Raw genomic sequence first — 57170 nt, 5'->3', positions numbered from 1 at the left:
TTGTCGACTGCCACACTGGTTGGACCATGCAGATATGCTGTCACTGCTGGAATTCCGTTTCCACTAAGAATAGGGGAGAGTCCTCTGCCCGCAACGGTTTCTATGATGCCATTCGGGCTTACGCGGCGAATTCTGTGGTTGCCCGTATCTGCAATGTATATATTGCCTGCGGCGTCCACCGCTACACCATTAGGGGAACTTAGCCTAGCATTCGTGGCAAGCCCGCCATCGCCAGAGAACCTAATGATACCGGTTCCCACCAAGCCAATACTCCCATCACCAGCAACCGTTTCAATGATTCCATTAGGACTTACACGGCGTATCCGGTGGTTATTGGTATCTGCAATATAAATATTCCCCGATGCGTCAACGGCCACACCTGAAGCCCCTGCTAACCGTGCTGAAGTAGCTGGACCACCATCGCCAGCGAAGACTCCTGGCCCGCCTGTGCTTCCGCTTCCAGCAATAGTATCGATGATATGTCCCGTATTAGCCCGACGATTACCGTTGCCTAGGAGAAGCATACTATTGGTTGGATTATAGGCATGATGATTGTTCAGCGACCAATCGCCCACGCTGTTAGGGATTGATTGATGTGGCGAGGTCATTTCTACAGAAAAGCTCTGTGCTAGTACCATGGAATGACAATCTACGCGTGTACCAATAACACTGATGTTGTTCGACATTTGGGCCCATGCCCGCACAATGCTTGAGTTTGCGCCATAGTACACACAGGGATAGAGGTAGTTGATGTTGATTGTGGCTTTACGAGTGCCAAATACCTCGCGGCCATAGACATCGAATCCATCCCATTCAAAGCGGTGTTGCTGATTTGGCATTTTGCTGAAATAGCGAATAAAACGCCGTCCTGCAATATCTACAGTAAGTCGAATGCTCTTTAGGCTTGCAGGCACTGAATCACCCGTCAGGGCTATGTCGGCAATATTATTTAAATAACCCTGAGTGCGGTCACTCCGGTACGTCAGTTCAAAAGGCGTTCCGGCAATGGGCAGGCTTTCACCCAAAGTTTGGCGCTGCGGGCTGATCACGCAGCCGCCACATTCATCTTCTTCGTTTGAATTGTCCGGGTGGTTACTGTTGAGCGTTTCTGGCACAGGTACATTGGGCCGCTCGGCATCCAACGGTGGGCCATAGGGCCAGTTGCAATCCCATGGGGTGAAGTGGCTGATGGGGGTGCGCCAAAGTGTGCTGCCTGCGGTGTACAGGGTGGCGAGTGTTTGTAATTCTTCGGTGTTAATCCCCAGTTCTAGCAGTTCATCTTCCGTCGCGGATTGGCCCTGGCCGTTAATGTCCAATACCGCCAAGCCGTTTTCTATGCTCAGTATTTCAATCACGCGGCCGTTGTCGCCCGCTTTCCATACGGCATCGTCAAAGTCGTAATAGCCTGCGGGTACGATTTCGCCGGTGGGGAAGTTCAGGAAGTTATCCACATACAGGGGCACGGGCTGATTGAAGTCCACCCGGCTGGCGCCAGCGGCGATGGCTTCGTCTACGCTGAGTTCTACGGCGTAGGTGTAGGCGCTGGTGGGCGGTAAGGGGCCGGGCATGGCTTCAAAGCCGTTTTCGCCTACGGTGTATTCGGTAGCTCTTACGTTCAGTGTAGTTAAGGCTTGGGTGCTGCCGTTGGGTAAACGCATGGTCGCGGTGGTGCCTTGTGGAAACAGCACGGTGGCTTGGCGGGTGCCTTCAGCGTCGGTTTGTGGGCTCCCTTGCGCCACTTGCATGGGTGCGCCATTACCCAGTTGCACGGTCGTGACTTGGGCGTCTAGCGGAATCATCACGACGTCTTCCGCAAAGGCGAAGGCGTTCCATTGTGGGTGTACTTGGCGCTGCACGGGTAAGAAGCCGGTTTTTTCGTAGTTCACGATCAGCATGCCGCCGCCGTTGACGGCCATGTCAAACCAGCCATCTTGGCGGCTTAGGGTTTGGCCGTATTCTGTGCGGCCTTTTATGGTAATGGTCACGCCAGATAACGGGTTGTTACTGCGGTCTAATACTTGGCCACGCACGACGGCGGCGCGGCGCTCTTCAATGGTGTTGGGCGATACGCCGGTTTGTATGGGGTTGTTGCCGGTGTATAGGAAGGCTGTTTGTTCTTGCACACTGGCGGATGCGTGGATCAGTGGCGGTGCTACATCTTCCGGGTTGGGGGGCAGGGTGACGCTGTTGTCTTCTGGTTCGGTAACGGCAATGTCAAAAGACTGCCGTGCGGTATGCCCGGCGATGTCGATTACAGTTACGGTAATCGGGTGGCTACCTATTTGGTTTTGGCTGGGCAACCATTCAACGATGCCGGTTTGGGTGTCTAGGCTCATGCCAATGGGGGACTGATCTAAGCGATAGGTCAGCGGCATGTTGTTAGGGTCTGTGGCATCAATAGCGTAGGTATAGAACTGGTCAACCAAGGCGGTTTCGGGTGGTTGTGAGTTAATTACCGGCGGTAATTTGGGTGGATGCCTTGGGGTTGGGGTGGCATGCAACATCGGTGACCAACAGACTATGCTGCCCTGTTCATCCAGTGCGCCGATGCGGTATTCGTAGGTAACAAATAATTCCACGGCTTGATCAATATAGCCGCCAATTAAATGTGGGGTTGTTGCCAAAACCTCAAACGCGGAGTGGTCTATGCGGCGGCGCTCAACGCGATAGGCGGGTGCCCCGTTGTCTGGCCATATCAATAAGGCGAGATTCGACGTTACGCGGATGAAACTGTCCGCTAGGCAGGTGCCGTTTTCGGGCGGCATAGAGCTGTCGGCTTGCGCTGTGCCGAAACAGGACAGCAGAGTAATAAACAATAGGCGTACGAACGTGTTCCTTTTCATTCTTTGAGTCTCTTGTGTGCGTCCGGGCTCGACTCTATATCGCACTTCTCCGGTGGGCTGTGGGTTCTAGGAAGAATGGGCCATGCCTACGGGTAACTGGCTGCACATACATTTCCTTGTACGGGCGACACGTTAAGGGCAAAGGCGAGACAAGAGAAGCGTCAGCATTCTGTTTTGTGACGGTGTTCACTTTTTGTACATGGGCTGTAAAGTTCTTCGACACGAAAAAAGTAGACACAGCACTGCATCCAAACCTACTGCGAGTGTCGTTCTATCTGTTGTAACACCTAACTTCAAACAACAGAGGAACGCTCCATGAAGATCTTCATAAAAAGCAAAACCCTATTATTGGCCATCGCTGCCATCACGTTAGTCGCTTGTGCGTCAATGAGCAGCAGTGCACCGACGGCAACACGCAGCACCACGTTGGGTGATGTGCTGACCGACGAAGCGGGGATGACGCTGTACATTTTCACCCGCGATACGGCGGGCGTGTCCAACTGTTCAGGCGGTTGCGCGGCTAATTGGCCGCCGTTTATGGCCGCAGATGATGCCACTGCTGGTGGTAAGTTCAGTTTGGTAACGCGTGGTGATGGCGGCCAGCAATGGGCGTATGAAGGTATGCCTTTGTACTATTGGGTGGGCGACAGCAAGCCCGGTGATGTAACAGGCCAAGGCGTGAACAACGTGTGGTTTGTGGTGCCAGCGAGTGGTGCGGCGGCTTCGTCAGATAGCATGAGTTCAGGTTATTAACTGGTTGTAGTTGATGCATCGGTGTTGAGTTCACTTGTGTAGGCTCAGCACCGATGTTATTTGTAGATACTTACGGGTTTAACGAGACAACCGGCGTGGTGAAGGATTCAACCGAGCAAACAGATATCGCCGCACTGGCGTATTGGTTGCCGCGCATCGCGCTGGGTGACCAAGAGGCGTTGAAGCGGGTGTATGAACTCACCAGTGCGCGCTTGATGAGCATCGCCATGCGTATTTTGGGCGATGAAGCCGACAGTGCGGATGTATTGCAAACCCTTTATTTAAAATTATGGCAACGTGCTTTGCCTTATGTCGATACCGGCAATGCTTGGGCATGGCTGTGTGTGGTGACCCGCAACGCCGCATTGGATCAACGTAAGCACCAACTGCGCCGTCGGGAAGATATGACCGATGATATGAGCACTCTCTTGGATGCCGAAGTGGACTTGCAAGATGAGAATTTTGTACATGAAGACGCTATGCAGCGTTGCCTAGGCGCACTCAGCCAGGAACGCCGACAGGTGATAGAGTGGTCTTACCTCTATGGTTACAGCCATGGTGAACTCGCCGAACGCACGGGTAAGCCCTTGGGTACGGTTAAGGCGTGGATACGTCGCGGGCTGGGGGAGTTGAAGCTATGTCTACAGTCCTGAGATACCGTGATCCGGTGGTCTGCGAACACTTAGCCAGTCAATACGTTGCGGGTCATCTTACCCCCCGGGTGCGGCGGCGCATGGAAGCCTTGTTGATGCAACATCCACCCTTGGCAGACGCAGTGGCGTTGTGGTCACAATTATTATCTCCACTGCACGATACGCAGCCCAACATAACACCACCACGCAGTTTATGGCCACGCATTGCCGCTGCTACGCAACCTGCGGTGACGCCGCCAACACGGAATCATTGGGCAACACAGGGCTGGCGGTGGTGGTCTGTATTCAGCACATCAATCGCCGTGATATTAGGGTTTATGTTGTTTTGGCAGGAGCCTCCTGTCACCTCGGCTTGGGCGCCCAGTTATATGGCGCCGTTAAGTGCTGCCGGTGAGCAGGTTCAAGTGGTGGTTTACGGGTATTCCGGTACGGCGGATAAGGCATCGCAACTGCGGGTGCAATGGGCGGTGAATGAACAGCAGGCGCGCCCTTCCGGCCCGTTACATTTATGGGCCGAGCACCGCGACGATGGCTCGCTGGTGTATTTGGGTGAACTGGTCGCGGGCAAAATGGAGTGGGATTTATCACCTGAACGCTGGCAGGCGCTGATCAGCAGTGGCCGGTTATTGGTGGCACCGCAGGCGGATCGCTTCGAGTTGGCGAATTTAGTGATGGAAGGGCCTTGTATTCAATTAAAGCCCTATGTGAACACTTAAAAACGATTTAACGCGCTTTACGGCAGCGCAGCGGCGAAACTCACACCGATTTGCTGCGCGCTGTAGTCGCCATCGGCACTGTTGAGGGCAACGTGCCGAGCGAACAGGTCCAGCGCATATTGAGCGGTTAAGGTATAACGAATACCGCCCGATACGCTATAGGCTAGGCCCTGCGTACGGTATACCCACCAGTTGCCATCTAAGTCATCGGATAGTCCATCGTCCACTTGTTTATAGCCGTAACCGATACCGCCGGGGTTGTAGCCACGGGCACTGGCGAAGTCGCCGTTTAGCACTGTGCCGCTGAGGAACAGACTGCTAAAGGCTGGAGTACGAGGGGCGCGAAAATCATAAAAGGCAGTGCCATCAGCGCCCCAACGTTGGTGTTCAAAAATGGATGACGCAGCGACCGCTTGCTGAAAACTCAGGCCCGCCTCATAGGCAATGCGGTCGGTCAAACGTTGGTGCCGACTGGCCCGTAAAGCGGCGTCCAGTGTGTTTCGTTGGTCATTGGCGACCAGTACGGGGGTAAGCTGCACGCTGGCTTGATACCAAGGGGCGCGGTAGCCCAACGTGGGTTGCCAATGCCCGGTTATGCCGATTTCAACCGAGAGCTGGCTGAGGCTGGTGGTGTTTTGGAAACCTTGCCCTTCAACCGCCACCGCAGCAGACCAACCGGTATTGGGGGATAGGTCACGGAATAGCCCCCAATGCGCACCCACGGCCAGCATGCTAACGGGCATTTGGCTACCCGGTTTTTTGCTGAGCATGGGGTTGGTGTCTAGGCCAGCGGTGAGGTTGAGGTCTAGAGCCTGCGTTCCAGAACATAGAGCCAACGTAAATAGACCACAAGTGAGCACGCGCATGATATTGCTTCCTTGGAGCCTCAAGTTCTAGCGGCTCCTACGGTTGTGTTTTTTGTGTAGGAACTTGATGGTTAATAATTAGTCAGAACAGTATAGTGTGTTTTCCAAAGGGTACACCAGACCAAGGGAGCCAAAGATGGACAATAGACGCGAATTTCTTCACCGTGCCTTACAGTTAAGTGTGCTTTCAGCGGTGCTTTCGCCCGCGACCTTGGCGTTAGTCGGACAGCGTGCACAAGCGCAAATGTTGGGCCAAATACCGGCCAATATGCCACCGGGCCGTTCGGTCTATGAGTTACGCGGTGACGTGTTTGTCGACCAACAACGCGCCACCGACACCACGTTGATTACTGCCGACAGCCATGTGCGCACCGGCAGTAACAGCTACATCATTTTTGTGGTCGGGCGTGATGCTTACATCCTGCGCGAAAACTCTGAGCTGCAATTGCGCAGCGAAGGGGTGGTGGCTACCGGCTTGCGCTTGGTGACCGGCAAGTTGCTCAGTGTGTTTGGACAGCGCAATGATGAAGCGCTGTCGCTCAGTACGTCAACGGCTACCATTGGCATTCGGGGCACCGGTGTGTATGCGGAAAGTTATGACGACCGCAGTTATTTATGCACCTGCTACGGACGTACCCTGGTGTCGGCAAACGCCGCGCCGTCTCAGGCGGAAATGATTGAAGCTGACTATCACGACGCGCGCTATGTGCTGGCGAACCCGGAACAAGGACGGTATATCATTCCTGGGCCGTACATCAATCATACCGATGAAGAGTTGGTCTTGTTGGAGGCTTTGGTGGGGCGAGTTCCGCCGTTTAATCAGATGAGGCAAGACTATCAGGGGCCGCGGCGCCGCTACTAATGGTACCTAAAACCCTCTTTTCGCCTCCGAGGTTTTTGGCATCCGCTAGGATGGCGAAGTATTTTGGCAGTTTGCTGATCATTGGCGCCTTCCTCGCCCACACCCTAGGTGTTCTTCCTTCAGCCACCTTAGATGCCATAGAGCGATTGGCAGACGATGTTCGCCAGCGTGCCAGCCTAACCTATGACATCGACCCCCGGGTGGTAATTGTCGATATTGATGAAGCATCGCTCGCCGAATACGGACAATGGCCTTGGCCTCGCACGGTACTGGCGGAGATGGTAAATCGTCTGTTTGAGCACTATGAGATCGCCGCGCTGGGCTTCGATATGGTGTTTGCCGAGCCAGAACAGCAACAGGTACTTATGGCATTGCAGGCCCTGGCTGAGCAAGGGGAGTTACCAGCCGATTTGATCGCGAACATTGCCGCCGATTTGGACGGCGATCGGACTCTGGCACAAGCGTGGCAAGATCGTCCTGTGGTCGCCGGGTTTGTGTTCAATCAGCAAGAACCGATTATGCTTGGTGCTCCGGTAGCCCCCGCGTTGCGTTTAGAATCTGTGCCGCCGCCTCGCCTTGCCATACCCCAGCCGCCGGGCGCAACGCACAATATTCCGGCCTTAACCGCTGCCGCGACCAGCAGTGGCTTTTTCGATAATCCTTCCGTAGACCGGGACGGGATTTTCCGCCGCGCTACCCTGGTGCAGCAACAAGGTGACGGCTTGTATTTGGGCTTGTCGGTGCGCTTATTGCAACAGGCGTTGGGTGACTTGCCCATGGCAATACGCACCGCGCAACGTGGTGATGAGCTGCTACTGACCCAATTGCAACTGGGCAGTTTGCTGATTCCATTGAGTGAACAAGGCTCGGTTCGGGTGCCTTATTTGGGGCCGCAAGGGCGTTTTCCCTATGTGTCGGTGCGCGACGTTATCAACGGGCAGGTGCCACCGGACATATTGCGCGGACGCATGGTGCTGGTAGGTACCACAGCGCCGGGTTTAAAAGATATTCGCGCCACGCCGGTCGATAATTTGATGCCCGGTGTAGAGGTGCATGCCAATGTTATTGCCGGCATTCTTGACCAGCGCATTCCCGTTAAGCCGGATTGGGCGCTGGCGGTGGACGTTTTGCAGCTCGTGATTGTTGGTGTGTTGGTGATGTGGGCGCTACAGCGTTTAGAACCACTTTACAGCATCCTATTGGCGGTGATTTTGGGGGCGTTGAGCCTCGCGTCGAATGTGCTGTTATGGCAAGCGGGCTGGATTTTACCCATCACCACCACCTTGTTGTTGATTGTTGCGTTGTACAGTTTCAACACCAGTTGGAGCTTGTTGGTGGAAAACCGCTCACGCAAAAAACTCACCCGGACCTTTGGGCAATATGTGCCACCAGAATTGGTGGACGAGTTAGCCAGTCGACCGAATCTCGCCTCGACTACAGGTGAAGCACGCCATATGAGTGTGTTGTTTTCCGATGTGATTGGCTTCACCAGCATTTCTGAAACCTTGGCCCCTGAACAATTGAGCCAGTTGATGAACCGGTTGCTCACCCCCTTAACGCAAGAAATTCACCGCCATCGTGGCACCATCGACAAATACATGGGCGATGCTGTCATGGCGTTTTGGGGTGCGCCACTGCCGGAAGAGCAGCATGCCAATCAGGCCGTGGCAACGGCGTTAGCGATGTGCCAGCGGGTAGATGAACTGTCGCATGAATTGGCCGCCGAAGGTTTACCGGCGTTGCGTTTGGGTATTGGCATCAGTACCGGCAATATGGCGGTGGGTAACATGGGCTCGGCGTTTCGTATGGCCTATACCGTAATGGGCGATACGGTCAACCTCGGGGCGCGGCTGGAGGCGCTGACCCGCCGTTACGGCCTGCCCATTCTGGTCAGTGAGACCACGCAAGCCGCGGCAGATCAATTTGAATTTCAGGAAATTGATCGCACCCATGTAAAAGGCAAAACGGAGCCCGTGCGGGTGTATCGTCCGTTGGGGAAAAAAGGCGAAGTGCCGACCGAAACCTTAACGTTTGTGGCGCGCTATCACGCAGCGCTTGACGCGGGGTTCAACGGAGAGATTGAGCACGCGACCACTTTGCTTACTGGTCTTGTGGAAGAGCATCCGGCGGATAAAACTCTTTACCACGCTTTGCTGGAGCGCTTTGCGCAGCAACAGAAAAATCCGCAAGAATAAGCAAGCATTGAGCGTTGTAAGCCGTAGACTACGGCTACAAAAGCAGGAACGGCATGGCACATTGACCGCTTGGGTAATGCCTTTGTAGACTGCCTCTATCGTCTCACCTTATTTCCTATCGAGTACCGTTCATGCGTGGCTTAGTATTGGCCTTCAGTGCCTATTTCCTTTGGGGTTCATTCCCGCTCTTTTTCAGCTTGCTGTCGCATGTCTCGCCGATGGAAGTGTTGGTGCAGCGGATCATTTGGGCCTTTGTGGCGACGCTGTTGGTCATTTTAATTATGCGCCGATGGTCTTCGTATATGACCCTGTTGCATAACCGCCGAGCCATGGGGTGGCTGTTGCTGTCGGGCGTACTGATCGGGTTGAACTGGTTGGTGTTCATATGGGCGGTGAATGTAGGCCGCGTGCTGGAAAGCAGCTTAGGCTATTTTATGACGCCTCTGGTCAGCCTGTTGCTCGGGCGTGTGCTGCTGAAGGAATCCATGAACCGTTTTCAAGCCGTGGCTGGAGCTTTGGCGGCTATTGCCGTGTTGTTTGAGTTGATCGCCTTAGGTCGGTTGCCTTGGGTATCCCTAGCTTTAGCAGGCAGTTTTGGCTTTTATGGCTTGGTGCGCAAACAGCAACCGGTCGATAGTTTGCAAGGCTTGAACATAGAAGCCCTGGTGTTGTTGCCGGTAGCGCTGGTGTGGTGGTTATGGCAGGTGGACGTTGGCGGGGTCATTTCGTTTGGCGGCGACCTGCGCACCAGCTTGCTGTTGGCCGCTTCGGGCGTGGTGACGGCAGTGCCTTTACTGTTGTTTGCAGCTGCCGCGCGTCGGCTCGACCTCACGGTGGTGGGGTTTATCATGTACATCAACCCCACATTGCAGTTCCTGACGGCGGTTTTCATTCTGAATGAAGAATACCCGCCACAACGGTTGATCACTTTTGCCATTATTTGGGTGGCCATGGTGATTTTTATGCTCGGCCTGTGGCGCAGCGCCCGGCAGAAGCGACGGCTGGCGGCTCCGGCCTTGTGATCGTTTAATGTGTTGTCTGGTTCAGCCGTCTTTGCTCAATTTCAGATAGATGCCCAGGCCGATCAACAAGGCCACGGAAGCCAGTAACATCCACACGGCGTACAGCAATTGGGAGGACTCACCCAGCAGCGACTTAAACATCAGCAACAGTGATTCAATGGACACCGCAATCAAAATGGCCGACATAAAGCGCGTTATGGTGCGTCGTGTGGAGCCATGATGGTGGATGTCTTTGTGTACAAACACTTCTTCTTCAAGGATGGTTTTGCCCAAATCAAAAATCGCCAAGCCCAAGGTAATCAATACCACCACCCCGAACGACTGGGTTACCACATTGAAATCGCCGCCCATGAGCTGAACGAGTTGAATCAATGCTGAACCCAAAAGGACCACCGCAACGACTAATAATAAACCGCCGATGATGGAATACACCGCCTGAAACACGGGATGAAAGCGGTGCCGCAGGCGGTCGCCGTTCAAGTAAGCCACCATTTTTTGCAGATTGATGTTGAGCACCAAATAACCCAGCACCGAGCCATCGCTGTTCAAAAACCGATGCACCGCCGAAATGGCAGGCAACTGAGTCGCGCTGGAAAGATAAGGGTCGGTCACCGTAATGGCATCCGCAAGGTCACGAGCAGCAACAAAATAAGGTCGATGGCTGCGGTCGCTGCCTTGACCGAGCCGCCGCCGGTTCCGTTCGCTGACATTGGGGCTGTACGCCGTGTCCAGAATTTGTACGCCTTGGGCATCCAAGCTGTACATCAATTCCACAAAAGGGTAAGCCTTAGCGAGATGCGCGAGTTCATCACGCTGTGCGGAAAAGTCATCCAACAGGTTTATTGTGGCGAAACTGCTGATGATGGACCCCACGAGGCTCTGAATGGCAACGCGGTGTGTTTCATATTGGGAGAGCAAATGCAGATAATTGATGGATGACATGGTTAGGCGTTAAGCAGTTAATGAGTAAGCGCACGCTAACACCTTAAGGGCCACAATGCCTAGTGCCAAAGGTTAACTTCGTCGAAATGGACTAAAAATGGGCGAGATTGGAAAAGCCGGTTTGATCTGCATAAAAAAACGCACCCATAAGGGTGCGTAAGACCAGCTACCACTATCCAGCGATCAACGAGGTTTAACGCTTTTTTACCAACACTCTAAATCCGGTTTTCCGTTTTAATGTCAAAGAAGACGGCTTTGCCCATGTTCATTAAAAAAGTCATGGTGTCGCCCGGCGGTACAGCCTCGGTGGGGTGCACACGGCAGTTCACTTCCTGGCCGTTCATGTTCACCAGTACCAGCGTATCTGCACCGGTCGGTTCTACGACGTCGACTTTACCGTCGAATTTCACCATGTTCGGTTGGTCTTCGGCGTAGGGCACGACATGGGTGATCTGCTCTGGGCGAATACCCAGAATTACCCGCTCACCGACGCGCTGACGAATGGTTTGCTCTTGTTCTGGAATGGGCAGGTGATGCAAGGTGCCAGAGACTTCAAGCGCGACACAGGGGGTGCCTTGGTGCTCGACGACGTCCACTTCGATGAAGTTCATGGCGGGCGAGCCCATAAACCCGGCTACAAACAAATTGGCGGGGTTGTCATACACTTCTTGCGGGGTGCCAAACTGCTGTACGTGACCGTCTTTCATCACGGCGATGCGGTTCGCCAGCGTCATGGCTTCAATTTGGTCGTGCGTGACGTACACAATGGTGGTGCCCAAACGCTGGTGCAATTTTTTAATTTCGGTACGCATTTCTACGCGTAGCTTGGCGTCCAGATTCGACAAGGGTTCGTCGAATAAGTAGATCTTAGGGTGACGTGCTAAGGCCCGGCCCATGGCCACACGCTGGCGCTGACCACCGGATAATTGGCCGGGTTTGCGCTTCAACAAATGCTCGATTTGCAGCAGTTTGGCAACGCGTTGTACTTCGGCATCAATCTCGTCCTTCGGTAGCTTGCGAATTTCCAAACCGAAAGCGATGTTTTTGTACACGTTCATGTTTGGGTACAGGGCGTAAGACTGGAACACCATGGCGATGTCGCGGTCCTTCGGCATAACGTGGGTGATGTCGTGATCGTCGATGCGAATTTGCCCGCTGGTCACTTCTTCCAACCCGGCGATGCAGTTCATCAGGGTGGATTTACCGCAGCCGGACGGGCCGACGAGGATGATGAATTCACCGTCTTGAATGTCCATGCTAATGCCCTTCAGAATATCGGTGCTACCGAAGGACTTTTTAACGTTATCAATAATTAAACTAGCCATCTGTGTATCCTCTTTGCCGAGCGGCTTCACCATTCGGATAAAAATTCTTTTTTAGGAGCTTCTAAAAGCGCAGTAGGTTTTAGATGCTCCTTTCTAACCCTTGACGGAACCCGCGGTTAATCCCCGTACAAAATACTTACCAGCGATCACATAAACCGCGAGTGTGGGCAAGGCAGCGATAATGGCACCCGCCATATCCACGTTATAGCGCCGTTCGCCGGTGGAGCTGTTGACCAGATTGTTCAGACCTACCGTTACGGGTTGGGAAGACGGGTCAGAAAACGCTACGCCAAACAAGAAGTCGTTCCAAATCTGGGTAAACTGCCAAATCACGCTGACCACCAAAATCGGGGTGGATAGGGGCAGGATGATGCGCCAGAAAATGCGCCAGAACCCCGCGCCGTCGAGTTGCGCCGCTTTGATCAGTTCGCCCGGTAGGGTCACGTAATAGTTACGGAAGAACAGTGTCGTAAAGGCGACGCCGTACACCACGTGGGTGAACACCAAACCGACAATCGAACCGCTGATGCCCAGCTTGCCCAGTACCATGGCTTGGGGCAGCAAGATCGCCTGAAACGGCAAGAAGCAACCGAACAGCAGCAAGCCGAAAAACAGATTGGCGCCTTTGAATTTCCAGAAACTCAGCACATAACCGTTTAATGCGCCAAAAATGGTCGAAATGGTTACTGCGGGCACCACCATCAAAATGGAGTTGATGAAGTAAGGCTTCAGACCGCGTTCAGACCGTGCTCCAATTTGTGCCTCGTTCCACGCCAGTCGCCAGGCTTCGGCGGTCCAGGTTTCGGGCCAAGCGATCAGTTGGCTCAAGCGAATCTCATCCATCGAGCGAAAGGACGTGGTGATCATCAATGCCAAGGGAATCAGGTAATACAGTGCCATGATTAGCAGTACGGCGTATAAAATGGTTCGGCCCGTAATGTCGGCATAGCGTTTGTCGGTGAATTTTGGTGTTTTATTGGTCATCTTTTTTCACCCGCAATTCGGAATACAAGAAGGGCACAAGGATGGCCATGATGCCGAGCAACATGATCATGGCGGAGGATGCACCGACGCCCATTTGGCCGCGATTGAACGAAAACTGGAACATAAAGATGGCCGGTAAGTCGGAGCTAACGCCAGGGCCACCGCCAGTCAAGGCCAAGGCTAAGTCAAACGATTTAATCGCAATGTGCGCCAGCATAATAAAGGCGCTGAAAAATACCGGCCGTAAACTCGGAATGATGATGCGGGTATACACGGTAATACGCGATGCCCCGTCTATTTGCGCCGCTTTGATGATGCTGTCGTCTACGCCGCGCAAACCGGCAAGAAACAGGGCCATCACAAAGCCGGACGACTGCCACACCGCAGCGATAACCACGGTGTAGATGGAGAAATCGGGGTTGACGATCCAGTCGAAGCGGAAGCTTTCCCATCCGAGATCAATCATAAAGCGCTCTAACCCAACCTGTGGGTTGAGCATCCATTTCCAAATAGTACCCGTGACCACAAAAGACAGCGCCATGGGATACAGATAGATGGTGCGCAGGGCACCTTCTGCACGAATACGTTGATCCAGCAAAATAGCCATGACCAAACCCAGCACCAAACAAATGGCAATGAATAAAAAGCCGTAAATGCCGAGGTTTTTCAGCGCGACTAACCAGCGTTCATTGCCGAACAACCGCACGTAGTTGTCCCAGCCGATGAAGTCATAACGTGGCAAAATACGTGAATTGGTGAACGACAGCATCGCTGTCCACGCCACAAAGCCGTACACAAAGATCACGGTGATCACGAAGGTCGGCGAGAGGACCAGTTTGGGTATCCAACTGGCAAGTCGGTCTCCCAGACTGACGGACCGAGTGCGGCGTTCGATGCCGGTCGGTGACTTGGAAGAAAGAGATTGAGTCATGGAATTGATCCTGTCGTCTTGAATCGCTGAGAGCCTGAACATAGGGTGCCTCTGAGTAGAGGCACCCACTGATCTCGCTATCGATCAGGCTGATACAGCGCGTATTGACTTACTGAGCAGCACGTACGGCAGAAGCCAACTGACGTGCACCGTCTTGCGCGCTCTGGTTGCTGTTGAAGAACGTGGTGACCACGTCAAAGATCGCACCGCTGACCGCAGAGGTGGTAGACATCCCGTGTGCCATAGAAGGCACCAAGCCAGAACCAGACTGCGAAGTCTCTTGGAAAGTGTTCATGGCGTTCACCGCACACTCGTCAAAAGGCGACATATCTTGGTCCAAACGTACAGGAATGGAGCCTTTGTTCAGGTTGAAGGTCTCTTGGAATTCAGGAGACAGTACCAAACGGGCCATAGTTTGTTGCGCTTCTACATTGGCGGCGTTGCGTTGTGAGAACATCGCTAATGAGTCGATGTTGAACGTGAACGCATCGGCCGTACCAGGGAAAGGCAGGCACAGATAGTCAGAACCGGGGGTCATGTTGGCGGCGGTGAATTCACCTTTCGCCCAGTCGCCCATGAATTGAATAGCGGCTTCACCACGAATAACCATGGCGGTCGCGTTGTTCCAGTCACGGCCTGGTGAACCTGCATCAATGTAGTTACCGACTTTACGGAATTCTTCAAACACACGCACCATCGTTGGGCTGTTCAAGGCGCTCTGGTCATGTTGAACGAACGCACGCTCGAAGAACTCAGGACCACCCACGCTCAAGGCAATGGATTCAAAGGTAGTGGCGTCTTGCCATGCCTGACCACCGTGGGCAATCGGGATAATGCCAGCGGCTTTCAGTTTGTCGGCCGTCTCCCACAACTCAGCCATGGTGGTCGGTACAGCCGCACCTGCACGCTCTAAGGCTTCGGGGTTCACCCACATCCAGTTAACGCGGTGTACGTTTACCGGTACGGCTACATAAGAACCTTCGTGCTTCATGACATCAGAAACAACAGGCGGCAACGCGGCATCCCAACCTTCTGCACCGGCAACAGAATCCAGAGAAGCGAGGAAACCTAAGTCACCCCATTCTTGAATTTCCAGACCTTTGATCTGGGCTGACGCTGGCGGGTTGCCAGATACGGCACGGGCACGCAATACCGTCATGGCGTTTTCACCGCCGCCACCGGCGACCGCGAAGTCTTTCCACGAATGGCCTTCACTTTCGACCATCTGCTTCAATACGCTGATGGCTGCGGCTTCACCGCCCGATGTCCACCAGTGCAGTACTTCAACTTCCCCAGCAACGGCGGTCGTGGTCATAGAGGCTGCCAATGCAGCACCTAATAAAGATTTTTTGAAATTCATCAGAGTCTTTCCTCTTCATTTTTGTTGTTATCACAAGGCACGCATGGATACGTGACGAGCAAACTCTAGTGCGCTGCAGGCGGGAATACACGTAAGTTAGCGCAACCGAGTGTAACGGTTTATGGGGTATTGGGACGTCCTAAGGGTCGCAAAGAAGTCGTAGCGATGGGCATAAATACTGGCTTCTACGGCTGTTTGATCACCTGGCCACAAATGTAACGAGCTTGTTACATTGCGTGTTATTCGCGTGGCAACACCAAACACACTTCCAGCCCGGCGCCCATACGATTGCGCAGGGAGATGTCGCCACCATGGCTGTGCACAATGTTGCGCGCGATGGTCATACCCAAGCCGGTGCCACCGGTGTGTCTGCTGCGCGAGCCTTCAAGCCGTACAAAGGGGTCAAAAATGTGTTCTAACTCTTTTTCCGGTACGCCGGGGCCATCGTCCAAAATAACAAAGGTGACGGCATGTTCACTGGCCCTTACCTCAACCCACGCTTCGGTGCCATAGAATACTGCATTGTGAATCAGGTTCGATAAGCAACGCTTGAGCGCCATGGGCTTGGCGAACAAGCGGGCATCGTCGGGCACGGTCAGATTCACTTGGCGCTGCAATACGGCGACTTCTTCTTGAATGGCCTCCAACATGGGACGGATCGGCACTTCGCTGGTCGGTTCGTTCAGGTCGGTACTTTGTGCCAGATCCAGCGCACCCTGCACCAGTTGTTCCAGCTCGTTCAGGTCTTTGTTGATTTTTTCTCGTACGCTGTCGTCGTCCAGCAATTCGGCACGCAAGCGCAGGCGGGTAATGGGCGTTTTCAGGTCGTGCGAAATGGCCGAGAATAAGAGGTCACGGTCGTTGATAAAGGTCAGGATACGACGTTGCATGATGTTGAACGCCCGCGCAGTTTCCCGCACTTCATAGGTGCCAACCTCCGGCACCGAGACTTGGTGGATATCGCGCCCCAACGCCATGGCGGCCCGTGACAAGCGCCGCAACGGCCGGGTCAGCCAGCGCACAATAAACCAACTGCAGATCATCAACACCAATAGCAGGATGGCGATAAAGGCCAGTTGATCCGGGTTGTACGCCTCAAACCCTTCTACCACATAGGGGTCCGGTAGCATCAAGCTGGCCAGATACAACCAGTCACCATCTTGCATGCGCATCTGAGCCACCAATACCGGGGCCGGTGGGTTCATCACCAAATTGTTTTGCACCCAGCGCGAAGGCAGTTCGGAAAACAGCACCCCACTGGTGAAGACGCGTAATTTATCAGGGTAGGCAAAGTCCACATCAATAATACCGACGCGCTGCCCTACGCGTTCACGAAAGGTGCGGTGGTAGTTGTCGATCAATTCACGCTTGAGGGGGTTGTCGCGCACCGTTTCGTAGTTAACGAATTCTTTGTTCACGCTGAGAAAAAAGCGGCTGCCACCCAAGTTACGCTGCTGATCCACGATAATATGCTGGAACTCTTTCGGCAGGCTCTCGAAATACAGCACGGTTTGGGCCATGGACACGGCCAGGTCTTGCACGCTGGCGAGGGCATCGTCGCGCTTGCCCGTTTCGATGTATTGAATCCACAGCGTTGTGGCCAAGACGAATGAACCGTAGACCGCCAGCACAATGACGGCCAGCAAGCGGCTGAACAACGACGAGAAAATGCGCACCCAAAAAGCCTGCAGGTTATGTACAAGTTTCATAGGTGTTCTACATCGCACGTCAGCAAATACCCTTGTCCCCGAACGGTTTTGATCAATTGCGGCGATTTTCCATTGTCGTCTAATTTGAAGCGCAAGCGGCTGATTTGTACGTCGATGCTGCGATCATAGGGGCTAAGTTCACGGCCTTTCAGGCGTTGAAATAAATCCTCGCGACTCAGAATTTCGCCGGGATTGGTCAAAAACAATTGCAGTAAATCGAAATCGGCCCCGTTCAGTGGAAACACATCGCCGCGTTCATGCACCAGTTGGCGATGCTGGGTATCCAGCGTCCATGGCCCGAAGCGTACTTTAGGGTGGTGTGCGGGCTCGCGGTTGCTGCGGTCTTCTAAGCGGCGTAACACGGCCTTGATGCGGGCCAATAATTCGCGCGGATTGAACGGCTTACTCATGTAGTCGTCCGCACCCAATTCCAAACCGATGATGCGGTCAGTCTCATCATTGCCTGCGGTCAGCATAATGATGGGAATACTGGACGAAGCACGAACTTTTTTGCACAGTGTGAACCCGTCCTCACCCGGCATCATGATGTCGAGTACAATAAGGTCGATGTGTTGTTTGTCGAGCCGGGCCATCATCTGCTGGCCGTTGTGGGCCGTACTCACGCGGAATTGATTGCGGGTGAGATAGGTTTCCAGCAATTCGGTGATTTCGTGGTCGTCGTCGACCACCAGCACATGGGTAAAGTCGTCTTGGTTATCCATACGGCATTTTTATTGTTGGATTCAGTAATAGACTATATTACTCGTGGTACAAGACAAACAATTATAAGGTAACAGCCCTGTTACAAAACGGGCTAGGCCGGTCCTGGGGAAAGCATGGCGACCAACACGGAAACGGAGAGCGCAGTAGATAGACCGATTCAGCCCGACTTTAATCGTTTGACGGCGCAAACGGTTCAGGCCGCGCGGGAGCGTTTCCAAGAAGTGCAGGTGGGACGCATGGAGCGCGTGCGGCAGATTTTGCAGCCCCAGCAACAAACCTGTTTGTCCATGCTACCCATGCTGTTTCATGTGCACAGCAACAAGCTGCCCGGTTTCGTTAACGACAGCACACCGCATGGCATTTTGGGTTATGTACCCAGTGAAAATACCGTTCGCTTAACGCACCAGTACAGTCGCCAATTTCAATTCAGTCAGGGTATGGCGGGGCATCGGCGCGATATTGTCAGCGTGTTTTTGATGGGCAGTCCCGGCAGCATAGCGCATAACGTACGCAGCGATTTGGACATTTGGGTTTGCCATCGGCCGGATCTCACCCCCGAGCAGTTAGCCGACTTGCGCGCCAAAGCCGATCTTATTGAACGTTGGGCGCTGGGGTTTAATCTGGAAGTGCATTTTTTCCTGATGAACGCTAAGCGTTTCAGCGGTGGTGAGCGCGAAACGTTAACCGGCGAATACTGCGGCAGCACCCAACACTATTTGTTGCTCGACGAATTTTACCGCTCGGGCGTGCATTTAGCCGGGGCGATACCGGTTTGGTGGTTTGTGCCGCCCTCACTTGAACAGCAATACGACAGCACCGTTGAGCGTTTGTTCGATGAATCTTTATTGCGTCCCGACGAAGTGGTGGATTTCGGCAAAATCGACCGCATGCCGATGGAAGAATTCCTTGGTGCCGCCATGTGGCAGCTCTACAAAGGCATCGATTCGCCGTGGAAGTCCTTGCTGAAATTGTTGTTATTGGAAGCCTATGCCGCAGAGCCGAGGCAAAACCCCAACATGCTGTGCCACACCTTCAAAAACAAGGTGTACGACAATGCACTGGAGCTTAATGAGCTTGACCCATACATTTTAATGTTTCGGCGTATTGAGGCCTTTTTATTGCGCAAACAAGATCAGCGCAGCCGACTTGAATTAGCGCGTCAATGTTTGTATCGCAAATCAGGGGTAGCGTTGAGCCGCCCGGCCAGTCGTAGCCGTGCAACCTGGCGGCGCGATATTCTGGAAAAGCTCATACTGGAATGGGCGTGGTCGAAATCCGACATTCAGGTGCTGGACGAGCGAGAGTCGTGGGGTATCAAACCTGCGCTCAAAGCACGCAACGAGATCATGCGGGAATTCACCCAAAGCTACCGTACCTTAACCCGTTTTGCTCAGACGCAGGGCGGCCACTCCATCATGAGTCAGGCCGACATGCGGGTGCTGGCGCGTAAACTGCACACCAGCTTCGAACGCAAGCCGGGCAAAATCGACATACTGAATGAGCAAATTGCACCCAATCAAACACAAGAAAAGGTCACGCTGCACCAACTGCCGTCGAAAGAACGCGGACAATTTTTATGGGCCGCTTATGTTGACCTGGTGCTTGCCAGCGAACAGAAATACCCACCGCCCTTAAAGCATGCGCGGGGCTTTCTAGAGGTGCTGCTGTGGTGCCACCTGAATGGACTGTTGAGTGGTCATTTGCATGTGCCGGTGTATTCGCTACGCAGCAATTTGAGCGACTTTGAAGTCAAAGAATTGATGTCGAGCCTTAAGCATTGGCAGCCGTATCCCTTACCATCGCCGTCCACCAATGCCTTTCAAGCACCGGCCCGCATTGAAAAAATCATGGTCTTTGTGAATGTGGGGGTTGACCCCATGGCCAAATTGTCGAAACGCGGCTTGCAGAAAATATCCAGTCGCGTCGACTCATTGGATTACAGCGCCTTGGGAGAAAACTTGGTGCGTACTCTGGATGTGGTCAGTGTGTCGTCTTGGCAAGAGGTCATCTGCACCCGCTACGACAGCCAGGACGCACTCGTGCAGTTCTTGCAAGCACTGTTCAGCCAACTGCGGCGGCAAAAAGGTCCGCTGCCCGACGTCGATGTGGTGAGTTACTGCGCGAGTCGTGCGGCGGCGACCATGAAGCGGGTGAAGGAGTTGGTGCACGACATGATGCGGGTGTTTTTCGGCCCTGAAGCCAAGGAAAGCACGCGCTATTTGATTCGCATCGAACAAACCTTTTACCTGTGTCAGTTTCACCAAGATCGTTTTTATGCCCAGCCCGCGCCCACCGTGCGGCATCTATACCCGTTATTGGCACAAGAGCAGCCGGAGTTCAGCCCCTTGGTGTTGGATGCCAACGCCATGTTGCGCCACAGTGGGTTGAAACTGATTCTGGAAGCCGCGAAGGATGGTCAAATTGTGGTTTGCTATCAGGCGGAAAAGACCCATTTGTCGTATTGGATTCTGGACGAAAACGCCACTCTGTTCCAAGCGCGCGTGGTGAATCATGGGGTGAACAATCTGCTTAATCATCTGTATCGCTTCTTGCGCACGGTGGAACTGCGCCAGCTCGCACAAGATGACCCCACCGTAGAAGTAGAGTTGGACTTGTTGGCCCGGCGGCGCATCAATTTCTATGAAGTCCGTCTGTCGCACAACGACAAACCGGCGTACCTACGGCCATGGCCGGGTGGAGAAGACGACGAATTGGATGCCCGAATTTTGCAGGTGCTGGTGCATCTGGATGCCAAAGGCAAAGCGCAATACACCCTGTATTTGCAGGATGAGGAATTCAGTTCGCTGGTCTTGGGCCCGGAACTTTTTGCTGCTGTGGCTGAACATATTTTGAGCTTCCGCCGCGGTGGCGAGCGTTACCCGGCGTACATTACCGATGTGCAATTGTCCGACGACATTAAAGCGCGCTTTCCTGATGGTCGTGCACAAACCTACCACTACCTGCTGTACAAACAGCGCATTGAAGCGCTATTGAATCGGTATATCGTCCCTAAAGACGACCAAAACCCGACCGACGACACGGAGCCCGGCCACTAGCGTAGCTACGTACACCGATGCTGCGTTAGGCGCATAAACCCTTTATACTGAGCGCACGTTGAAACAGGGTTTTTGGCATGCGCGTATTCATTGGCTTAATCTTCGGCTGCTTGCTGCTGACAGGGTGCGGATACAAAACCGATCTTACCTTGCCCGAACCGCGTGAAACCTTGCAATCAACCCCCTAACTATTGTGCCAACGGCCTGCGTTGGCCAGCCAAAATGGAGAAATGGCCCCTGTCATGAGTGCTTTTGTTTATCGTCATGGCGTTTTGCACGCCGAAGCCTGCGCCGTACCGGATTTGGTGCGTCAATTCGGCACCCCGTTGTATGTGTATTCCAAACAAGCACTGGTTGAACAGTATCAACGTTATCAAGATGCTTTAGGCGACTATGACGGACACATTTGCTATGCCGTAAAAGCCAACTCTAACCTAAGAGTGCTGGCCGTTTTAGCAGAAGCCGGGGCAGGTTTTGATATTGTGTCCGGCGGTGAATTAGAACGCGTACTGCGAGCCGGTGGCAAAGCCGACCGCATTGTATTCAGCGGCGTCGGCAAACAGAAAGACGAAATTGCGCGCGCCCTGGCCGTTGGCATTCATTGCTTTAACGTCGAAAGCTACCCTGAACTGGAACTGATCAACGCTGTGGCCAGTGAGTTGCGTCTGGTTGCCCCCGTTTCCTTGCGCGTCAATCCGAATGTTGATGCCGGTACCCACCCGTACATTTCGACCGGATTAAAAGCCAATAAATTCGGTGTTCCGATAGAGCAAGCCGACGCCTTTTATGCGCGTGCGGCGGATTTAGCCCACATCAACGTGGTGGGTGTTGATTGCCATATCGGCTCCCAATTGACCGACATTGCGCCCTTGGCGGAGTCGCTGGACAGCGTCTTAGCGCTGGTCGACCGGTTGGCCGAGCAAGGCATTCAACTGCGTCATGTTGATATGGGTGGCGGACTGGGTATCAGCTATCAGGACCATGAAACCGCGCCGGATATTGAAGGCTACATCGACTTTCTGAAACAGCGTTTAGCCAGTCGGGGCTTGGCCTTAGTGCTGGAACCGGGGCGCTCTATTGTGGGTGATGCCGGAATCTTCGTTACCGAAGTTGCCCTATTGAAGGAAGGCGAAGAAAAGAATTTTGCGGTGGTGGATGGCGCCATGAATGACTTGTTGCGGCCCGCACTCTACGGTGCTTGGCAGCGGGTGCAGCCTGTGGTGCCGAGGACTGAGCCCGATGCAGGTGAACTGAAACACTGGGACATTGTCGGGCCCATCTGTGAAACCGGCGACTTTCTCGCCAAAGACCGCGCCTTGAATTTACAGCCGAAAGATTTGCTGGCGGTTATGCAGTCAGGTGCCTATGGCTTCGTCATGGCATCCAATTACAACACCCGTCCGCGCGCCGCCGAAGTCATGGTCGATGGCGATAAAGTACACTTGGTGCGTCGCCGCGAAACACTGGATGACTTGTTGGCGCTTGAAGAAGGGTTGCACTGATGCGCATTCATTTCACCAAGATGCACGGGCTCGGTAATGACTTTATGGTCATCGATGCCGTGCGGCAGGATGTCCACATTACCTCGGATATGGTGCAAGCATGGGGAGACCGACATTTCGGCATTGGCTTTGATCAGCTCTTGATCGTCGAGCCGCCAACGCGGCCCGAAGTATCGTTTCGCTACCGGATATTTAATGCCGATGGCGATGAAGTAGAACAATGTGGCAATGGCGCGCGTTGTTTTGCCGCCTTCGTCGCCCGTGAAGGCCTGACCAGCAGTTCGGTGATCAGCGTCGAAACTGCTGGCGGTATTATTGAACTGCACCTCCAGGACGACGGCATGGTGCGGGTAAACATGGGCGTTCCGCGCTTGCAGCCGACGGACGTTCCTTTCAAGGCCGAAAACTTTCAGCCGCTATACCGGGTAACACTGGATGATGACCCGGAGCACAGCGTCGAATTGTCTGCCGTTTCTATGGGCAACCCGCACGCCGTGTTACTGGTGGATGACGTAGACAGCGGTCTAGTGCCTGTTCTGGGGCCACTGCTGGAGAGTCATGAGGCATTTCCCGCGCGTGTTAATGTCGGATTTTTGCAAATCATTAACCGGCAGGTGGGTCGCTTACGGGTTTACGAGCGTGGCGTGGGCGAAACTCTGGCCTGCGGCTCCGGCGCTTGTGCGGCCATGGTCGCGGCGCGACTGCAAAATAAATTGGATACCCATGCTACCTTACAATTGAACGGTGGCGAATTAACGTTAAGCTGGGCCGGTGAAGGGCACCCGGTGTACATGACCGGGCCAGCCACCTTCGTATTCGATGGCACCGTAGACTGGGAGGAAGGGCAGGATGGTTAACACACAGCTTTCGGCTGAAGAAGTAGAAGCCTTCTTAGGTGACAACCCATATTTCTTTGAAGGTCGAGAAGGCCTGCTGAAAGCCATGCGGATTAACCACCACAGCGGCCAAGCCATCTCGCTGTTGGAAAAACAAAACGACCTGCTGCGCAAAGAGCTCAACAGCCACCGTGAACGTCTGCAACATCTTATCGCCATCGCGCGCGACAATGATCACCTCTTTTTACGTCTGCGTGCCTTGGTGCTCACCATGCTGGACGCCAGCAGTTGGAATGGTCTGCTCACCGCCATGCGCAGCAGCCTTACGGCTAATTTCGACGTTGATTACGTACGCGTCGTCGCGCTGGAAAGCTGGTTATTAACCGGCGCATCAGAAATGATGCCCGGAAACGCCGACAACCTAAGCCAGCATTTGCCCGCCGTATTGGAACAAAAAAAGTCGTACTGCGGCCAAGTTGCCCCAGAAGTCGCTGAAATGCTGTACGGCCCTGACATCGCCAGCGATGTTGGCTCGGTCGCCCTTTCACCCTTGGTGCATGACGGCCGTGTGGTCGGCATTCTTGCCCTTGCCACGCACGACCCCGACTACTTCCGCTCCAGTATGGACACCCTGTTTCTCACCTACGTTGCCGAAGTGACCAGCCGCCTTGCGTTGCATTGGTTAACGCCGCCGGAGTGAGGGACTATGCTGTAGTTCGCCGCCGCAACATCACCTGATGCACCCATCCGAGCCCGATCAAGCACAGCCCCATGCCCATAAACGACAGCACGCGCCAGAGTCCGGTCAGGTCGTTAAGGTCGAGCAAGAACAGCTTGGCAATCACTACCACTAATAACAACATGCCGCCGCGATAGGCGTCTTGATGTTGTTTCCAGCCGCCGAATAACATGGCCGCTACAGCAAGCACCAACCAACTCAATGAATAGCTGTAAAGCTCGCCATCTTTTATCGCACCTTGCCACCATAAACGGCCATGCCATAGGTGCCGGACTTCTAAGGTGACAAACCACCACAAGGCTCCGGCGGCAATCAGGCTCATAACACGGCGCAGTTCAGCTACGCCCCAGCGGGAGGCAAGGGCGAACAGCAATACCGGTAAGCCGAAACTGAGCAATAAGAGGTTGGCAATGGGGGTGCTGCTTATCGCATCGATGCGTTGCCATAAAGGGTTTTTCACCACCGCTAACCAAAGATACTGGGCTACCGAGGCGCTAAGCAACAAGGTGGCCGCTAAGCGCAATAAGGCCGCACTGGCATCAGCACGGCGGGCGCGTATGGCATACACAATACCCAAGGCTGCGAGCAGGCTGGTGTAGAGGCTGGCTTCGGTAAAGGTGTAACGCGCTACGAACACGTCGCCATCGTATAGGGCATAACGCACGCTCACGGCAATGAACAACACCAGTACGTGCAGCATGGCACCTTCAAGCCAGCGCTGGGTATCTTTCAAGCCGGTCGCTAACCAGCGCGCCAGGGCAACAAGCGCCAAAGTGCCGCCGTAGGTCCAGAACACCCAAGTATCACCCGCTAAACGGCTGCTGGTAGCGTATTCGGGCAACCAAGGGTTGAGGGTCAGGCGAACGATGATCACGGTCATCACGGCACGCAGCAACCAACGCAATAACGGTAATTCAAAGCGTTGCATCAGCCAGACAATGGTAGCCACTTGCACGGCCAACGCTAGGGTAAGGCTCGCTTGTGATAGCGCCATGACCGCCGCAAGGGAATAGGCCGCGTGCGCCGCAATAAACCACCACACAACTTGGGCATCGGCCACTGTTTGCCAGCGCCGACGGGCGCGGTCGGCGTAAAATGCACCCAACCCCACACATACAGCTGCCCAGTACCACGCGTCGAAACCATGAGGGTTTAATAACCAGAGCACCGAGAGACACAATAAGGGGGTAAGTGTAGCGAGCGATAGAGTTAGGGCTGGATAGAGATTTACCTGTCGAGGGTGGTGTGCCCAATAGGCATAACCGCTTAGGAATATCAAAACCAGATACAGCATGGTTACGTTGTTGGGTTCACCGAATCTGATGGGTAGTGAAGGCCAGAATGGCCCCCAATAAAGGTGCCCTAAAATCAGACCAGTTAATGAGGTGGTGACCCAAAACCATGGTATCAGCTTAAAAGCGTTGTCCTGTGAATGAATATGCCAGACCACTAACGTCATCAATATCCATACTGAAGGTGCGTAGTAGCTGTGATGGCCGATATGCATAGTCAAGGCAAAAGCAACTATCACCGTTACCAGTGAAAGCACTCTGTCTCGGCTGATTGAACTGTCAAAGGTAAAAAACGAAGCAATGCTGCTGCAACTAGGGTTGTCTTGGAATTGTCTAGCACGAAGCCACCAGCCAAGTGGCAAGACCTGTGCTAAATGCCCCAGTGCTACGAGATAAAGCAGTATGGCGATATGATCGTTATGCATGGATAAGGCTAACCACCACCACAATAATGCTCCGCCAAGGGTGAGCCATAACAACCAGGTTCGATACACGCGACTCAACAACCAAAACCCTGCGCCAGCCACAACCAAGCAGTAGCCGAGCAAAATCTGTATATCACCTCTATCTTCCGCCAGTAAGGCGGGTACGGCGTATGCTCCTACAATACCCATTACCGCAAGCGCAGGGCCATGCCTAAGTGCTAACGCCATGGTGCCAAGGGACACCACCGCCAATAACACAAATACTAAACCGGTGGGCCAAAGTTCATAAAGATGTACCGACGCCAGCAATGCGGCATACAACGTAACGCTGCCCCCTCCCGCTAATCCGGCAGAGGCTTCTTCGCGTTGTGACGAACGGCGGTGCAGGTACTCTGCACCCGCATGCAACAACAGGCCGGTCAATAAGCCCAGACTGATGCGAGTTTTTGGGCCTAAATAATCTTGTTCAATCGAATAGGCGGCGAGAAATATTCCGGCCAACCCCACGCAAATGGCACCGAGCCATACCATCCAATGGGTTTTAAGATGTTCCCACCATGCGGGTGGCGGGGTGTCTACAGGTGGTTCAAATACTGAACTGGGTGCCGACGTTGTCTGCACTTGCGGGGTGAACGTTGGTATGGCTGAGGCAGTTGGGGCGGTTAGAACAGAAGATGCGGGAGAAACAGAGGCTTCGGTTCGGCTAGGTGTTACCGGCTCTGCGGGTGCTGTTTTGGTTACATTGTGCACCAGCTGGTCGCGCAAGGCGTTAATTTCACGTTTTAAGCGCCGAACCGTGAAGTGGTTTACCCAGCCCATAATGCTGCCGGAAAATAGCACCAGCAATATGGCGACGAAAAACAGAATTTCGCTGTCCATTTAATCATCCTTTTTGGGCTCTTGGCCCGTTAGAGATCTTCCGCGCCGACTACCTTGCAAAGCGCTGTGGCAGCCATCATAACGCTTTACACTTCAGTCGCCCAGTCTAGCGCAGGTTAGTGTTGGCAATGTGGACAATAAACGGTGCTGCGTCCCGCGAGGCGGATTTCTTTCAGCGGTGTAGCACAGGTCGCGCAGGGTTGGCCTTTGCGGCCATACACATTCAATTCAATACGAAAATAGCCCGGCTGGCCAGTGGCGCTCACATAGTCGCGCAGCGTGGTGCCGCCTTGCTCTATGGCGCGGGCCAGCACGGTTTTGATGTTCTCCGCCAATCGTTGCGCACGCGCGAGGCTGATGCGGTCGCAAGCACGCGTGGGGTGTATGCCGGTTAAAAAGAGCGCTTCATTGGCGTAAATGTTGCCCACCCCCACCACCAAGGAGGCGTCCATAATGGCAGTTTTGATCGGGCCGCGCCGTTTGCGCAGTTGGGTGTATAAATAGTCACCGTCGAAGTCGATACTGAGAGGCTCAGGCCCCAGTTTGGTGATCAGCGGGTGGGCTAGCCAGTCTGTGGTGTAGAGCATTGCGCCAAACCGGCGGGGGTCGCGGTAGCGTACCAAGGTTCCGTCTTCCATCACCCAGTCGCAGTGGTCGTGTTTTTCCAAGGCTGCGCCTGCTGGCACAATGCGAAACTGCCCGCTCATGCCTAGGTGAGCGAGGACTTGTCCGCTGTCCAAATGCAGTACGAGGTATTTGCTGCGTCGGCTGACTTGGTGCACGGTTTGCCCGGCTACTATGGCAGGCCACTGCGGTTCTATCGGCCAGCGCAGGCGATGGTCACGCACTATCCATTGCGTTAAGCGTTTGCCTTCGATGTGTGGGGCGATGCCGCGGCGGGTGGTTTCGACTTCGGGCAGTTCAGGCATTGTCGCCTCTGAGGTTTTTATTGCAGTACATAGTTAATGAAACGACGAGAAGTATAAAACGAGTAAACACAAAAAACCCGGCGAACATGAGTAGGCCGGGTTTTTATGCTTAATGCTGGCACCACAGGAGCAGTGACCAGTTTAGAGGCAAAGATCAATTACTTGATTTTGGCTTCTTTGAACATAACGTGCTTGCGAACCACTGGATCATACTTTTTCATTTCCAGTTTATCGGGGGTAGTACGCTTGTTCTTGTCAGTGGTATAGAAATACCCAGTACCCGCAGAGGATACCATACGAATCTTATCACGTGGCATCATTGGCCTCCTTAGACTTTCTCACCGCGCTTGCGCAGATCGACCAGCACCGATTCGATGCCGTTTTTATCAATAATACGCATACCTTTAGTAGATACACGCAGCTTTACAAAGCGGCTCTCACCTTCAACCCAGAAACGGTGGGTATGCAGGTTTGGCAGAAAACGGCGTTTCGTTTTCCGATTTGAGTGAGATACGTTGTTACCTGTTACAGGACGTTTACCTGTAACCTGACAAACTCTGGACATCTTGTATTGCCTCCGACTATGGGCTCGCCTGATTCTTGCTCGGACCGCCCCGGCATGGAACGGCACGTCGTAATCCACTTATTTCCGGTCGCGCGTGTTAGCTGCCTTCGCAGAAGCACCCTGAAATAATGCGCAGGGCGCGGGACCCGTTAAAAAAGAGCACGCTTTATACCAGACAGGTGTTTGGAATTCAAGAAGTTCTGTGCTTTCAGCATATAAAGCTTCTTGGCGAGACAAGTCGCAAGGTTGAGTTAGGGGCAGGCTCTAGGAGCCGGGACCGCTTGAACCCATCCGTGGGTCGCTACGGGGTCGGCATCCTGCCTCCCACGTTCCCTTTTCCTAGAGCCTGCCCCATGACTCAACCGATAGAGCAGTGCCATTCATCCATTCCAGCTTTGAAACGCGCTACCGAAACCACGGAGGCGAAAATCTGGCCAGGCAAAAAAGTGGCTTCCTACTATTAAAGCCAGCCCCGTTCGGCAAACGACACCGTCTCCCCACACCCCACGACAATATGATCGAGTAGCCGTATATCCACCAAATCCAAAGCTTTTTGTAAGCGCTCGGTGATCATGCGGTCACTGTGACTGGGTTCGGCCACGCCGCTGGGGTGGTTGTGCGAGATAATCAACGCCGCAGCATTATGGGTTAACGCGGCTTTCACCACTTCGCGCGGGTGCACGGGTGCGGAGTCTATGGTGCCCTCAAACAGAGGTTCGAACGCCAGCAGGCGGTGTTGGTTGTCTAGGAACAGTGCGGCAAAACATTCGCGGCTGCGGTGTTGCAGTTGCGCCTGCAAATAGGATTTCACATGTTCAGGCTGCGTAAATACGGGCGCATCATTGAGTCCCTGTTGCAAATACCTGCGGGCCATTTCCAACACCGCATTAAGTTGCGCAAATTTGGCATCACCGAGGCCGGGGCTAGCACAAAAAGCCGGGCGGGTTAATTGTAGGATTCTGCCAAGTGATCCGTGTTGGGCAATCAGCTTACGAGCTAAATCAACCGCACTGATGCCGGGCAAGCCGGTACGCAAGAACAGAGCGAGGAGTTCGGCGTCAGACAGTGCCTGGGCGCCCATGGAAAGTAATTTTTCCCGCGGCCGTTCACCTTCAGGCCAGCTTTTTATCGACATTTCGCGTATCCTTATCGAAATTTATCCTTTCGTCGCCATTGTTCCTGCATGACGAATGAAGTGCAAGAGGAAGCAGCATGAATCTCAACGGTAAGCGTATCGTTTTGGGGGTGCCCGGTGGCATTGCAGCCTATAAAAGTGCCGAGCTGGCGCGTGGTTTGATTAAAGCCGGTGCAGAGGTGCAGGTGATTTTGACGGCCGGCGCGGAAGCCTTTATTACGCCGTTAACGTTTCAGGCATTAACCGGGCGCGCTACTCGCACGGCGTTACTGGATGAGCAAGCTGAACAAGGCATGGGGCATATTGAATTGGCCCGCTGGGCGGAGTTAATCCTAATCGCTCCGGCCACGGCCAATGTGCTGGCCCGGCTCAATGCCGGGATGGCGGACGACCTTTTGACCACGGTAGTACTGGCCAGTTCGGCGCCACTGGCCATAGCGCCTGCGATGAATCAACAGATGTGGGCTAACGCGGCCACGCAGCGCAACGTGCAACAACTTGATGCGCTCTACCACCCGCAATGGCTGGGACCAGAATCCGGTGAACAAGCCTGTGGTGATGTGGGTGCGGGTCGTATGATGGAGCCACTGGCCATCGTCGAGAGTTTACTGAAGTTCAAATCGGACGCTGCTCTTTTGTCCGGGAAGCGGGTAGTCATTACGGCCGGACCAACGCGAGAAGCCATAGACCCGGTGCGGTATCTCACCAATCACAGCTCTGGCAAAATGGGTTATGCCTTAGCTGACCAAGCAGCGCGCATGGGTGCGGATGTGACATTGATCAGCGGTCCGGTGACTTTGCCCACGCCGACGAACGTAACGAGGATAAACGTAACCTCAGCGCGTGAAATGGCTCAGGCCGCGGAGAAATCGGCCCTCCGCGCCGACCTCTTTATTGGCGCTGCGGCAGTAGCCGATTATCATGTGGCGAACGCCGAAACGCAGAAGCATAAAAAGCAGTCCGGCCAAACCGGTTGGACGCTGCAGTTGGCTGAAAATCCCGACATCATTGCTCGAATCGCCCGTCACGAGCAGCGCCCCGGCATCGTCGTCGGTTTCGCGGCGGAAACAGCGGATGTGGTGCATTACGCGCAGGATAAACTGCAGCGCAAAAACCTCGATTGGATTGTGGCCAATGATGTGAGTCGCAGCGATATCGGGTTCAATAGCGATGACAATCAAGTGGTGGTGTTTGGGCGAGATGGCCAGCAGTTTGACCTGCCACAACAAAGCAAATCTCAACTCGCCGGTGCACTACTGGCGCTCTTTATGAAGGACTGAGCACGCATGAGTTTACACGCAGTACAATTGAAAATCATGGACCCCCGGCTGGGCGACAGCATACCTCTGCCAACTTACGCTACGGACGGGTCGGCAGGATTGGATTTACGGGCTTGTCTGGAGAAACCTCTAACTTTGCAGCCGGGGCAAACGGAGTTACTGCCGACTGGTATGGCGATGTATATTGCAAATCCGCAGTACGCCGCGATGATTTTGCCGCGCTCCGGGCTAGGCCATAAGCATGGTATTGTGTTGGGCAACTTGGTTGGGTTGATTGATTCCGACTATCAAGGCCAGCTTATGGTGTCGTGCTGGAACCGCAGTGGCGAACCCTTCACCATTGAAGTCGGTGAGCGTATCGCCCAGTTGGTGATTGTTCCGGTGTTACAGCCCCGCTTTGATATCGTGACGGAGTTCCGTCTTTCACAACGTGGTGTCGGTGGCTTTGGTCATACCGGCAAACATTGATTCTAACCGCAACGTATTACGGAAAAGCACATCATGCCCCTCACACGAAAAGACGCTTTGGTGTTCACTGGGGTTCTCAGTGAAGCCTTACCTTACATTCAAAAGTTTGCTGGCAAGGTACTGGTGGTCAAGTACGGCGGCAACGCCATGACTGACGACACCCTGCAAGACAGCTTTGCCCGCGACATGGTGTTGCTGAAAACGGTGGGCATCCATCCGGTCGTCGTGCACGGCGGTGGCCCACAAATTGGCGACTTATTGAAGCGCTTGAACATCGAGTCTGAATTTGTGAACGGTATGCGTGTCACCACTGAAGAAACCATGGATGTTGTAGAAATGGTGCTTGGTGGGCTGGTCAACAAGCAGATCGTGAACCTGATCAATCAGAACGGTGGGCGCGCGGCGGGCGTAACGGGTAAAGACGGCGCCACGATTCGGGCCAAACGGATGAAAGTGCGCAAGATGTCGCCCGATCTGCAAAGCTCGGAAATCATTGATATTGGCCATGTGGGTGAGGTCGAACACATTGACCCTAGCCTGATTAACTTGATGTTGGAAAATGACATCATTCCGGTCGTGGCACCCATTGGTGTGGGTAAAGACGGCACCAGTTACAACATTAATGCCGACTTGGTGGCCGGTAAACTGGCGGAATCCATGCAGGCAGAAAAATTGATTCTATTGACCAATATTTCTGGTGTGCAGGACAAGGCCGGTAATGTCCTGACCGGCTTAAGTACCGAAGAAGTGGATGCCCTCATTGCCGATGGCACCATATATGGCGGCATGCTGCCAAAAATTGCCTGTGCCTTGGATGCCGTTAAAGCCGGGGTACACAGTGCGCACATCATCGATGGCCGCGTCGCGCACGCTACCTTGTTGGAAGTGTTCTCGAATGAAGGTGTGGGCACATTAATCAGTAACGATCGAGGTGATGCCCCCGCATGACGACCAAGGGTATTTCGCGCAAGGAGCAGATCCTGCAAGCACTGGCTGAAATGCTGGAACAGGGTGCAGGGCATAAAATCACCACGGCTAAATTGGCGGAGCAGGTGGGGGTGTCAGAGGCCGCGCTCTATCGACACTTTCCCAGTAAAGCCAAAATGTTCGAGGGTTTGATCGAGTTCATCGAAGAAACCATTTTTACGCGGATTAATCGAATCCTAGCTGAAGAACCAAGGGCTGAAGCCCGTTGTTACGCCGTGCTCAGCCTATTGCTCGCCTTTGCCGAGCGAAACCCTGGTATGAGCCGCATCATGGTGGGGGATGCCCTGGCCGGTGAAGTTGATCGCTTGCGTCAGCGCGTTGCGCAATTTTTTGATCGGATAGAATTGCAGTTAAAACAGATTGTGCGGGAGGCCAGTCTCGCCGAAGACTGGACATCACCCATCGACCCGGCGTTAACCGCCAATTTAATGCTGGCGGCGGCCGAAGGCCGTATCGCGCAGTTTGTACGCAGTCAGTTTCAGAAACGTCCTACCGTGGGCTGGGACGAACAATGGCCATTATTGTCGGCGGCAATTTTTGGTTTCACCTCGCAATCTCAGGAGTCGGTATAGTGTTTACAGTGTTTGTGGATGGGCAAGAAGGTACGACAGGGCTGCAAATTAAAGAGCGCTTGGACAAGCACCCTGAAGTCACCCTATTGGAGATCGATCCTGCCGAGCGCAAAAGTGTGGATGCCCGCCAGGCGCTGTTAAATGCCGCCGATGTGGCCTTTTTGTGTCTACCCGATTCGGCTGCAAAAGAATCCGCCGCACTGGTCACCAACGACACCACCCGGTTGATTGACGCCAGTACCGCGCACCGCACAGACCCAGCATGGGTATATGGTTTACCAGAAATCAACGCAGAGCAACGGCAGCGCATTGCGCAAAGTCGACGTGTCGCCAACCCCGGCTGCCATGCCACCGGCTTTAACCTGTTGGTTGCCCCCTTGGTGGCACGCGGGTTATTGCACCCTTCAACACCGTTAAGTTGTCAGTCTTTGACCGGTTACAGCGGCGGCGGCAAAGCCATGATCGCACAATATGAAGACGCGGATACCGAGCAGCGCGCGCGTTTGCAAGGGCCAGCGCACTACGGGCTAAACCTGAACCATAAACACTTACCAGAAATGCAGGCCGTGTGTGGTTTAGCTTTGCCACCGGTGTTCACGCCGGTGGTTGGGCCGTTTTATCAGGGCATGGTTGTGACGGTACCCCTGCATGCCGCGCAATTAACGATGCCAAACCGGCACGCCGAAGCCGTGCGTGATGCCTTGGCAGAACACTACGCAGATAGCACCTTTGTTCAGGTGCAGCCCTACAATGTCGAAGGCAGCGTGGATGGTGGCTTTATTAACCCACAGGCCGCCAATGGGACCAATCAGAACCAAATCTTTGTGTTTGGCCACGGCGAACGCATACTGTTGATGTCGCGCCTCGACAACTTAGGTAAAGGCGCATCCGGTGCAGCGGTGCAGAACATGAACATTATGATGGGGTTACCCGAGCAGCTTTCGCTCTGAGCATCTTCCACGTTGAACGATTTAGGCGGGCGCGTTGGCCCGCTTTTTCAAGAAACCGACGATCCGCTTGGCAAGCAAAGGGAAAATGCCCAGCAACGCGAACGATAACAACAGCGTCGGTGATGCAATGCCTTGTAAGGACTCAATCTGCGCAATTTGAGTTCCCGCGTTCACATACACGGCTGTGGCCGCCAACATACCGACCTGGCTGACCCAGTAATAAGTCCAAACTCGAATGGCGGTTAGCCCCATCAACAAATTAATGATGAAAAACGGAAAAATGGGCACCAAGCGCAAAGTAAAAAGATAGAACGCCCCTTCGCGCTCAACACCGGCATTAATGGACGCGAGCTGTTTAGGAAAGCGCTTTTCCACACTATCACGCAGTAAAAAGCGCGCCACCAAAAAGGCCAATGTAGCCCCGATTGAGCTAGCGAACGAGACCGCGACCAAGCCCACGCCTAAGCCAAAAATAGCCCCGCCCGCCAACGTCATAATGGCCGCGCCCGGCAATGACAACGCAGCCATCAACACATACAGCGCCATGTAACCCGCTACCATCAACAGGCGGTGTTCAACATAGAACTGGTTCAGGTTGTCTTGCTGCGCTTTGAGATACGCGAGATTGATGTACTGACCCACATCGAAAAATACATACAGGCCAACAAGACCCGCTAAGGCCGCCAAGAGAATCAGTTTTTTCATCGTATCCTGTCTTTTAAGTGCATAGGTATGAAGGTATGCAGACACCGCGACGCTGACCAGTAGAGCCTATTCGGGATGTCGGCAGCCTGGACGGCTGCCGCCAAGCCCCCATGGATGGGTTCACGGCGTGCCCGAATAGGCTCTACTGGTCAGCGGTGCAGGTGTTTCGTATCTGCATTGCTGAGACAGTTGGCTTGTGCTTTAGTTCCTTTATACGCCATATTCGGCGCGATAGGCTTCAACCGCCGGTAAGTGTTCGGCATGTTCAGGCTGGTCACGAAGGAAGATTAATAAGTCATTCAGACTGACGATAGACACCACCGGCACACCATAATCGGCTTCAATTTCTTGGATCGCTGAACGTGCACCCTTTCCACGTTCCTGGCGGTCTAAGGCCACTAAGACTCCGCTCAGGCGGGCCTCAGGGTAAGCCGCAATGATGTCCATCACCTCTCGAATGGCCGTACCCGCAGTAATCACATCATCAACGATCACCGTATTGCCCGCCAAGGGTGCGCCGACCAAGTTGCCGCCTTCGCCATGGTCTTTCTTTTCTTTGCGATTGAACACATAGGGCGTGTTTACTTGGTGGTTGCGATACAATGCAATGCTGGTCGCCGTCGCTAAAGGAATGCCCTTATAAGCGGGGCCGAACAACAAATCATAGGTTAACCCACTGGCTTGTAACGCCGCCGCGTAGAAGTCGCCCAAACGGCTCAAGTCTTCACCAGTTTGAAACAATCCCGCGTTAAAAAAATAAGGGCTGGTGCGGCCAGACTTCAAGGTAAACTCGCCAAAGCGCAACACGCCACGGTGCAAGGCAAATTCAATGAAGTCACGTTGGTAGGTTTGCATTGTCGAAAGGTCCGTATTAGATTGCTTAAATGTAAAGGTTTACTGATTGCAGACAGTATAAACGCTTGTGACATTGGGTGGCGAGCAGCATACAATAGCACATACTTATTGAGTTCCTGCGGGAACTACTTTTCTCGCTAACGAATGGATTTTCCCTTTTAGGTAATTGCATGAAGATTGTCAGTATCAACGTCAACGGCTTAATCAATGCGGCGGACCGTGGTTTCGCGCATTGGCTTGAGCATTCGGGTGTTGACGTAGTCTGTGTGCAGGACATTCGCATTCGTGAACGCGACATTCCCGATAGTCTGATGGAAGTTCCCGGCTATAACGCCTTTTTCTTCGATGCCGACGACCCGAAAATGGGCGGTGTAGGTATCTATGCTAAAGAGATGCCCAAGGCGGTTATTCGCGGGCTTGGCTTTCCACAGTGCGATATGGAAGGGCGCTTCCTGCAAGCGGATTTTGAAAAATTCAGCATCTGTTCAGTCTTGTTCCCGCGAGTCACGGCCGATGATGAAGATGAGCAAGACCTCAAATTTACGTTCATGGAAAGTTTCCTGAACCACTTAAAGAAGACACGCCGCAAGCGTCGGGAATTCATTTTTGCCGGCACGTATCACATTGCCCATCGGACGATTGATTTGGGCAATTGGCAAGAATATCAGCGCTCCTCCGGTTTTTTGCCGGAAGAACGGGCGTGGATGGATCAAGTGTTCGGGCCCATGGGTTATGTCGACGCCTTTCGTTTGGTCAATCGTAAAGAAAAGCAGCACACGTGGTGGCCGTATGATGAAGCCCAGCGTAACGGGCTCCGAATTGACTACCAGATCATTACGCCTAACTTGGCGGACTATGTCTTTGATGCCCGCATTCTGACGGAACCCAGAGTGTCACCGCATTGTTTGTTGGAAGTGGATTACGACTTCGACTAACGTCATTCACAAAAAGCAACCTTAAACACCCTTCAAAGTCTGGTCAGGGGCGGTAAAACTCTCCATAATTGCGCCCCCAAATCGTGGCCTGGGCTAGCCAGTTGCCACCCTGATACACCCGAAGGTGCGGAGGGCACGTGAAGAATGGACAAATTGCGACTGCATGGGTTCAATAACCTAACCAAGTCACTCAGCTTCAATATCTATGATATTGCGTACGCTAAGACCGAACGTCATCGCCAGGAGTACATCCAGTACATTGACGACCTCTATAATGCGGACCGTTTGACCGCTATTTTAGAACAAGTGACGGAAATCATCGGTGCCAACGTGCTGAACATTGCCCGCCAGGACTACGAGCCAGAGGGTGCCAGTGTCACCATTCTGATCGCCGAACATCCCGTAGCACCCGACCCGGAAGAGTTGACCCCCACGCCCGGCCCGCTGCCTGAGTCCGTAGTCGGTCATCTCGATAAAAGCCACATTACCGTTCACACCTACCCGGAGAGTGATCCGGATAGTGGGATCAGTACCTTTCGTGCCGATATTGATGTGTCCACATGTGGCGTCATTTCACCGTTGAAAGCCCTGAACTTTCTTATTCACTCGTTTGATTCAGACATCGTAATCATGGATTACCGAGTACGCGGTTTTACCCGCATGGAAGATGGTAAGAAGATCTACATCGACCATAAGATCAACTCGATTCAGAACTACATGGACGAAGATACTAAAGAAAAGTTCGAGATGATTGATGTGAATGTGTATCAGGAAAACATCTTTCATACCAAGATGATGATGAAGGATTTTGACATTGAACAATATCTGTTTGGTTCAGGCAGTAATGAGTTCGATGAGGCGGAATTGACGGAAATCGAACGTCGTATCCGGCGCGAAATGCAGGAAATCTTTTATTCACGGAACTTGAGTGAAGGGCCACAGGCAAAGTCCGAATAGTGGTGGCCCATTGAGAAAAAAGCCCGTAATTGCACGGGCTTTTTTATGCGTGCTGCATAGGTGCGTACTGGCTATTCACCAAACGCCTGGATCAAATGTCGATAACCTTCGACTTGTTCCCGGAAAATATCGTCCAGCTCCGTCTCACTGTACACCGCAATGGGCAAGCGCAGGCGTTGTGAAACGGCTTGGAAACGTGGATCCCTGGCGGCCTTCTCTAATGCTTGCGCGAGTATGGTGACCTGCTCGTCGGGCGTGTTCGAGGGCACAGCCACCACCCGCAAAATGTCATCGGAAAACGCATAGCCCAGTTCACGTATGGCGGGAACATCGGGGTAGCCTTCCAGCCGGTTGGTGGATAAGGCCATCAAGACATTCATCTGGCCGTCATCGGTATAGGCCGTATGAGAGCCGCCGCTGTAGGCAAAATCCACATCGCCTGACAGCACCAAAGGCGATGAGCCCGAGCCACCACTGGTTGGTACAAAACGGATATTCAAGTTTTCCTTTTGGGCAATGAGGCGAACGACAAAGCGATCTTGTGGGGTTTGCGAGGCAAAGGTGACTTCAGGTCGTTGGCGTGCATAGGCAAGGAAACCTGCCCAGTCGGAGTAGGGCATAACACCACCGCTGACCAAAACCGATTGCTGGATCGCCAGACTATTGATAAAGCGAAAATCGGTGGTGTCATAGGAGGTCGACGACGCCAGTGGCGTGAAGGTAAAGGGATGCGATGAGCTGAACATCATCACATAGCCTTGTTCTGGACTGTTCGCCAACATGGCTGCGGCAACAGCACCACCAGCACCGGGTTGATGGAGTACGTTTACCGGCTGCCCGAGATTCTCGGTCAAAATGGTGGCCAGTACCTGAGCTTGAACGTCGGTGCTGCCACCGGGGTCAAAGCCAATCATTAAGGTAAGCGGGCGATTCGGGAACGTCGTGGCTAAGGCATAACAGCTACCGCACAGTGCGCACAGTAAAACCAATGATCGCATAAGGTTCATGGCGAGGATTCCAGTTAGAGTAATCGGCATCTTTAGGCTTCGGCTCGGACGTTTCACCATCGTACCGAATGCGTGTCTCAGCGATTTTTATAGGTGCTGATGACACCATCACTCTAATTGAGCATCCCTAAGGTTGTCCAGCGCCTTAATTCACCTGCCACGCCGTATTGGTGCCGGGGGCATTGATGAGTACCCAGTCGGTGACACCCGGGTGTAGGAATCCTGAATCAAGATAGGCTTGGCGAATACGGTCTTCTCGCTTCAGCCGCAACAAGCCGAGTTGCAGCGCGGAATTGAACAATGCACCGTCCGGATGCGCTCGCGACACCGCCATGTGCCGACTGCCAATCAGGCCGAGTTTGATGCCAGGAATAGGCACCAGCCTGTTTTCACCGAGCTGTAACACCATGTCGTCGCCGTTCTGAAACGGCGCTAAAAGGAAGCTGATGTCGCCGGTCATCACGGCATTCACTTGGTCGGGCCAGGTGTCCCAATGCAGCAGCGCATCGAAGCCCAGTGAATGTAAGGAATCCCAGTCTTGCTTCCATTGCGCGGTCGATATCTGACGGCGTGAGCGCAGGTCAGAATTTTCCCGCACCACAGCGTCGGGATGCACATAAAAGCCGACCTCGAATTCACCACGATTGATTAGGGCTGTGGTGATTCTGAGTTCATCATAATGCGGTGTTAAATGATCGAGCCAGAAGGTGTTACCAGCGGCCAGTGCCGAGCCGTCTCGAAGAGCCTCAATGATGCGGTCGGGGTCGTCTTCGGCGGCAAAGGTGAACGGTACGGCAACGCCCGAAAGGTGCAGGGCTTGCTTAACCAATACCATTTCCACCACATCCCGGCGCGAATACGGCCCACTGAAATCCGTAATGCTGACGGGATCACGGCCGTTTAAAAAACGTTCATAATCCTGGAAGGCATTACTGGAGACGAGGACCACGTTATCGGCCATTAACCACGGGCTATACAGCACGCACAGTAGCGTCAGGAAGAATCTTCGAGAAGAGTTCAGCATGGTGGATACCTAATGAGGCTTAATCGCCCGATTGTTATTGTAGGGTCGAATTAAGGTCATATTGTTCACTGTTCATCGCTGAAATCGAGTGACAGAATGTATCAAAACATTAAGGACGCTCTGCATTAAACTGCTTGGTGCATTCGGATTCACAGCACTTTTTCTCAAGGTCGATTGGTTTGCACCATGTATACTGAAACAATAACGGAAACATGAAGGAGACGATGTCTTGAACAACTTGAATCATTTGTTGACGGCCAACCAAGCATGGGCGGCAACAAAGCTGGAGGGTGACCCGGACTATTTTGCGCGGTTGGCGGCGCAACAAAAGCCCGAGATCCTGTGGATCGGTTGTTCGGACAGTCGTGTGCCTGCCAATGAAATTGTGAACCTGCCGCCAGGTGAAATTTTTGTACAGCGTAATATTGCCAATCAGGTTATTCACACCGACATCAACTGCTTGAGTGTCGTGCAGTATGCGGTAGACATTCTCAAGGTGAAACACGTGATTGTCGCCGGGCACTATGGCTGCGGTGGGGTGCAGGCGGCATTAACCAATGAAGAATACGGTATTGTTGATAATTGGTTGCGCTCCATTAAAGATCTGTACGCGAAGCACGAATCGAGTTTGAAGGGCTTGCCAGCCAACAAACTATTGGATCGCATGTGCGAACTGAACGTGGTTGAACAGGTGAATAATCTGGCTAAAACCAAGGCTGTGCAGCGTGCTTGGGCACGCGGACAGGAACTGCATCTGCATGGTTGGATTTACGCCATTCAAGACGGCATTCTGCAGGATCTCGAAGTAACCCAAAGTGGTGCCGAAGCACTGCCCGCGATTTACCACATGAACACCACTGAGCAAATGAAAACGGGTGGTTGATGTCATGAACTATTGGTTGATCAAAAGCGAGCCGGATGCGTTCAGTATCGATGATCTGGCAGCGCGCGGTGCCGCTGGCGAGCCTTGGGACGGCGTGCGCAACTACCAAGCGCGCAACTTCATGTGGCACGATATGCAGATTGGCGATCAGGTGCTGTTCTACCACAGCAGTTGTAAGGATGTGGGCGTTGCTGGGCTGGCGGAAGTGTTGTCAGACGCTATGCCAGATCCTGCGCAGTTTGACCCGGAAAGCCGCTATTTCGACCCGAAGGCGACGGCAGAAAAGCCGCGTTGGTATCTGCGGCGGTTTGGCTTTGTACGTAAGTTTGCGCACGTAGTGCCCTTGGCAACGTTGCGCGCGTATCCTGATTTGCAGCAGATGATGTTATTGCAGCGTAGCCGATTATCCATCACGCCGGTGCGTCCCGAAGAATGGCGCATTATCACCGAATTGGGGCTCAACCAGCGGCCGGATTGAGCGGTGAGTATCCGCCTAGTTTTGCAAGGGCAGGCGCAATAACGAATTGCTCAAGCCCAGTTTTACCGGATCGGCAGGCGCTTCAACCGTGACACCGCTGCTGGCCAATTCAATATCTCGTGGTGGGAAATGGGATTGATCAGCCAGATTGTAAACCAAGCGTGCATGTGTTGGTTTGCTGTCGTCATTGTGGCGCATCACCAAGCCGATGTAACCGTTGGACAGTTTAACGGTCGCACCCAACGGATAGAGACCTTGATAGCGAATGACCTTCTTAACGGAATCTGAATCGAGTTCTTGCGGTAAATTCAACATGGCTTTAAACGCCAAAACCGGGTGGTAATACACATCACGCCCAACGCGGTTGGCCAACATGTCCAGTACATCGATCACCGCGGCCATTTTCCCCAGCGGGTGAATTTCATCTGCCCTGAGTCCATCAGGAATACCGCTGCCGTTGAGTCGCTCGAAATTCTGCGTGGCCACCATCACCGCTTCTTTGGGTACATTGGGCATCGTCGCCAGAATGCTGCGCACCTTTTGGGCGTGCTTTTGCAGCAAGGCGTTACGGTCCGGCGGTAATTTAACGCGGGTTTCCTGCACGCCATCAGGCAGCAGGGATTTAGCCAGATCATGGACCATGCCCGCAAAAATCAGTTTTCGTACCAGCTCGGAGTCGTCCTTTTGTTGGCTGCGCACCACCTGATCGGCCAATTGCAAGCCAACACTGACAGAATGTTCAAATAAGAAATCCTGACCGTTGCGAATGCGGGTTAGCATCAACAGCGGTTGGCGGTCCGTTTCCCAGGCGACGGATAAATCCTCTGCGGCTTCCATGGCCTGGCTGATCGGCAATTCTTGTTCCGCTCTGAGCTTGGCAACCAGAGAGCGTACAGCCGAAACCCCGGCTTGGTGCGCCACGCGATAATCAATGGGGCCAGACTGACGGGCTCGCACGGCTTTGGCTTTTGCCTGTTCGGACTTTTTAACCTCGGCCGCCGTCGGCGCAGGGGGTTCGGGTTTGTTTTCTAAGGCTTCTAATTTGCTTTCCAGTGCGGCGCGCGCTGAGTCCTGTGTCGGTGGCAAAAACAGGGCTGGTACGCCTTCCGGGTTGCCGCCATTGCGGACAAAATTAATGTGGTCGCGCTGCAGCTCATTGACCACATTGGCGACCTGAGACTCTTCACCCGGCGTAAGTTCACCGAGTTGACAGCCGCACTGCGTCATCTTCCGCGCTTCGTCGTACACCACATGGCGCATAATGACTTTAGGGGTCATGTTGGTGCCATTAGGGAAGGTGAACTTTATCGGCTGGGCTTCTTTGTATCTCTCTAACACATGCTGATAGTTGCCATCGATTTCGAGCTTGCACCCTTCGGCGGAAAGATCTCGTAATTTGGCGCGTACTACTTTGCCGCCGTCGTCCAGCAGGTGGGCCCAAATGTTGAGGGTGCGTCGGACTTGAGCACGAAATGCGGCGCGGCGCTGGTAATAATGCACTTCATCCGGTGCAACAACGAGGTAACTGTAACTGCCTTCGCTGTCTTTGCGTGGTATTGCCTTAATATTTCGGGCACGAATCCGGCAGCCGTCGTAGTAGGTTTCTAGGTTAAACGGCCGACCATCCTGCATCAGCGGACTGTCAGTTAGTGGCAGCACTTCATCGAACAACAACTGCCGACTGTCGTTGTCGACGTTCACAACATAGGTGGTCAATTTCTTCGCCATGCCCGGAAACGTGATGGTCACCGGCGAGAGTTTTTCTTGCACATGACGAAACAAACGAAGGATTTCGTTGGTTGATGTAATAAACTGACCTTCGGTGTCCTTTTGTTCCACCCGACTACCCCTTGAGTGTTATGTCATGACCGTTCATTGTTTCCCGACCGAGTATAGCACTGTTCACCGGGTCGGGCAGTGCTGAAATATCCATCGGCATTATGGTACTTTATCGGCCGTCATTAGAATTGTTCAAGCACTAGTGCTCAAATATCCACGTGGATTTTATTGATTATGACCACTTTGTCCGACTCCGTTGACAATACTCGGTTCGTGAAACTGGATCTCATTCGAGGTGTTGCCGTTTTAGGGGTGCTAATGGTGAACATTCATTTGTTCTCTGGCCCGGAGCAATGGCATTACCATCCCTCACAGCGTCCGGATCTGAGTGGGTTGGATCAAGGTGCTTTGGTGCTGACCATTGGGCTAATGGAAGGCAAATTTATCGCCTTATTGAGCCTATTGTTCGGTGTCGGCATGGCACTGTTTTTAGAGCGCTATGGGCAGATAGCCAAATGGGCGCACATGAAGCGAATGGCCATATTAGGGTGTATTGGGTTATTGCATGCGTACGGATTTTGGTACGGCGATATCTTAGTGACCTATGCCATTACAGGAGCCGTGGCGTGGTGGTTCTTGCCCCTGTCTCCTTTGCGGCAGATTCGCTTTGCGGTGTTGTTTTTTGCTCTGCCGACCGGGCTTCTGCTGTGGGCGGCGCAGTCGGTTGATCGGTGGGACGAAGCAACCTTGCAGACTATGCGCGCGTTGCTTTACCCCTCTGCGGAAACGCTGCAGGCGAAAGTTATGGGCTATCAGCAAGGGTTTTGGGCGCAATGGTCGGTGCGGGCTCCGGATGCATGGACGTTGCAATTTGATGTGTTGGTGACCTGGACCCTGTGGTACACGCTGAGCTTGATGATCATCGGCATGCTGTTGCAGCGCCAGGGATGGTGCGTTGCACCACCGATCAAACCAATATCGTGGCCCGGTATCGGCATTGGCACTGTGGGGTTAGTGCTCAGTTTGGGTGTTGCGCTCAGCCGAGTCTTCGGTGTTCCGGATGATCTGGCTTGGGTGTCATTCTATCAGCCAGTGCTGCAACAGATGGGGGCGTTTCTGTTGGCGTTTTGGTACTTGTTGGTGTTGTTATCGTGGTCTTCAGCGTCCGTTTGGGTTCTGCGTTTGGCCGCCCTCGGGCGGTGGTCCTTGTCAGTGTACTTATTGCAATCGCTACTGTGCGGTGTGCTCTTTTATGGGCATGGACTCGGTTGGTATGGACAGCGCACACCAGCTGAGGTCATGCTGTTGGGTGCTGGAATCAGTGCGCTGCTGCTTTGGCAAGTACCTAAATGGGAGAAGTGTTGGGGTATAGGACCCGCCGAGCGACTCTGGCGTCGGGCCGTTAAGAGGCCACCGATTGACGCTCGGAACGTAACTTAGTGCGCACATTCATCAGTACTTTTCCGTACTGGTTTTGCCCGCGTTGATCACGGCCAATGCCCCAGAAATAATCGTATTGGGCCGTCTCCATAAGTGGACGGTCATCGGTTTCCAGTAGGGCATCAGCAAAGTCCGGATACGTGTGACATTGGGTGTAGATTGCCCGTGTCATGACGATGGTGCGGACGCTTTTCCAATCACTGCGCGGGCGCTTTAGCCAGCCTTTGCCAATCTTCCGAGCCGTTTCGACATCGGGTGCAGCCAAAATCTGCTGGAATCTTGGGCGGTCCGGATATTTCATGGCTTGATAGTAATGTTCTGCCGTTGGCCATTCATGACCATCGAGCGTAAACGGGCGGATGATCGCGCAGCCCAGCGGTTCTTGCGGGTCTAAACGTTGGATGAGTACAGAATTTTCATCGTGCGTGGGAGGGAACAGCGCCATAGCGATTTCCAAAAATGAAATAACGACCTGCTGCAGTCTACGGAATTGTGTGCCATGGAACAAATGCTCCGTAGGCTGACGCGGCGGTTAACCGTGTCAGCCTCGGAATACCACTAGGCCCCGAACGAGGCTTTCAGAATTAAGAAGTAGATCATGCACAAACCGGCGCCCGCGGGTAATGTCACCACCCAAGACACCACAATACGACCCACCACATTGAGGTTCAGCGCTGAAATACCGCGCGCCATGCCTACACCCAATACAGCGCCCACCAGCGTATGTGTGGTCGAGATGGGTAAGCCCGTTCCGGAGGCAAAGACTACCGTGGACGCTGCGGCCAGCTCTGCAGCAAAGCCGCGTGAAGGCGTAAGTTCGGTAATTTTACGTCCGATGGTACCCATGACTTTAAAACCGTACGTGCCCAAGCCTAAAACAATACCTAGCGCGCCCAATAACAACACCCAATTGGGTACCGGCGATTGCCCGGTGACCATGCCATCTCCCACCACAGAAACCACGGCAGCAACGGGCCCTATCGCATTGGCCACATCGTTCGATCCGTGCGCAAACGCCATGGCACAGGCGGTGAAGACCATCAAGATCGCGAATATCCGCTCTACCCCGGCAAATCGACGACGCCCGGTCAGGGCCACATCTTCTTTAATTCGACTGATCAAGACCTTGCCCAAAGCGGTAATCAACAAACCAATCAGAATGGAATACAACACGCTCTCGGTGAACGAAAGATCCAAACCGACATGAGTCAAACCTTTCAACAAGGTCACCATAGAGACCAAGAAACCGGTGAGAAACATGTAGAAAGGTACGTAGCGTTTGGCGTTGGCGAAGGGTTCATCGGTGTTCAGAATGAGGTGGTAAACACTGCGGAACAAGAGGTAGGCCATGGTCCCCGCGAGCAGCGGTGAAATCACCCAACTCGCGGCGATGGTCCAGACGCGCGGCCAGCGAATGCCTTCAGTACCCAAGTAGATCAGACCAAAGCCGATGATGGCGCCCACGATGGAGTGCGTCGTAGACACCGGCCAACCCATGGTTGATGCCACGGCCAACCAGGTGCCCGCCGCGAGGAGCGATGCCAGCATGCCAAACACAAAGATGTCCGGAGCGTTGGCCAGCGCATTACCGTCGATGATACCGCTGCGAATCGTCGAAGTGACCGAGCCGCCCGCCAAATAAGCCCCGGCAAATTCAAAGATAATCGCAATGATGATGGCCTGGGTGATGGTCAGTGCGCGCGAGCCGACTGATGTCCCCATGGCGTTGGCAACGTCGTTGGCACCCACACCCCAAGCCATGAACAGCCCGAAGATACAGGCCAGTAAGATTAAAAGATTCGCGTGTTCAGCAATAATCGCCATAAAAACCTCGGTCGCGTAGCTTATCGGGCCATCAAAATTTGCAGTCGATGACCAACACGTTGAGCAAAATCGGCCAACTGACCAATACCGGTGATAACCTGATACATAAACATCACGTCAACGGGGTTCAGGTTGGCTTCCAACCCTTTAAGGCTCCGCCGTAACGAAATTTGCAATTGATCCGACTGCTCTTCCAGGTCATCCAGCTTAGCGAGCAACGCCTCGACCGTTTTCAATTCCTTACCGCTGAACCCGGTTTCCAGAAGGTTGTCTAATTCATCAATCGCCACCGTCGCTTGTTCAGCCGCCTGAATGCCCATCGCTAGAAAGTCGTTAGACAAAGGATAGATACTGTCGGGAATGTGCATCTCACGGCCCAAAACCAAACCCGAAATGCGTTTCGCCGAGCCCGCCAAACGACTCTGGGCAATCAACAATTCGAGTAAATCAGATCGTGCGACCGGCATCAGCAAGCGATTCGGCATGTGGGTACGAATGTCCTTCTTCAAGACATCGGCATCACGCTTATGTTGCTCGATTTCGCTGCGTACCTGGGTGGCTTTCTTCCAGTCTCCACTCTGTGCCGCGGCAAAGAAGGCAGGCAAAACACTCACACAATCTAAGGTAAGGTGCATGTGTTTGGTGAGCGGTTGGATGGGGCTTTGCCCAAACAACTGGAACAAGGGGCTTTCAATACCCATAACTAAACTCCGCAAGATCGTTCAGGCGGGCATTATAATTGGCTGACACAAAAATGACATAAAAATGACATATTTGGTTGGTGGCGGGTGCAAAAGAAACTTGCAAAGTCTATAATTAAGAGTATTCTAATATTCAATTTCAACGGAGGTGTATCATGACCAGTTGCCCGATTCCTCAAGCAAACGTAGCGCAAGACAAGCGTGATGGTCGGCGTTTTCAGATTCAACCGGATCGCACCAGCCCAATAAGACGGGTGCGGTATGTGGAGACCAGTGTGCCTACGAATGGCGAGTGCAAGGTTTGCCAAATTACGGGTTGAATAAGCTCCTTTTCTCAATTTGGCGTTGTTAAGAAAGCCCAAAAATGCTCGTTTACATTAAGTAAACTGCGCGTTCTTGGGCTTTCTTGCCTTGCCAAATTTTCGCCTCTGGGCTTATTCGATTATTTTCTCAATTAGGCGAGAGTCCTAATCTGTCACAAATGGCTTTGCTGGCGGCGGTCTGGTTCATCGAATAAAAGTGCAGGGCCGGCGCACCGCCAGCAATCAGTTGTTCACACAACCGGCTCACAACGTCTAAGCCAAAGGCTTTAATGCTAGCGCTGTCGTCACCGTAGGCTTCCAGTTGTTTACGCATCCAACGTGGGATTTCAGCCCCACAGGCATCACTGAAACGCGCCAGATTGCTGTAGTTGGTGATGGGCATGATGCCGGGAATAATGGGGATATCGCAGCCAATCGCACGAATCCGATCCACGAAATGGAAGTAAGCATCCGCATTGTAGAAATATTGCGTGATGGCCGAGTCGGCACCAGCTTTGGCTTTGGCGACAAAATGCTGAATATCTTTTTCTATGCTGCCTGCTTGTGGATGCATTTCGGGGTAGGCGGCGACTTCAAGATGGAAGGCATCGCCATATTCTTTGCGGATGAACGCGACAAGATCAATTGCATGATTGAAATCCCCACCTGTTCCGCCGCCCATACCTGAGGGTAGATCACCGCGCAGGGCGACAATGCGGTTAATGCCGTGCGCTTGGTAACGGTTCAACAAACCTTTCAACAAGGCAGTCGTAGAGCCAATGCAACTCAGGTGCGGAGCGGTGCTGATGCCTTTGGCATTCAGATCAAGCACAGTATTGATGGTGCGTTCTTGCGTGGAGCCGCCGGCACCATAGGTGACGGAAAAGAACTCCGGCTTCAGTGTGCTGAGTTCGGCATGCACTTGCTGCAATTTCACCGCGCCTTCTTCCGTTTTCGGCGGGAAGAATTCAAAACTAATGGGTGTTTTCATTGTCATTATTACTCTTTGCTGATGCTCCGTGGCGTTAGGTACGCCATTCATCACGGCGATGGGAACGCCATCCATGGCGGCATAAGGTCTGTCATACCTCCATGCCTACCTACCACCTTTCCAATACCACATCCCATCTCTATCAAAACGGCAGGCATAAAGTCCGCCACTCAGTCCTTCTACCACCATATGTCTAGCAATTCATCCGTCCAGCGCTTGCAGAAAAGCAAAGCTGAAAGTTGGCCATGATACTTAGCTAAGAGCGCTGATGCCGGAGCCCTGTAGCGGACGTTTGAACACATGGATGTGTTCAGCGAGCCTACACGGACGTATTTACGGCGATCCGCGCAAGGGCTCCGGCATCAACGCTCTTGGCGAGTAGCCAAGGAGCTATCGCTTTGCTTTTTAGTATTTGTAATCGTTAGGCTTGAAGGGCCCGTCAACCTCTACGCCAATGTATTCGGCTTGTTGGGGCGTCAGTTGAGTTATCACCCCACCGAACCCGCGTACCATTTCGGCAGCCACTTCTTCGTCCAGCTTCTTCGGCAGAACCTTGACATACAGGTGCTTGGCTTTTTCAGCGGCTGGCAGATCCGCAAATTTTTGCTCATACAAATACATTTGCGCCAACACTTGGTTCGCAAATGAACCATCCATGATACGGCTCGGGTGACCGGTAGCATTGCCCAAGTTCACCAAACGGCCTTCGGATAACAGAATTAGGAAATCGCCTTTGTCCGCACTGCGGTAGATCTTGTGCACTTGGGGTTTAATCTCATCCCACTGCCAGGTCTTGCGCATAAAGGCCGTGTCGATTTCATTGTCGAAGTGACCAATGTTACAGACCACAGCACCTTTTTTAAGCGCCGCCAACATGTACTTATCGCACACATTCGTATTGCCGGTGGTGGTCACCAGAATATCGGTGGTCGCCAGCAGTTCTGTATTGATGCCATCGGCCGACTGCGTATTGATGCCGTCTTTGTACGGAGAAACTACTTCAAAACCGTCCATGCAGGCTTGCATCGCACAGATTGGATCGACTTCCGTGACCTTTACGATCATACCTTCCTGACGCAATGACGCCGCAGAGCCTTTGCCCACATCGCCATAACCAATCACCAAAGCCTTTTTACCTGCCAAGAGGTGATCTGTACCGCGCTTGATGGCATCGTTCAGAGAATGACGGCAACCATATTTGTTGTCGTTTTTCGATTTCGTGACCGAGTCGTTCACGTTGATGGCGGGCACTTTCAGCGTGCCTTTCTTCAGCATGTCTAGCAGGCGGTGTACACCAGTGGTGGTTTCTTCCGAAATACCGTGAATGCTATCCAGCATTTGCGGGTACTTGCTGTGCACCATCTCGGTTAGATCGCCGCCGTCATCCAGGATAATGTTGGCATTCCACGGTGTTTTGCCGTCTTTTTCAGCCAAAATAGTCTGCTCGATGCACCACAAAAATTCTTCTTCTGTTTCACCTTTCCAAGCGAAAACGGGAATGCCCGCAGCAGCAATGGCGGCGGCGGCGTGATCCTGCGTGGAGAAAATGTTGCACGATGACCAGCGCACGTCAGCACCCAAATCAATCAAGGTTTCAATCAACACGGCCGTTTGAATGGTCATGTGGATGCAACCCATAATGCGCGCGCCTTTCAATGGCTGCTCCGCACGGTACTTTTCGCGCAGCGCCATCAGGGCCGGCATTTCAGTTTCGGCAATATCAATTTCTGCCCGGCCATACTTAGCCAATGAGATGTCGGCGACTTTATAATCGGTGAAGGTGCTGAGTTGTGTTGCGGTGGTCATGGTGTTTCCTCGCAGTCTGAAATGAGGGCAATGCAGAGCATTGCCCTTTATGCGGCCAAAAAGAGGGCCGCTTAGAGTCCGGCAGCGGCTTTTAACGCAGCCGCTTTGTCTGTTTTTTCCCAGGTGAAATTCGGCAGTTCACGGCCAAAGTGACCATAAGCAGCGGTGTCGCGATAGATTGGTCGACGTAAATCCAGCATGCTGATGATGCCACCGGGGCGCAGGTCAAAATGTTCACGCACCAGCTCAGCAATCACGTCTTCCGACACTTTATGGGTGCCAAAGGTTTCAATGGAGATGGACGTAGGTTCCGCCACGCCGATGGCATAAGACACCTGAATTTCGCAACGGTCAGCCAGGCCAGCGGCCACGATGTTTTTCGCTACATAACGCCCGGCGTATGCCGCTGAACGGTCTACTTTAGAAGGGTCTTTGCCCGAAAACGCACCACCACCGTGCCGTGCCATGCCGCCGTAAGTGTCGACGATGATCTTCCGGCCCGTCAGGCCACAATCACCCACTGGGCCACCAATAATGAACTGGCCAGTCGGGTTGATGTGGAACAGGGTGTCTTTGTGCAACCATTCGGCTGGCAATACGGGTTTGATGATTTCTTCCATTACCGCTTCACGCAGTTCCGCTTGGCTGATATCCGGGCTGTGCTGGGTCGACAGCACCACCGCATCGACCGCCACCGGTACGCCATTGTCGTAACGCAAGGTCACCTGGCTTTTGGCATCGGGACGCAACCAGCTCAGTTTGCCGGATTTACGCACCTCGGCTTGTTTTTGTACCAAGCGGTGAGAATAGAAAATCGGTGCTGGCATGAGTACATCGGTTTCGTTGGTGGCGTAGCCGAACATCAAACCTTGGTCGCCCGCGCCGAGTTCTTTTGCTTCGGCTTCGTCCACACCCATAGCGATATCAGAAGACTGTTTGCCAATGGCGTTCAGTACGGCGCAACTGGCACCATCAAAACCAACATCGGAGCTGTTGTAGCCAATATCAAGCACCACATCACGTACGATGTCTTCAAGATCAACATAGGTGTTCGTGCGTACTTCACCGGCGATGATCACCATGCCGGTTTTCACCATGGTTTCAACGGCAACACGTGAGTGCGCATCGTCTTTCAGTATCGCATCCAGAACAGCGTCGCTGATCTGGTCGGCCATTTTGTCGGGGTGTCCTTCCGATACTGATTCAGAGGTGAACAAGTATTGCTTCATAATGATGTAGCCCTGTGTGGTCGAGCGTCCTAAGGTTGGGACGGATAAACGAAAAAGTTATTCGGTTCCTGTGCTTGGCTTTCGCCACAGCAGACATTGAACCTGAAAGCCATTGCGCAAGGCCGTGACGCTGCGCTGTTGCAAGATCAACCCGGCTTCGTTGGCCCAGTTCATCAAGTCTTCATCGGCAAAACCCAGCCACTGATCGCCACAGCTGGTACGTGCCCATTGGTGTTCATGCCGGCATAAATCCGTCACCAAAAGGTGGCCGCCTGAGCACAAAATACTCCCGGCATGCGACAATTCTGTTGCGGGGTCCGGTACATGATGCAAGACCATGTTGTAGACCACCAAATCAGGGTGCTGCGAGTACGTGCTAAACCACTTGGCAAGATCACCGCAAAAAAATCGAATGTTATCTTGGGTCGCTCTCTGTTGCGCAACCGTTAGCATTTCTTGCGCGATGTCGACTGCATCAACGTGGTTGAAACGACGCGCTAATTCGTGCAAAAACTCCCCCAAACCGGGGCCCACTTCAACCGCGTGATGATGCTGAACCCCAGCATGCTCCAACAGTGCCAGAGCCTGTTGGGCGTACTGTGGATACTCGGCAATAAGATCCTGACGCTCTTTGAACTCTCCGGCATGCCGAGTGAAAAAGGCTTCTGCCAATTGCCGACGTTCTTCGCTGACCTGTTGTTGGCGTTGCAACACTTCACGCGGCAGCGGCCAGTCGTCGAGTGTGGCGTACAGGGTCTGTACCCAGGACACAATAGACGGCATGCGTTGATAAAAAATTGAATTGCCTTCGCGCCGCGGCGTCAGCAATTCAGCCTGCGTGAGCACTTTTAAATGATGGCTCAACCGCGACTGCTGAATATCCAATATGTGCACCAGTTCCAGCACCCCATACGACTGTTGACGCAATACACGCAAAATCAGTAAGCGCAAAGGGTCGGCCGCAGCTTTAAGGTGCAACGCCCATGCTTCATATGGGGATGATTGGGTCATAGAACGCAAGTCTAATGATCGAGCGGGCGGAGTCAATAACTATATCAAAAAACTTTGATATAGATTTTAGGCGCGTCAGTTGAATGCGGCGGTAACGTTGTTTCGACCCTGATCCTTTGCGGCATAAAGTGCGCGATCTGCCCGACCCAACCAAATCTCCAATGAGGTATCGGTCGGTTGTCGTTCGGCCAAGCCGATGCTGACGGTACAACTGAGTGGTTGACACAAAGCGGCCGTTTCTTGCGCGATGCCTAGGCGTAAGCGTTCGGCAATGTGCAAGGCTTCGTTGCTTGTGGTGTTAGGAAGCAGTACGCCAAATTCTTCGCCGCCAAGACGCCCAGCAATGTCATCTGTGCGCATCTGGTCGCGCAGCAATGTTCCGGTACGCTGTATCACGGTGTCACCCGTGGCGTGACCCAGTTGATCATTGATCGCTTTAAAATGATCCAGATCCAACATGAGTAAAGTGCCTGATTGATTCTGCTCCAGCCAGGTTTCCACCGCCAACGACCAATAGCGCCGATTGTATAGTCCGGATAAATCATCCAGCGTACTGAGGTGACGCAATTGGTGCTTTTGTTGGCGCAATTTGCGCGAATAGTTGTAAAGCAGGGTGCTCATTAGAATGGGGTAGTAGACCAAAATAGGCAGGGTGGCAAAAATGACGCGCTCCGAGGCACCAATCTGTAATTCTATCCCCCAAATTAGCACGCCAGCCAAGATGCCTACGGCCATGAGAATTAACGAATACAGCAGGTTTTTTGGCCCTCCGAAGGCCATGTTGTTCATGGCAATAAGCGTCATCAATAAAGCGCTGGGCAGCAGGTTGAATTGCATGTACACAATCCAGAGCCCCAAAGGAATGCCATCAGCAAGCAGATTGAGTTGCTCGGCACGGATCGGGTTTTTGCTGAATTTAACGTGTAGAACCGTGAGCAACGGAATAAGTATCGGTTGCAGGATCAGCCATGGCCAATACGAAGCAGACGGATAGAGTTCGGACAGCACGGCCCAAAAGGCCACCATCGTTAACACATTGCCGCTAAGCCGGGGCCAAAAAATCCGCAGAATGATTTTGTTCGCCATATTTTGGTCACGATTTAATAGCAACTTATTCGTGACCTTTTTAGACGCTTCTCTGGGCGGCGTATTGTCCATTCGTTGAAGGTTCTCGGTTGGCAGTTCAGAGCTTCCCTAGATACTGCTCTCGTTATTCAGGCTTTGTTTCGGCGCATTGTGGCAGATTTTTCCGGTGTGGTCAGGTTTTGTACAACAAAAACCTTGTTCGATATATTGATCAGTCTCGGCAATCCATCTAGAATCTGTGCAATATATCAAACACACAGTCTGACCCAACACGGGTTTAGCAATAGGTAATTTCCAATGTCCAAAACCAATCAATCTTTGATGCAACGTCGCCAAAATGCCGTTCCACGTGGGGTCGGGCAAATCCATCCAATTTTTGCCGAGCGCGCGGAAAACGCCACCGTATGGGACGTTGAAGGTCGAGAGTACATTGATTTTGCGGGCGGTATTGCGGTGTTGAACACCGGGCATGTACACCCCAAAATCAAAGCGGCTGTGAGTGCGCAGTTGGACCGTTTCTCGCATACCTGTTTCCAAGTATTGGCTTATGAACCCTATGTGGAACTGTGCGAAAAAATCAACGCTCGTGTACCCGGTGACTTTGATAAAAAGACCCTGTTGGTGACCACAGGTTCAGAAGCCTTGGAAAATGCGGTGAAAATCGCCCGTGCCGCGACAGGCCGGGCCGGAGTCATTGCCTTTACCGGCGGCTATCATGGACGCACCATGATGACCTTGTCGATGACCGGCAAGGTAGCGCCTTATTCGGCGGGCATGGGGTTGATGCCGGGTGGTGTTTATCGGGCGCAATATCCGTGTGAGCTGCACGGCGTAAGTACCGCCGACGCCATGGCCAGCATCCACCGTATTTTTAAAAACGATGCGGAAGCTAAAGACATTGCGGCCATTGTAATTGAGCCAGTGCAAGGCGAAGGTGGCTTCTACGTAGCGCCAAAAGACTTTATGCAGCAATTACGCGCTTTATGCGATGAACACGGCATTTTGCTAGTGGCCGATGAGGTGCAAACTGGCGCAGGTCGAACCGGTACCTTCTTTGCGATGGAGCAAATGGGTGTAGCGGCTGACTTAACGACATTCGCCAAATCCATTGCCGGTGGTTTCCCAGTAGCGGGAGTCTGTGGTAAAGCAGACATAATGGACGCCATCGCGCCCGGCGGTTTGGGGGGCACCTATGCGGGCAGCCCTTTGGCGTGCGCAGCGGCGATTGCGGCCATGGATGTTTTTGCAGAAGAACAATTGCTCGCCCGTTCTTTAGCACTGGGTGAACAGATGGTTGCGGGCTTTAACGCGCTGGCTGAAAAACATGCTGTTATTGGTGAAGTGCGTGGCTTGGGCGCCATGGTGGCGGTTGAACTGTTTGACGGCGGTGACCACAGCAAGCCTGCGGCTGGGTTAACAGGGCAAATTGTCGCCAAAGCACGTGAGAAAGGGCTGATCCTGCTGTCGTGCGGGGTTTATGGAAACGTACTGCGCATCCTGATGCCACTGACCATTCCGGATGCACAATTCCAACAGGGTATGGACATCATTGCCGAGTGTTTTGCCGAATTGGCGTAGTAATGGAAAAGTAGTAATGGAAAAAAGGGGCGCCACGCCCCTTTGCTGTTATGAGAATGTTACCGCGTCACCGCCAACCCATCGGCCAGTGCGCGCCGGTAGGCCACCAATGCGGGCATCAAGCCCAATAATAAGGCCAATCCCAAGACACCTGCGCCGTAGTAAAGCGTGTATGGCTGCCAAACCTGGGTCGAAATGAACAAGCCGAATTCATTAACCAGCATGGGTTGTGCGACGGTGACTGAGAACCACAGCAGTACGCTACCGAGCAACAAACCCAGCAAAGTAATCAGTAACACTTCCAATTCGATCAGCATGAAAATAAGCCAAGGTGACGCCCCTAAAGCGCGCAAGATCGCCATTTCGCGCTGCCGTTCGCGCATGGAAGCAAGCAGCGTCGTGGTCATGCCAATCAGGGTAGCGATAAGTACCAGCAAGGCGATGAGCAACAGAACATTTTCTACCATGCCAATCATCTGCCAGAGTTCCGATAGTGCTACACCGGGCAGCACGGCCTGTAACGGTTCGCTGCGATAATTGTTGACGGCACGTTGCAAGGCAAAGGTCTGTACCGGAGAGCGCACACCGACAAAAAATGCGGTGAGTTGATCGGGCTGCAAGCGATCCGGATCCATTGCCAAAATCTCCTCGGGCGAGGGCGTACGGCCGGGCATGCCCGTTTCCCAGCCAATGTGAATGGCCTCCCAAGCCTCGAGGCTGATATGTACCGACTGGTCAACCGGCGTACCGGTGGGGGCCAAGATGCCGGTGATGGTGAACGGCAGATCACCGTGGTTTACGAAGCTCACCGAGCCGCCACCGTGGTTGATGACGACTTGATCGCCCAAGCTATAACCCAAAGCGCGGGCAACCTCAGCCCCCACTACGGCATCAAAGAGTCCGGTAAAGGGTCCACCACGGGCAAATGTAAGGTTATTCGTGCGGCCGTACCGAAAGTATTCAAAGTAGTCGTTGTTGGTGCCGATGACACGATAGCCCCGATGGGTGTCACCCAAGGTAATGGGGATGGTCCACTCGACGGCCGATTGACGCGCAATGTCTTGATAGCTCTGCCACGTAATGTTGTTGGTCGGGTTGCCAATACGAAACACGCTGTAGAGTAATAAGTTGGTAGATCCCGCTCGCGCCCCAATAATCAAGTCGGTGCCGGAAATGGTTTGGCTGAAACTGTTGCGTGCTTCTTTGCGCAGATGGTCAATGCCCAGCAATAACGCGACACTGATCGTCAGTGATATAAGGGTTAAAAACACCGTGCCGCGACGATTCCATAGGCTTTTGCGCGCCAATACCATTTTCATTATGCGGTCTCCTGCACGGCGGCTCGTTGGAGTTGGGTCAAGTCCAGGTGCCTTGAGAAGTGGCTTTGCAGGGCGCGATCATGGCTGACAAAAATCACCGTGCTGTTGTGTTGATCAGCGGCCTGCATCATCAGGTGCATGAATTCATCCCGGTGGTCGGAATCGAGTGCCGAGCTGGGTTCGTCGGCAATGAACAACTGTGGACTATTGATGAGTGCTCGCGCCACCGCTACGCGTTGTTGTTGGCCAACGCTTAAGGCATGAGCCGGACGTCGCCAATGGTGGTCGGACAACCCTAGGGCGCGCAGCATGTCATGGATACGGTCAGTGCAGGTGGCATCGTTTTTACCGCCCAAATGAGCAGCCAGCCGAACGTTGTCGGTCACCGTTAAATAAGGGATAAGATTAAATTGTTGAAACACTATGCCAATGTGCTGTGCCCGAAAATGATCGCGCTTCCGGCCGGATAGGCGGTGCATCGGCTCTCCCATCACGTGCAATTGTCCAGAGGTGGGGCGGGTAACACCGGCCAGCAAATTCAACAGCGTGGTTTTGCCGGAGCCCGATGGGCCGAACAGAAAGACGCGCTCACCTTGATCAATACGCAGCTCAGGGATGTCGAGTACGGTCGGTTGACGTTTGGACCAGCGGAATTGTAGCTGGTGGGCGTGAATGGCTGGTTCAGTCTGTGTGCTCATGCCTAACCCATGTTGGGAAATTGAAAAGGTGCCGAGCCGATTGTACTGGATCGACACCTATTTGGGTTAAAAGACCCTGTTTAGCGGAACAGTACAGCGTTACTGCCTGCTGTGGCGCGCGCTGCACCCTGCTGACTGTTTACAATCCACTGTACATCAATGGTTTCGAAGCTTGGGAACGCTTCAAACACCGGCAGATGTGCGCCGATCACACGGCTGGGTTCATCGCAATGGAAGGTATATTCCACGACAAAATCCGAGTGCCGTTCATCATGCCCGTGGTCGTCGTGTGCATGATCATCGTGGTCGTGTCCGTGATCATCCTTTGTACCACTCGAGCTGTAGCCCATAGCCGCCAATTGCTCTGATGTGACGTGTATGTCTTCTAACTCACAGGCTCCGGCACGGGTCAGTTCCACAAGGTTGCTTGCATCCTGCAATAGCGTCAGTGCCTGTTCCAGCTCCGAGCGTTGAGCGTCGGTATTGGGCAAATGTTCAAAGCTGACCACATTGATGGAGGGTGTGTTCAATTCAACCACAAAGTCCCCACCATCTTGGGCGATGGTCATGGTGGCAACGCCATGCACGTGTGCACCCAGCTGGCGCTGGTCGTCATCGTGCTCATGACCATGGTCGTCATCGTGTGAATGGCCATGATCATGGCTGGTAGCAACGGTACTCAAGGCTAGGCCAGCGCCCAATGAAATGGCCCAAGCTAAGGGTTTAACGCGTGCAATCATGATATTTCCTCTTAAAGCGACGTTAAAAAATTACTCATAGAATATGTGAAAGCAGATTTACTCCCATGCCGGAAATGGATCCGGCAATTCGCGCCAAGCGTCTACACCGGCTTGCATTTCTGCATCCGTGAGCAAGCATGCGTTTAATGCGGCTGTTGCGTCAGCTTGTGATAAACCTTGACCGATAAACACCAGTTCTTGACGCATATCACCAAAGGGTTCTACCCATTTCTGGCGTATAAAAGTCTTCGATTCTTCATCTTGGGGCCACTGATCTTCTGGAATGGCTTTCCAGAACATGCCAGCAAAACCGTGATGGGCGA

The 57170-nt window shown here is 53.2% G+C and carries 54 protein-coding genes (2 of these 54 running past the window's edge); 23 read left to right on the top strand and 31 right to left on the bottom strand.

The features are described 5' to 3' along the window. Window positions 1–2843 carry part of the coding region annotated (locus ACFOSD_RS04280) for an NHL domain-containing protein (RefSeq protein WP_380709131.1) on the bottom strand (this coding region is incomplete at its 3' end). The annotated region extends 2255 nt beyond the left edge of the window, so 2843 of the 5098 annotated nt are shown. 315 nt (window positions 2844–3158) lie between these two features. On the opposite strand from ACFOSD_RS04280, the gene ACFOSD_RS04275 reads away from it, so the two are divergent. Genes ACFOSD_RS04275 through ACFOSD_RS04265 form a run of 3 tightly spaced genes read left to right on the top strand, consistent with a single transcriptional unit; the run spans window position 3159 to window position 4965 of the window. Further along, a complete protein-coding gene (locus tag ACFOSD_RS04275) occupies window positions 3159–3596 on the top strand; it encodes a COG4315 family predicted lipoprotein (RefSeq protein ID WP_380693178.1) in 438 nt (145 codons plus the stop codon). Between the two features lie 53 nt (window positions 3597–3649). Continuing rightward, window positions 3650–4249 (top strand): RNA polymerase sigma factor, encoded by a 600-nt coding sequence (locus ACFOSD_RS04270; protein ID WP_380693181.1) that lies wholly within the window; start codon window positions 3650–3652, stop codon window positions 4247–4249. Then, window positions 4234–4965, top strand: a complete 732-nt coding sequence (locus ACFOSD_RS04265; protein WP_380693183.1) for a hypothetical protein — start codon at window positions 4234–4236, stop codon at window positions 4963–4965. Before ACFOSD_RS04270 ends, ACFOSD_RS04265 begins: the two co-directional genes overlap by 16 nt. Before the next feature lie 17 nt (window positions 4966–4982). Here ACFOSD_RS04265 and ACFOSD_RS04260 read toward each other — a convergent pair whose 3' ends face one another. Then, a complete protein-coding gene (locus ACFOSD_RS04260) occupies window positions 4983–5831 on the bottom strand; it encodes a hypothetical protein (RefSeq protein WP_380693185.1) in 849 nt (282 codons plus the stop codon). Window positions 5832–5967: 136 nt separating this feature from the next. Here ACFOSD_RS04260 and ACFOSD_RS04255 point away from each other — a divergent pair, with 136 nt between their 5' ends. The 3 genes from ACFOSD_RS04255 (at window position 5968) to rarD (ending at window position 9910) form a co-directional block, all read left to right on the top strand. Then, complete coding sequence (locus ACFOSD_RS04255; protein ID WP_380693187.1) at window positions 5968–6693, top strand: hypothetical protein; 726 nt, start codon at window positions 5968–5970, stop codon at window positions 6691–6693. 50 nt (window positions 6694–6743) lie between these two features. Next, a complete protein-coding gene (locus ACFOSD_RS04250; protein ID WP_380693189.1) occupies window positions 6744–8888 on the top strand; it encodes a CHASE2 domain-containing protein in 2145 nt (714 codons plus the stop codon). 131 nt (window positions 8889–9019) lie between these two features. After that, the gene (gene rarD, locus ACFOSD_RS04245; protein ID WP_380693191.1) at window positions 9020–9910 is read left to right on the top strand and encodes an EamA family transporter RarD; all 891 of its coding nucleotides are present in this window, start codon (window positions 9020–9022) and stop codon (window positions 9908–9910) included. Between the two features lie 21 nt (window positions 9911–9931). Here the strand turns inward: rarD and ACFOSD_RS04240 are convergent, their stop codons facing one another. From ACFOSD_RS04240 to ACFOSD_RS04210, 7 genes are all read right to left on the bottom strand, one after another. Beyond that, a complete protein-coding gene (locus ACFOSD_RS04240; RefSeq protein ID WP_380693193.1) occupies window positions 9932–10852 on the bottom strand; it encodes a PDC sensor domain-containing protein in 921 nt (306 codons plus the stop codon). 215 nt (window positions 10853–11067) lie between these two features. Further along, the gene (locus tag ACFOSD_RS04235) at window positions 11068–12177 is read right to left on the bottom strand and encodes an ABC transporter ATP-binding protein (protein ID WP_380693195.1); all 1110 of its coding nucleotides are present in this window, start codon (window positions 12175–12177) and stop codon (window positions 11068–11070) included. A 93-nt stretch (window positions 12178–12270) separates the two neighbouring features. After that, window positions 12271–13161 carry a carbohydrate ABC transporter permease gene (locus ACFOSD_RS04230; RefSeq protein WP_380693197.1) on the bottom strand — a complete coding sequence of 297 codons (891 nt, stop codon included), beginning with the start codon at window positions 13159–13161 and terminating at the stop codon, window positions 12271–12273. Then, window positions 13151–14092 (bottom strand): carbohydrate ABC transporter permease, encoded by a 942-nt coding sequence (locus ACFOSD_RS04225; RefSeq protein WP_380693199.1) that lies wholly within the window; start codon window positions 14090–14092, stop codon window positions 13151–13153. The genes ACFOSD_RS04230 and ACFOSD_RS04225 overlap by 11 nt, the downstream gene beginning before the upstream one ends. Window positions 14093–14201: 109 nt before the next feature. Further along, window positions 14202–15455: an ABC transporter substrate-binding protein gene (locus tag ACFOSD_RS04220; protein WP_380694954.1), complete on the bottom strand. Its 1254-nt coding sequence runs from the start codon at window positions 15453–15455 to the stop codon at window positions 14202–14204. A gap of 236 nt (window positions 15456–15691) precedes the next feature. Beyond that, window positions 15692–17161, bottom strand: coding sequence for an ATP-binding protein (locus tag ACFOSD_RS04215; RefSeq protein ID WP_380693202.1), 1470 nt, complete (start codon window positions 17159–17161; stop codon window positions 15692–15694). Continuing rightward, window positions 17158–17883 carry a response regulator gene (locus ACFOSD_RS04210; RefSeq protein ID WP_380693204.1) on the bottom strand — a complete coding sequence of 242 codons (726 nt, stop codon included), beginning with the start codon at window positions 17881–17883 and terminating at the stop codon, window positions 17158–17160. The genes ACFOSD_RS04215 and ACFOSD_RS04210 overlap by 4 nt, the downstream gene beginning before the upstream one ends. A 114-nt stretch (window positions 17884–17997) precedes the next feature. Between ACFOSD_RS04210 and ACFOSD_RS04205 the strand changes: the two genes are divergently transcribed. The 5 genes from ACFOSD_RS04205 to ACFOSD_RS04185 all read left to right on the top strand — a co-directional run bounded on the left by ACFOSD_RS04205 (window position 17998) and on the right by ACFOSD_RS04185 (window position 23978). Continuing rightward, complete coding sequence (locus ACFOSD_RS04205) at window positions 17998–20940, top strand: class I adenylate cyclase (RefSeq protein ID WP_380693206.1); 2943 nt, start codon at window positions 17998–18000, stop codon at window positions 20938–20940. Window positions 20941–21017: 77 nt separating this feature from the next. Then, window positions 21018–21128, top strand: coding sequence for an LPS translocon maturation chaperone LptM (lptM, locus tag ACFOSD_RS04200; RefSeq protein ID WP_380693208.1), 111 nt, complete (start codon window positions 21018–21020; stop codon window positions 21126–21128). Window positions 21129–21182: 54 nt separating this feature from the next. Further along, window positions 21183–22442 carry a diaminopimelate decarboxylase gene (gene lysA / locus ACFOSD_RS04195; protein ID WP_380693210.1) on the top strand — a complete coding sequence of 420 codons (1260 nt, stop codon included), beginning with the start codon at window positions 21183–21185 and terminating at the stop codon, window positions 22440–22442. Then, window positions 22442–23299, top strand: coding sequence for a diaminopimelate epimerase (dapF, locus tag ACFOSD_RS04190; RefSeq protein WP_380693212.1), 858 nt, complete (start codon window positions 22442–22444; stop codon window positions 23297–23299). Before lysA ends, dapF begins: the two co-directional genes overlap by 1 nt. Beyond that, window positions 23292–23978, top strand: a complete 687-nt coding sequence (locus ACFOSD_RS04185; RefSeq protein WP_380693214.1) for a DUF484 family protein — start codon at window positions 23292–23294, stop codon at window positions 23976–23978. The genes dapF and ACFOSD_RS04185 overlap by 8 nt, the downstream gene beginning before the upstream one ends. Window positions 23979–23982: 4 nt before the next feature. Here the strand turns inward: ACFOSD_RS04185 and ACFOSD_RS04180 are convergent, their stop codons facing one another. The 5 genes from ACFOSD_RS04180 to radC form a co-directional block, all read right to left on the bottom strand. After that, on the bottom strand, window positions 23983–26613 hold the full coding sequence (locus tag ACFOSD_RS04180) for a DUF2339 domain-containing protein (protein WP_380693216.1): 2631 nt from the start codon (window positions 26611–26613) through the stop codon (window positions 23983–23985). A 116-nt stretch (window positions 26614–26729) separates the two neighbouring features. After that, entirely contained in the window at window positions 26730–27542 is an 813-nt protein-coding gene (gene mutM, locus ACFOSD_RS04175) for a bifunctional DNA-formamidopyrimidine glycosylase/DNA-(apurinic or apyrimidinic site) lyase (RefSeq protein WP_380693218.1), read from the bottom strand. A gap of 158 nt (window positions 27543–27700) precedes the next feature. After that, window positions 27701–27859 (bottom strand): 50S ribosomal protein L33, encoded by a 159-nt coding sequence (rpmG, locus tag ACFOSD_RS04170; protein ID WP_304995604.1) that lies wholly within the window; start codon window positions 27857–27859, stop codon window positions 27701–27703. A gap of 11 nt (window positions 27860–27870) precedes the next feature. Continuing rightward, complete coding sequence (gene rpmB / locus ACFOSD_RS04165; RefSeq protein ID WP_380693220.1) at window positions 27871–28107, bottom strand: 50S ribosomal protein L28; 237 nt, start codon at window positions 28105–28107, stop codon at window positions 27871–27873. A gap of 460 nt (window positions 28108–28567) precedes the next feature. Beyond that, window positions 28568–29242, bottom strand: coding sequence for a RadC family protein (gene radC, locus ACFOSD_RS04160; protein WP_380693222.1), 675 nt, complete (start codon window positions 29240–29242; stop codon window positions 28568–28570). 77 nt (window positions 29243–29319) lie between these two features. Here radC and coaBC point away from each other — a divergent pair, with 77 nt between their 5' ends. From coaBC to argC, 5 genes are read left to right on the top strand one after another with little or no spacing between them, the layout of a single operon-like run. After that, window positions 29320–30522: a bifunctional phosphopantothenoylcysteine decarboxylase/phosphopantothenate--cysteine ligase CoaBC gene (coaBC, locus tag ACFOSD_RS04155; RefSeq protein WP_380693224.1), complete on the top strand. Its 1203-nt coding sequence runs from the start codon at window positions 29320–29322 to the stop codon at window positions 30520–30522. 6 nt (window positions 30523–30528) lie between these two features. Next, entirely contained in the window at window positions 30529–30990 is a 462-nt protein-coding gene (gene dut, locus ACFOSD_RS04150) for a dUTP diphosphatase (protein WP_380693226.1), read from the top strand. A gap of 33 nt (window positions 30991–31023) precedes the next feature. Then, window positions 31024–31938, top strand: coding sequence for an acetylglutamate kinase (gene argB / locus ACFOSD_RS04145; protein ID WP_380693229.1), 915 nt, complete (start codon window positions 31024–31026; stop codon window positions 31936–31938). Beyond that, complete coding sequence (gene slmA, locus ACFOSD_RS04140; RefSeq protein WP_380693231.1) at window positions 31935–32549, top strand: nucleoid occlusion factor SlmA; 615 nt, start codon at window positions 31935–31937, stop codon at window positions 32547–32549. Before argB ends, slmA begins: the two co-directional genes overlap by 4 nt. Then, window positions 32549–33499, top strand: coding sequence for an N-acetyl-gamma-glutamyl-phosphate reductase (argC, locus tag ACFOSD_RS04135; protein ID WP_380693233.1), 951 nt, complete (start codon window positions 32549–32551; stop codon window positions 33497–33499). The genes slmA and argC overlap by 1 nt, the downstream gene beginning before the upstream one ends. A gap of 21 nt (window positions 33500–33520) precedes the next feature. Here the strand turns inward: argC and ACFOSD_RS04130 are convergent, their stop codons facing one another. Further along, window positions 33521–34204 carry a TVP38/TMEM64 family protein gene (locus tag ACFOSD_RS04130; RefSeq protein WP_380693235.1) on the bottom strand — a complete coding sequence of 228 codons (684 nt, stop codon included), beginning with the start codon at window positions 34202–34204 and terminating at the stop codon, window positions 33521–33523. 210 nt (window positions 34205–34414) lie between these two features. Further along, on the bottom strand, window positions 34415–35059 hold the full coding sequence (gene pyrE / locus ACFOSD_RS04125) for an orotate phosphoribosyltransferase (protein ID WP_380693238.1): 645 nt from the start codon (window positions 35057–35059) through the stop codon (window positions 34415–34417). A gap of 170 nt (window positions 35060–35229) precedes the next feature. Between pyrE and ACFOSD_RS04120 the strand changes: the two genes are divergently transcribed. Together ACFOSD_RS04120 and speD are read left to right on the top strand one after the other, a co-directional pair. Beyond that, complete coding sequence (locus ACFOSD_RS04120) at window positions 35230–35994, top strand: exodeoxyribonuclease III (RefSeq protein ID WP_380693240.1); 765 nt, start codon at window positions 35230–35232, stop codon at window positions 35992–35994. A 144-nt stretch (window positions 35995–36138) separates the two neighbouring features. After that, window positions 36139–36951, top strand: coding sequence for an adenosylmethionine decarboxylase (gene speD / locus ACFOSD_RS04115; protein WP_380693242.1), 813 nt, complete (start codon window positions 36139–36141; stop codon window positions 36949–36951). A gap of 71 nt (window positions 36952–37022) precedes the next feature. Here the strand turns inward: speD and ACFOSD_RS04110 are convergent, their stop codons facing one another. Both ACFOSD_RS04110 and ACFOSD_RS04105 read right to left on the bottom strand, forming a co-directional pair. Next, a complete protein-coding gene (locus tag ACFOSD_RS04110; RefSeq protein WP_380693244.1) occupies window positions 37023–37958 on the bottom strand; it encodes a tripartite tricarboxylate transporter substrate binding protein in 936 nt (311 codons plus the stop codon). Between the two features lie 145 nt (window positions 37959–38103). Beyond that, on the bottom strand, window positions 38104–38982 hold the full coding sequence (locus ACFOSD_RS04105) for a hypothetical protein (RefSeq protein ID WP_380693246.1): 879 nt from the start codon (window positions 38980–38982) through the stop codon (window positions 38104–38106). A gap of 229 nt (window positions 38983–39211) precedes the next feature. Between ACFOSD_RS04105 and can the strand changes: the two genes are divergently transcribed. Both can and ACFOSD_RS04095 read left to right on the top strand, forming a co-directional pair. Further along, the gene (gene can, locus ACFOSD_RS04100) at window positions 39212–39865 is read left to right on the top strand and encodes a carbonate dehydratase (protein ID WP_380693248.1); all 654 of its coding nucleotides are present in this window, start codon (window positions 39212–39214) and stop codon (window positions 39863–39865) included. A 4-nt stretch (window positions 39866–39869) separates the two neighbouring features. After that, window positions 39870–40343 (top strand): EVE domain-containing protein, encoded by a 474-nt coding sequence (locus ACFOSD_RS04095; RefSeq protein WP_380693250.1) that lies wholly within the window; start codon window positions 39870–39872, stop codon window positions 40341–40343. Window positions 40344–40358: 15 nt separating this feature from the next. Here ACFOSD_RS04095 and ACFOSD_RS04090 read toward each other — a convergent pair whose 3' ends face one another. Continuing rightward, on the bottom strand, window positions 40359–42182 hold the full coding sequence (locus tag ACFOSD_RS04090; RefSeq protein ID WP_380693253.1) for an HD domain-containing phosphohydrolase: 1824 nt from the start codon (window positions 42180–42182) through the stop codon (window positions 40359–40361). 174 nt (window positions 42183–42356) lie between these two features. On the opposite strand from ACFOSD_RS04090, the gene ACFOSD_RS04085 reads away from it, so the two are divergent. Further along, window positions 42357–43562 carry a DUF418 domain-containing protein gene (locus ACFOSD_RS04085; protein WP_380693256.1) on the top strand — a complete coding sequence of 402 codons (1206 nt, stop codon included), beginning with the start codon at window positions 42357–42359 and terminating at the stop codon, window positions 43560–43562. Here ACFOSD_RS04085 and ACFOSD_RS04080 read toward each other — a convergent pair. From ACFOSD_RS04080 to ACFOSD_RS04070, 3 genes are all read right to left on the bottom strand, one after another. Continuing rightward, window positions 43525–44007, bottom strand: a complete 483-nt coding sequence (locus tag ACFOSD_RS04080) for an NADAR family protein (RefSeq protein WP_380693258.1) — start codon at window positions 44005–44007, stop codon at window positions 43525–43527. The two genes, ACFOSD_RS04085 and ACFOSD_RS04080, sit on opposite strands and share 38 nt — an antisense overlap. A gap of 113 nt (window positions 44008–44120) precedes the next feature. Then, window positions 44121–45386, bottom strand: a complete 1266-nt coding sequence (locus ACFOSD_RS04075) for an inorganic phosphate transporter (RefSeq protein WP_380693259.1) — start codon at window positions 45384–45386, stop codon at window positions 44121–44123. A 20-nt stretch (window positions 45387–45406) separates the two neighbouring features. Then, window positions 45407–46087 (bottom strand): TIGR00153 family protein, encoded by a 681-nt coding sequence (locus ACFOSD_RS04070; protein ID WP_380693261.1) that lies wholly within the window; start codon window positions 46085–46087, stop codon window positions 45407–45409. A gap of 155 nt (window positions 46088–46242) precedes the next feature. Between ACFOSD_RS04070 and ACFOSD_RS04065 the strand changes: the two genes are divergently transcribed. Continuing rightward, window positions 46243–46407 (top strand): hypothetical protein, encoded by a 165-nt coding sequence (locus ACFOSD_RS04065; protein WP_380693263.1) that lies wholly within the window; start codon window positions 46243–46245, stop codon window positions 46405–46407. 130 nt (window positions 46408–46537) lie between these two features. Here the strand turns inward: ACFOSD_RS04065 and metF are convergent, their stop codons facing one another. From metF to ACFOSD_RS04040, 5 genes are all read right to left on the bottom strand, one after another. Further along, entirely contained in the window at window positions 46538–47386 is an 849-nt protein-coding gene (gene metF, locus ACFOSD_RS04060; protein WP_380693266.1) for a methylenetetrahydrofolate reductase [NAD(P)H], read from the bottom strand. Window positions 47387–47785: 399 nt separating this feature from the next. Continuing rightward, window positions 47786–49186, bottom strand: coding sequence for an adenosylhomocysteinase (ahcY, locus tag ACFOSD_RS04055; RefSeq protein WP_380693268.1), 1401 nt, complete (start codon window positions 49184–49186; stop codon window positions 47786–47788). Between the two features lie 71 nt (window positions 49187–49257). After that, window positions 49258–50415 (bottom strand): methionine adenosyltransferase, encoded by a 1158-nt coding sequence (metK, locus tag ACFOSD_RS04050; protein ID WP_380693271.1) that lies wholly within the window; start codon window positions 50413–50415, stop codon window positions 49258–49260. Between the two features lie 57 nt (window positions 50416–50472). After that, window positions 50473–51426 (bottom strand): metalloregulator ArsR/SmtB family transcription factor, encoded by a 954-nt coding sequence (locus ACFOSD_RS04045; RefSeq protein ID WP_380693273.1) that lies wholly within the window; start codon window positions 51424–51426, stop codon window positions 50473–50475. A gap of 75 nt (window positions 51427–51501) precedes the next feature. Continuing rightward, window positions 51502–52512: a sensor domain-containing diguanylate cyclase gene (locus ACFOSD_RS04040; protein WP_380693275.1), complete on the bottom strand. Its 1011-nt coding sequence runs from the start codon at window positions 52510–52512 to the stop codon at window positions 51502–51504. Between the two features lie 297 nt (window positions 52513–52809). On the opposite strand from ACFOSD_RS04040, the gene gabT reads away from it, so the two are divergent. Further along, window positions 52810–54090, top strand: coding sequence for a 4-aminobutyrate--2-oxoglutarate transaminase (gabT, locus tag ACFOSD_RS04035; protein ID WP_380693277.1), 1281 nt, complete (start codon window positions 52810–52812; stop codon window positions 54088–54090). Window positions 54091–54149: 59 nt separating this feature from the next. On the opposite strand, the gene ACFOSD_RS04030 is transcribed toward gabT, so the two are convergent. The 4 genes from ACFOSD_RS04030 to zigA form a co-directional block, all read right to left on the bottom strand. Continuing rightward, window positions 54150–55409 carry an ABC transporter permease gene (locus ACFOSD_RS04030; RefSeq protein WP_380693280.1) on the bottom strand — a complete coding sequence of 420 codons (1260 nt, stop codon included), beginning with the start codon at window positions 55407–55409 and terminating at the stop codon, window positions 54150–54152. After that, a complete protein-coding gene (locus ACFOSD_RS04025; RefSeq protein WP_380693282.1) occupies window positions 55409–56107 on the bottom strand; it encodes an ABC transporter ATP-binding protein in 699 nt (232 codons plus the stop codon). Before ACFOSD_RS04025 ends, ACFOSD_RS04030 begins: the two co-directional genes overlap by 1 nt. A gap of 80 nt (window positions 56108–56187) precedes the next feature. Further along, window positions 56188–56847 (bottom strand): DUF2796 domain-containing protein, encoded by a 660-nt coding sequence (locus ACFOSD_RS04020; RefSeq protein WP_380693284.1) that lies wholly within the window; start codon window positions 56845–56847, stop codon window positions 56188–56190. Between the two features lie 57 nt (window positions 56848–56904). Continuing rightward, a protein-coding gene (gene zigA, locus ACFOSD_RS04015; RefSeq protein WP_380693286.1) for a zinc metallochaperone GTPase ZigA crosses the window boundary here: on the bottom strand, window positions 56905–57170 show its end. Its footprint extends 934 nt past the window's final position; the window shows 266 of its 1200 coding nt (coding positions 935–1200); its start codon lies beyond the right edge, outside the window — the gene reads right to left on this strand; the stop codon is at window positions 56905–56907.

Origin of the sequence: Salinispirillum marinum (assembly GCF_042650105.1) — a bacterium.
Classification (GTDB): domain Bacteria; phylum Pseudomonadota; class Gammaproteobacteria; order Pseudomonadales; family Natronospirillaceae; genus Salinispirillum; species Salinispirillum marinum.
The sequence above is the reverse complement of the archived record's forward strand: the minus strand, read 5'-3'. Positions and strand labels throughout refer to the sequence as shown.

What these genes read in the sequence shown, in the direction of transcription:
- ACFOSD_RS04235 (WP_380693195.1), bottom strand. Translation starts at nt 12,177, where the DNA reads ATGGCTAGTTTAATTATTGATAACGTTAAAAAGTCCTTCGGTAGCACC.
- ACFOSD_RS04040 (WP_380693275.1), bottom strand. Translation starts at nt 52,512, where the DNA reads ATGGCGAACAAAATCATTCTGCGGATTTTTTGGCCCCGGCTTAGCGGC.
- ACFOSD_RS04255 (WP_380693187.1), top strand. Translation starts at nt 5,968, where the DNA reads ATGGACAATAGACGCGAATTTCTTCACCGTGCCTTACAGTTAAGTGTG.
- ACFOSD_RS04030 (WP_380693280.1), bottom strand. Translation starts at nt 55,409, where the DNA reads ATGAAAATGGTATTGGCGCGCAAAAGCCTATGGAATCGTCGCGGCACG.
- ACFOSD_RS04070 (WP_380693261.1), bottom strand. Translation starts at nt 46,087, where the DNA reads ATGGGTATTGAAAGCCCCTTGTTCCAGTTGTTTGGGCAAAGCCCCATC.
- gabT (WP_380693277.1), top strand. Translation starts at nt 52,810, where the DNA reads ATGTCCAAAACCAATCAATCTTTGATGCAACGTCGCCAAAATGCCGTT.
- metK (WP_380693271.1), bottom strand. Translation starts at nt 50,415, where the DNA reads ATGAAGCAATACTTGTTCACCTCTGAATCAGTATCGGAAGGACACCCC.
- ACFOSD_RS04095 (WP_380693250.1), top strand. Translation starts at nt 39,870, where the DNA reads ATGAACTATTGGTTGATCAAAAGCGAGCCGGATGCGTTCAGTATCGAT.
- metF (WP_380693266.1), bottom strand. Translation starts at nt 47,386, where the DNA reads ATGACAATGAAAACACCCATTAGTTTTGAATTCTTCCCGCCGAAAACG.
- ACFOSD_RS04265 (WP_380693183.1), top strand. Translation starts at nt 4,234, where the DNA reads ATGTCTACAGTCCTGAGATACCGTGATCCGGTGGTCTGCGAACACTTA.
- rpmB (WP_380693220.1), bottom strand. Translation starts at nt 28,107, where the DNA reads ATGTCCAGAGTTTGTCAGGTTACAGGTAAACGTCCTGTAACAGGTAAC.
- dut (WP_380693226.1), top strand. Translation starts at nt 30,529, where the DNA reads ATGAGTTTACACGCAGTACAATTGAAAATCATGGACCCCCGGCTGGGC.
- ACFOSD_RS04075 (WP_380693259.1), bottom strand. Translation starts at nt 45,386, where the DNA reads ATGGCGATTATTGCTGAACACGCGAATCTTTTAATCTTACTGGCCTGT.
- ACFOSD_RS04025 (WP_380693282.1), bottom strand. Translation starts at nt 56,107, where the DNA reads ATGAGCACACAGACTGAACCAGCCATTCACGCCCACCAGCTACAATTC.
- ACFOSD_RS04230 (WP_380693197.1), bottom strand. Translation starts at nt 13,161, where the DNA reads ATGACCAATAAAACACCAAAATTCACCGACAAACGCTATGCCGACATT.
- ACFOSD_RS04085 (WP_380693256.1), top strand. Translation starts at nt 42,357, where the DNA reads ATGACCACTTTGTCCGACTCCGTTGACAATACTCGGTTCGTGAAACTG.
- slmA (WP_380693231.1), top strand. Translation starts at nt 31,935, where the DNA reads ATGACGACCAAGGGTATTTCGCGCAAGGAGCAGATCCTGCAAGCACTG.
- ACFOSD_RS04240 (WP_380693193.1), bottom strand. Translation starts at nt 10,852, where the DNA reads ATGTCATCCATCAATTATCTGCATTTGCTCTCCCAATATGAAACACAC.
- ACFOSD_RS04210 (WP_380693204.1), bottom strand. Translation starts at nt 17,883, where the DNA reads ATGGATAACCAAGACGACTTTACCCATGTGCTGGTGGTCGACGACGAC.
- ACFOSD_RS04275 (WP_380693178.1), top strand. Translation starts at nt 3,159, where the DNA reads ATGAAGATCTTCATAAAAAGCAAAACCCTATTATTGGCCATCGCTGCC.
- mutM (WP_380693218.1), bottom strand. Translation starts at nt 27,542, where the DNA reads ATGCCTGAACTGCCCGAAGTCGAAACCACCCGCCGCGGCATCGCCCCA.
- ACFOSD_RS04020 (WP_380693284.1), bottom strand. Translation starts at nt 56,847, where the DNA reads ATGATTGCACGCGTTAAACCCTTAGCTTGGGCCATTTCATTGGGCGCT.
- ACFOSD_RS04110 (WP_380693244.1), bottom strand. Translation starts at nt 37,958, where the DNA reads ATGAACCTTATGCGATCATTGGTTTTACTGTGCGCACTGTGCGGTAGC.
- argB (WP_380693229.1), top strand. Translation starts at nt 31,024, where the DNA reads ATGCCCCTCACACGAAAAGACGCTTTGGTGTTCACTGGGGTTCTCAGT.
- speD (WP_380693242.1), top strand. Translation starts at nt 36,139, where the DNA reads ATGGACAAATTGCGACTGCATGGGTTCAATAACCTAACCAAGTCACTC.
- ACFOSD_RS04045 (WP_380693273.1), bottom strand. Translation starts at nt 51,426, where the DNA reads ATGACCCAATCATCCCCATATGAAGCATGGGCGTTGCACCTTAAAGCT.
- lysA (WP_380693210.1), top strand. Translation starts at nt 21,183, where the DNA reads ATGAGTGCTTTTGTTTATCGTCATGGCGTTTTGCACGCCGAAGCCTGC.
- ahcY (WP_380693268.1), bottom strand. Translation starts at nt 49,186, where the DNA reads ATGACCACCGCAACACAACTCAGCACCTTCACCGATTATAAAGTCGCC.
- ACFOSD_RS04270 (WP_380693181.1), top strand. Translation starts at nt 3,650, where the DNA reads ATGTTATTTGTAGATACTTACGGGTTTAACGAGACAACCGGCGTGGTG.
- ACFOSD_RS04185 (WP_380693214.1), top strand. Translation starts at nt 23,292, where the DNA reads ATGGTTAACACACAGCTTTCGGCTGAAGAAGTAGAAGCCTTCTTAGGT.
- dapF (WP_380693212.1), top strand. Translation starts at nt 22,442, where the DNA reads ATGCGCATTCATTTCACCAAGATGCACGGGCTCGGTAATGACTTTATG.
- ACFOSD_RS04260 (WP_380693185.1), bottom strand. Translation starts at nt 5,831, where the DNA reads ATGCGCGTGCTCACTTGTGGTCTATTTACGTTGGCTCTATGTTCTGGA.
- ACFOSD_RS04080 (WP_380693258.1), bottom strand. Translation starts at nt 44,007, where the DNA reads ATGGCGCTGTTCCCTCCCACGCACGATGAAAATTCTGTACTCATCCAA.
- radC (WP_380693222.1), bottom strand. Translation starts at nt 29,242, where the DNA reads ATGTCGATAAAAAGCTGGCCTGAAGGTGAACGGCCGCGGGAAAAATTA.
- ACFOSD_RS04215 (WP_380693202.1), bottom strand. Translation starts at nt 17,161, where the DNA reads ATGAAACTTGTACATAACCTGCAGGCTTTTTGGGTGCGCATTTTCTCG.
- lptM (WP_380693208.1), top strand. Translation starts at nt 21,018, where the DNA reads ATGCGCGTATTCATTGGCTTAATCTTCGGCTGCTTGCTGCTGACAGGG.
- ACFOSD_RS04250 (WP_380693189.1), top strand. Translation starts at nt 6,744, where the DNA reads ATGGCGAAGTATTTTGGCAGTTTGCTGATCATTGGCGCCTTCCTCGCC.
- ACFOSD_RS04105 (WP_380693246.1), bottom strand. Translation starts at nt 38,982, where the DNA reads ATGCTGAACTCTTCTCGAAGATTCTTCCTGACGCTACTGTGCGTGCTG.
- ACFOSD_RS04065 (WP_380693263.1), top strand. Translation starts at nt 46,243, where the DNA reads ATGACCAGTTGCCCGATTCCTCAAGCAAACGTAGCGCAAGACAAGCGT.
- ACFOSD_RS04205 (WP_380693206.1), top strand. Translation starts at nt 17,998, where the DNA reads ATGGCGACCAACACGGAAACGGAGAGCGCAGTAGATAGACCGATTCAG.
- ACFOSD_RS04120 (WP_380693240.1), top strand. Translation starts at nt 35,230, where the DNA reads ATGAAGATTGTCAGTATCAACGTCAACGGCTTAATCAATGCGGCGGAC.
- coaBC (WP_380693224.1), top strand. Translation starts at nt 29,320, where the DNA reads ATGAATCTCAACGGTAAGCGTATCGTTTTGGGGGTGCCCGGTGGCATT.
- ACFOSD_RS04130 (WP_380693235.1), bottom strand. Translation starts at nt 34,204, where the DNA reads ATGAAAAAACTGATTCTCTTGGCGGCCTTAGCGGGTCTTGTTGGCCTG.
- rarD (WP_380693191.1), top strand. Translation starts at nt 9,020, where the DNA reads ATGCGTGGCTTAGTATTGGCCTTCAGTGCCTATTTCCTTTGGGGTTCA.
- ACFOSD_RS04225 (WP_380693199.1), bottom strand. Translation starts at nt 14,092, where the DNA reads ATGACTCAATCTCTTTCTTCCAAGTCACCGACCGGCATCGAACGCCGC.
- pyrE (WP_380693238.1), bottom strand. Translation starts at nt 35,059, where the DNA reads ATGCAAACCTACCAACGTGACTTCATTGAATTTGCCTTGCACCGTGGC.
- ACFOSD_RS04180 (WP_380693216.1), bottom strand. Translation starts at nt 26,613, where the DNA reads ATGGACAGCGAAATTCTGTTTTTCGTCGCCATATTGCTGGTGCTATTT.
- rpmG (WP_304995604.1), bottom strand. Translation starts at nt 27,859, where the DNA reads ATGCCACGTGATAAGATTCGTATGGTATCCTCTGCGGGTACTGGGTAT.